We start from the raw sequence: 55,132 nt of genomic DNA, 5'->3' as shown, positions 1-55,132 counted from the left end.
CCGCACCAGTATGATCGCGGCGATGTTGGCGATGACCACGGCAATCAAGCCGCCCGCCGAGGCCATGCCGACGTCGAACTGCACCAGCGCCTGGTTGTAGATCAGGTAGGCGAGGTTGGTCGAGGCGTAGCCGGGGCCGCCGTTGGTGGTGGTGAAAATCTCGGCGAACACCGATAGCAGGAAGATCGTTTCGATCATCACCACCACCGCAATCGGCCGAGCCAGGTGCGGCAGCGTCAGGTGCCAGAAAATCGCGATAGGCCCGGCGCCATCCAGTCGAGCGGCTTCTTTCTGCTCCTGGTCGAGGGACTGCATAGCAGTCATCAGAATCAGGATCGCGAAGGGCAGCCATTGCCACGAAACAATGATGATGATCGACAGCAGCGGGTAGTGCGCCAGCCAGTCCACCGGTTGCGCGCCGAACAGTTTCCAGATGTAGGCGAGGATTCCCGACACCGGATGGAAAATCAGGTTCTTCCAGATCAACGCGCCGACGGTGGGCATGATGAAGAACGGCGAAATCAGCATGACTCGCACGATGCCACGACCGAGAAACTCGCTGGCCTCCAACAACGCGCTGATCAACACGCCGAACACCACACTGATCAGCAACACGCTGCCGACCAGCAACAGGGTATTGGTGGCACCGGGCATGAACCCCGAGTCGGTCAGAAAATAAGTGAAGTTCTCAAGCCCGACGAACTGGTTTTCACCGGGGTAGAGCAGGTTGTAGCGGATCATTGAAAAGTAAATGGTCATGCCCAGCGGCACGATCATCCACAGCAGCAACAGGGCCACCGAGGGGCTGACCAGAAACCAGCCGGGATTGGCCACGCGACTTTTGCGCTGCGGCTGGGACAGGTCGATTTGGGCTTTGGCAGTTGAAGTATTCATGGTGATCACAACCGAGTCATACAGACCTATGAAGATCCCATGTGGGAGCGAGCTTGCTCGCGAAAGCGTCGTGTCAGTCGACATCAGTGTTGAATGTCAGATCGCATTCGCGAGCAAGCTCGCTCCCACAGGAGGCAGGAGCGAGTTTTACGGATTACTTCGGATAACCCGCGCGCTTCATTTCGCGTTCAGTGGTCTGCTGCGCTGACGCCAGCGCCTGATCCACCGTTGTCTGGCCGATCAACGCCGCCGAGAACAGCTTGCCGACCTGCGTGCCCACCGCCTGGAACTCAGGAATGGTCACCAGTTGAATGCCGATGTAAGGCACGGGTTTGAGGGTCGGTTTGCTCGGGTCGGCGACTTTCAGCGATTCCAGCGTGACCTTGGCAAACGGCGCGGCGCTCATGTACGCCTCGCTGTAGGTCGAGGCGCGGGTGCCCGGCGGTACGTTGGCGATCCCATCCTTCTCGGCAACCAGTGCGCCGTATTCTTTGGACGTGGCCCAGGCACTGAAGGTTTTCGCGGCATCCTTGGCCTTGGAGCTGGTCGGAATGGCCAGCGCCCACGAGTACAACCAGGCCGAACCTTTTTCGGTGACTTGATGGGGTGCGAAGGTGAAGCCAACGTGGTCGCTAACCTTGCTCTGGGTCTTGTCGGTGACGAATGAGCCGGCGACGCTGGCATCGACCCAGATCGCGCATTTGCCGCTGTTGAACAGTGCGAGGTTTTCGTTAAAACCGTTGCTGGAGGCGCCCGGCGGGCCGGACTTCTTCATGGTGTCGACATAGAAATTCAGCGCATTTTTCCACTCGGGCGCCGTGAATTCCGGCTTCCACTGCTCATCGAACCAGCGTGCACCGTAGGCATTGGCGACGGTAGTGATCAGCGCCATGTTCTCGCCCCAACCGGCCTTGCCGCGCAGGCAGATGCCGTATTGCTCTTTGTCTTTGTGGGTAAGTTTTTCGGCGAAGCCTGCGATCTGTTCCCAGGTCGGACGCTCGGGCATGGTCAGCCCGGCTTCCTTGAACAGATCGGTGCGGTAATAGGTGATCGAACTTTCGGCGTAGAACGGCAGGGCGTACAGCGAGCCCTTGACCGAGAGACCTTCACGCACCGACGGGAACACATCATCGAGGGCGTAACTGGCCGGCAGATCCTTCATCGGTTCAAGCCAACCCTTGGCGCCCCAGAGTGCGGCTTCGTACATGCCGATGGTCAATACGTCGAACTGTCCGCCCTGGGTGGCAATGTCGGTAGTCAGGCGTTGACGCAGAACGTTTTCTTCGAGCACCACCCAATTGAGCTTGATGTCCGGATGTTCGGTCTCAAAGGTTTTCGAGAGCTTCTGCATGCGGATCATGTCGCTGTTGTTGACGGTGGCGATGGTCAATGTCTGGGCGCCAAGGCTGACGCTGCTGAGGGTCATGCAGGTGAGAGCAAGCAGAGCTTTTGCAGTGGGTTGCATCGTGCACTCCTTTTCTGAATCCGTTGGGAGACAGAAGGACAGTTATTGTTTTTGTGTCTTCCGAATGCAGGAAGAATGTGCGCTGATTACAGCCTTCAAACGCAGGGCTGACAAATCATCCGTCGCACTTTGATTGATACTTTTTTGCACTGTGCTTTGGCGGAGTTAACGCAGGGAAGGGGATTGCAGCGTGAGGATGACATCGGATACGTACAGGTTTCAGAACCAAAACAGGTCAAAACCTGTGGGAGCTGGCTTGCCAGCGATGGCGGTGGATCAGTTGATGAAGATGGCGTTGGTGCGGGCCTCATCGCTGGCAAGCCAGCTCCCACAGGGGGATTTGTGATGTCAACTATGGTTTTGCTCAGTCAGGCGCTGCACCGCGAGGCGTCGATAATGCGAGGGCGTCATGCCCTTGAGCTGCTGAAACCGCCGATTGAAGTTGGAAATATTGTTGAAGCCCGACTCGAAACACACATCAGTCACCGGTTTGTCGCCATCTGCCAATAGCTCGCAGGATTTGCTGATGCGCAAGCGATTGACGAACTCGATGAAGGTGCGCCCGGTCGCCTGTTTGAACACGCGGCTGAAGTAGGTCGGCGTCATGCCCAGATGCTCGGCGACTTCTTCCAGTGAAATATCCCGGGCGTAGTGGCTGAAGATGTAATCGACCGCGCGGTTGGTGCGATCGATATTGTGCTCATCCGCCAGTTGCGACGTGGTGGCGCCGGACAGCAGTTGGAAATCGTCGCTGGCCGCGAGCAATTCCATGAGGATGAAAAAGTGCCCGAGCCGGGTGACGCCACGGGTGTCGGCGATTCGTTGCATCAGGGTCATGGCCTGGCGAATCGTACGCTTGCAGCGGAATTCGATGCCGTACTGAGCACGCTCCAATAAAGGCGCCAGCGTTTTCAGTTCAGCGAACACCTGATGGCCGCTCTCGAACAGTTCGTCGGTGAAATTGACCAGCATGTCGCGTTTTTCGACGATTTCGTCTTCGGCCACCTGGCTTATCCAGTTGTGCGGCAGATTGGGTCCGGTGAGAAACAGCGATTCGGGATAGAAGTTACCAATGTAGTCGCCAATGAATACCTTGCCGGAGCTGGCGACGATCAGGTGTAGCTCGTATTCCTTATGGAAATGCCAGCGCACCAGCGGGCAGGGGAAGCCGTGCTGACGGTAGATGATGGATAACCCGTTGTGGTCATCCATCAACTCATAAGAGGGGTCGGTCACGCGTGCGGTTCGGGTCATGGCTGAGTGCTTTTTTTGTTATCGCAGGGCGATCATGCCTCTTTCAGTATGCCGGGTGCCAGCCCGGTGCCGCCGCATGCTGGATATCAAGCCTGTCGAGACTTTCTGCTCGCTTTTTTCAGATTTGCCAGATAACAGAAATACACGAGTTTGGAGTTTTTAATAAAATCGAAGTTGATGATGCTGCACTGTTCCGCCCAATCACTTTTTGTGGGGTCGAACCATTCGTCGAGGTCTTGCAGCATTCTGACGGGGCCGCCGGCGTCATAGACGGCAGCCGACAGCGACCACGGCGCCCGTTTCCCGGGAGGATTGGCCAGAACTTCAGTAACAAAAGTTTTTAAGCGCGAGTGAGAAAAAGTATCTCCGACAACTTTTGTAGCGTCGCTACCGGCCCAACGATGGGGAATTTCAGAGCCGAACAGTTTTCGATCAAGGCTGTTGTTATAAGGTGCATTGACCAAAACTCGCTGAGGCCGGCTGGCTGCCTTTAGTTGGCCAAGCGTAAGAGCCTTGTTTTCTGTGGGTATGATGTGTTCACCAAGATGCTCCTTCATCATGTCGTTAAAATACTTGAAGTCGAACGGTTCGTCGCCATGTTCGAGTTTGTGGAAGTCGAGAATGATGAACTCGTGAAAACTTCGATCAAGAAACGCTTTAATGCCCCGAATGAGATCGGCCAGTGTGCGCGAAGACCAGGTTCCATTATGTACAAAACGAAATTTCGCAAGTCCGTGCGCACTGGCGTCATAGACCAAGCGCACATCAAGAGCCCGGGCACCGCGGCTCAATTGGCTGAAAAAGGGAACGTCCTGGCAGGCGAACCAGTTGCGGGTGAACGCATTCGAGTAAGACGCCTCCAGGTCGCAACCCGCATTGTGAGTGCCCGGCAATGTCATTTCATTGAGTGACAGATTGTTCAGTTCGGGTGTTGCTCTCATCCACTCGTAAGCGAGGAAATCTTTAATGTCGGTCGGTGTCATGCTTTACATCCTGCGGGTTTGGTAAGTTGTTTGAAGTTGCTGCGCAGGATGTATATAACGAATGGCGGTTATTTGGCTAACGTTGACTTTATGCAAGTTGTGTAGCGACCCTTTTTTACATATCGGCAGTTGGTGTGATGTTGCGATTTTTTGCCTCGATCCACTGCGCCATATATTGAGTGCTTTTGTGGGAGTGGTGGCGCAGCATGTTTCCAATAAAGTTACTGGCTCTAAGTTGTTTCAAATTTATCTGGCAGTTGAACAATTTTTCAATCAGCGCCGGGCCGTGAATTGCCTTTTGGTAACGCTCATCGAGCAACGTATTCCCAGCCATTTGGCTCGCTTGCCAACGCGCCTCATCCCTATAGAGCTGAACAGCACTGTTGGCGAATTCGCTTGCCGAAAGCGTGACCGCTCCAGGCCATGGCAGATCCCCGTGCATGCCCTCAGCGCCAATCGGCGTGGTGACACTGGGTGTGCCGCACAGCATGGCGTCGACCAGTTTGCCCTTGATGCCGGCGCCAAAGCGCAGCGGCGCCAGACAGATCCGCGCTGCCGACATGACCTGCAACGCATCTTCGGCCCAGTTCATGATGTGGAACCCTTGCGCCGCGTTATGCAGTGCAGTGGCTTTGGGCGGCGTGTAGGCGCCATAGATATGCAGTTGCGCCTGCGGCAGTTGCTGGCGGATCAACGGCCAGAGGGTGTTCTTCATCCACAGCACGGCATCCCAGTTGGGCGCGTGGCGGAAGTTACCGATGCTCAGAAAATGCGCGCGCTCCTCGAACGCTCGCGCTGGCGCCGTTGGCAGGTCGACCATCAAAGGGCACCAGTGCAACAATTGGCGCGGCAGGCCGAATTGCTCGACCAGCAAGTCGATTTCCACTTCGGAAATCATCAGGTTCAAGTCACAGCGATACAGCGCAGCGATTTCCCGCTTGGCCAGGTCGGTATCGGCCATCAATTCGAATTCTTCGCGCAATGCCGGGGCGAACAAATCACTGAAGTCATCCTGATCGCTGCTGGCTTTCAAACGATCCTTGAGACGTTGATGGCGGGCATGCCGCAAGCTTTGCAGATCGGATGTTTCGAGAATACGAAGGGCGTCGGGACAATGCTTTTCAACGCGCCAGCCGAACTGTTCCTCCATCATGAACTGGTCGAACAACACAATGTCGGGCGCCAGTTCGCTGATGAAGGTATCGAAGCTGCTGTTATTGAGTTCGATAGGCACCTCGCGGATGCCCAGCGCCGACAGGTCCGCCCTGTGTTCACCGGGACCCGCCGGGCTGCTGAAGGTAATGTCCCAGCCTTGCTCCAGGAACGTCTCGAGAATCTGCATCACGTGCCCGCTGGCGGCGGAGGAGCGGGGTTCGGGCCAGACGTAACCAATGACGAGAACTTTGGTTGCAGGCTGACTCATAACGCGGATTCCTAGACGTACACGGTGGGGGGAAAAACAGCGCAGATTAGAACACAAACCGGACGGTGTCCGGCTTGTCCTTGTCAGGAGGGAGGGGCATCAGGGGAGAGAATGTACGGTGTTTGCGGGAGTCTGTGATCATGGTTCGGACAACGTGATCAAACGCGTTGATTTGCAAGAATGCCTGTCACCTTGTCGCGCAACTGGTCAATCGAAAATGGTTTGCCGATGACGTGCATGCCATCGGGTACGTCGAGATTTTCAGCGTAACCACTGGCAAACAGGATTGGCAGTGCGGGGCGCAGCTTATGCGCTTCAGTCGCCAGTTCACGGCCATCCATGCCCGGCAAGCCGACGTCGGTCATCATCAGGTCGATGTGCGTAGCCGCGTGGTTGAGAATTTCCAGCGCCTGTTCACTGCCATCCGCCTCCAGGACATTGAATTCCAGTTCCTCCAGCACATCGACGATCAACATGCGCACGATGGCATCGTCTTCGACTACCAGGATGGTGGAAAGGGTGGCGGACATATTTAAGCTCTCAAGGGTAGGTTTCGGGCGTACCGGTCGATCAGAAATGCCGGGGTCTTGCATGAGTAAGTGGCGCATAGCCACAAGTTCCCGGTTTGATACAAAAAAGGTTAGCTGCAAATCAACGCGCAAGGATAACTGTTGCACGCCTAGCGGCGTAGGCAATTGTAGGAAATAGCCGCATATATGGTGAGAAAAATGGATCCAGAGGTCGGTTTTCGGGCAAACTCCGTGTTTTTCTACAGTTCGCCAAGGCCGCCCCATGTCCTCTTCGTCTTCGGTTGATGAGCAGCGTTTTCGTAAACTCCTGAGTCGCAACGTCAGCCTGCCGCTTGGCGTCGGCGTGCTCAGTGCGGTGTTCTTCGTGTCGCTGATCACCTATCTGCTGTCGGTTATCCAGTGGGTTGAACACACTGACCGGGTGATCAATAACGCCAATGAAGCCGTGAAACTCACCGTGGACCTGGAAACCGGCATGCGCGGGTTCCTGCTCAGCGGTGACGAACACTTCCTTGACCCGTATGAAACGGCCAAACCGCGCATCAATGTCGCGCTCAATACGTTGCTAGAGCTGACAGCCGACAATCCAGTGCAGACGGATCGCTTGCGCCGGCTCCAGGCCTTGCAGACCGAATGGGCGACTTATGCCCAATCGATGATCGACTTGCAGCGCGCCAGCGGTGATTACCGTGGTGCGGTTCGGGCCGGGCGGGGCAAGCGTCTGACCGATGAAATCCGCAAGCAGTTCGAAGACGTGATCGACATGGAGCAGCAGTTGCGCACCACGCGCAATGAAGAAGTGCGCCGCACCACGATCTGGAGCATCACCCTTTATCTGCTGTTTGTTGCCAGTATCAGCGGGTTGCTGGCCTACATTGGTCGGCGCGATCTGGTCAATCTGTCGCAAAGCTACGGTGCCACGTTGGCAGCGCAGCAGGCCGCCGCCGAACGTCTGGAGCGACAGGCCTGGCTGCGTAACGGCCAAACCGAGCTGGCCGAGCAGGTCTTGGGGCAACTGACGCTGAATCTGCTGGGGCGCAACATTCTGCAGTTCTGCGCCCAGTACCTTGGCAGCGCGGTGGCCGCTCTTTATGTACGCGAAGAACACGGTGGCCTGAAGCGGGTCGCCAGCTATGGTTTCTCGCGTGAACAGGAAGAACAGCAACAGTCGATTCACGGCGCGGAAGGCATCGTCGGCCAAGTGGTGCAGCAGGCGCGTCTGGTTCGGCTGGATTCGGTGCCATTCGATTACTTCAAGGTCAGCTCCGGTCTGGGCGAAGGTCTGCCGCACAGCGTACTGGTGGTGCCGACCAGCGAAGACGACCGGGTCAACGGCGTGATCGAACTGGGTTTCCTGCGTCCGCTCAATGACCGCGACGTCGAGTTGCTGGAGCTGATTGCCAGTAATATCGGCACCTCCATCGAGGCGGCCCGTTATCGCCAGCGCCTGCAAGAAGTGTTGGCCGAAACCCAGCAACTCAACGAAGAATTGCAGGTGCAGCAAGAAGAGCTGAAAACCGCTAACGAAGAGCTGGAAGAGCAGTCGCGGATTCTCAAGGAATCCCAGGCGCATCTGGAAACCCAGCAAGTCGAGCTTGAGCAGACCAACGAGCAACTGGCCGAACAGGCCCAGACACTTGCCGAACAACGCGACGCCATGGATCTGAAGAACACCGAGCTGAATCAGGCGCAGGTGCAACTCGAAGAACGCGCCGAAGAGTTGCAGCGTTCGAGCAAGTACAAGTCCGAGTTCCTCGCCAACATGTCCCACGAACTGCGCACACCGCTGAACAGTTCGCTGATCCTCGCCAAGTTGCTCGCGGAAAACCCGCAGGACAACCTCAGCGCCGAGCAGGTCAAGTTTGCCGAGTCGATCTACTCCGCCGGCAACGATCTGCTCAACTTGATCAACGACATCCTCGACATCTCCAAAGTTGAGGCAGGCAAGCTGGAAGTGCTGCCGGAAAACACCTACGTCGCGCGGCTGGCGGACGGTTTGCGTGGTGTCTTCGAACCGATCGCGGCGGATAAGAAGCTGGCGTTCCATGTTGAAGTGCAACCGGGCGCTCCGACGACGATGTTTACTGACCGCCAACGCTTGGAACAGGTGATCAAAAACCTGCTGTCCAATGCCGTTAAGTTCACCGAGCGAGGCTCGGTCAGCCTGACGATTGCCAGTCAGCCCGATGAGCGCATTGCGTTCATCGTTCAGGATTCGGGGATCGGCATTGCCACGGATCAGCAGGAAAGCATCTTCGAAGCCTTCCGTCAGGCCGATGGCACCACCAACCGCAAGTACGGCGGCACCGGTCTGGGCTTGTCGATTTCCCGGGATCTGGCAATGTTGCTTGGCGGTTCGATCAGCGTCAGCAGCACGCCGGGGCAGGGCAGTGTGTTCACCCTGGTATTGCCGTTGCAGTACAGCGAACCGGTCGACAATCGTTTTGCGCCGCTGAGCTTTACCCCGCCGGCGGTCGTCACGCCTGTTGCCGTAGCCGCGGTGCCGGCTGCGTCACTGGCACCGATCAACATCCCGCGTTTTGCCGATGATCGCGATAAGTCACCGTTCGCCACTCGCTGCATTCTGGTGATCGAGGACGAGCCGAACTTCGCCCACATCCTCTACGACCTGGCGCATGAGCTGGGTTATCAGTGCCTGGTCGCCCACGGTGCGGACGAAGGCTATGACTTGGCGCGAGAGTTTGTACCAGACGCAATCCTGCTCGATATGCGCCTGCCGGACCACTCTGGCCTGACCGTGTTGCAGCGTTTGAAAGAACGTGCCGAAACCCGTCACATCCCGGTGCACGTGATCTCGGTCGAGGACCGTGTCGAAGCGGCCATGCACATGGGCGCCATCGGTTACGCGGTCAAACCGACTACCCGCGAAGAACTGAAGGACGTGTTCGCCCGTCTTGAAGCCAAACTGACGCAGAAGGTCAAACGCGTGCTGCTGGTCGAGGACGATGATCTGCAGCGCGAAAGTATCGCGCGGCTGATTGGCGATGAAGACATCCAGATCACCGCCGTGGGCCTTGCGCAAGAGGCTCTTGATCTGCTGCGCACGACCATTTTTGACTGCATGGTTATCGACCTCAAGCTGCCGGACATGCTCGGCAACGAGTTGCTCAAACGTATGTCGACCGAGGACATCTGTTCGTTCCCACCGGTGATTGTCTACACCGGGCGCAACCTGACCCGCGACGAAGAGGCCGACCTGCGCAAGTATTCGCGCTCGATCATCATCAAAGGCGCACGCTCGCCGGAACGCTTGCTGGATGAGGTCACACTCTTTCTGCACAAAGTCGAATCGCAGTTGTCCCATGAACGGCAGAAGATGCTCAAGACCGCGCGCAGCCGCGACAAGGTCTTCGAAGGTCGCAAAGTGCTGCTGGTGGACGACGATGTACGCAACATCTTCGCCCTGACCAGCGCGCTGGAGACAAAAGGCGCAGTCGTGGTGATCGGCCGGAACGGTCGTGAGGCGATTGAAAAACTGAATGAAGTCGAGGACATCGATCTGGTGCTAATGGACGTGATGATGCCGGAAATGGATGGTTTCGAAGCCACCATTGAGATCCGCAAGGATCCGCGCTGGCGCAAACTGCCCATTATTGCGGTGACGGCCAAAGCCATGAAGGACGATCAGGAGCGCTGCCTGCAAGCGGGCGCCAACGATTATCTGGCCAAGCCCATCGACCTGGATCGCCTGTTCTCGCTGATTCGTGTGTGGTTACCGAAGATGGAACGCATTTAGTGGACGGCAGTAATTCATTAGAGCGAAACAGTGAAATCGAATTGCGGCTGTTGATTGAGGCTATTTACCTCAAGTACAGCTACGATTTTCGCGATTACTCTGGCGCTTCGATCAAGCGTCGGGTGCAACACGCATTGGGCCAGTTCGAATGCGCGACCATTTCGGCGTTGCAGGAGAAAGTCCTGCATGACCCGACGGCGTTCATGCAACTGCTGCAATTGTTGACGATCCCGGTCAGCGAGATGTTTCGCGATCCGTCGCACTTCCTCGCCATTCGCAAGGAAGTGGTGCCACTGCTGCGTACCTATCCGTCGATCAAGATCTGGATCGCTGGATGCAGCACGGGGGAGGAGGTCTATTCGATGGCGATTCTGCTGCGCGAAGAGGGCCTGCTCGATCGCACGATCATTTACGCCACCGACATCAATCCGCGCTCGCTGGACAAGGCCAAGCAGGGAATTTTTTCGATGGAAAACGTCCGCGCCTACACCGCCAACTATCAGCAGGCCGGTGGTCAGTGTTCATTTGCCGACTACTACACTGCCGCTTATGGTTACGCGATTTTCGACAAGAGCCTTTGCGAGAACGTTACGTTTGCCGATCACAGCCTGGCCACTGACAGTGTGTTCTCCGAAACTCAATTGATTTCCTGCCGCAATGTGCTGATCTACTTCAACAAGAAGCTTCAGGACCGTGCGTTCGGGCTGTTCCATGAATCGCTTTGTCATCGCGGTTTTCTGGTACTGGGCAGTAAAGAGACGCTGGATTTTTCCAGCTATGCGAACCAGTTCGAGCCGCTGGTGAAACACGAACGGATCTACCGCAAAAAATGAACGAGACTGCGGATCTGCCTCGAATCGAGGCTATTGTGATGGGGGCTTCCGCCGGTGGCGTCGAGGCATTGATGAACCTGCTTGGCCCGTTACGCCGAGGCTTTGTGCTGCCGATCATCATCGTGTTGCACTTGCCGCAAGAGCGTCGCAGCCAGTTGGCCGAAGTGTTTGCCCGACGTCTGCTGCTGCCGGTCGAAGAGGCTACGGACAAGCAGGACATCCAACCCGGTACGGTGTATTTCGCCACGCCCGGTTATCACCTGTCGGTGGAGCAGGATCGCAGTTTGTCCTTGAGCCTTGAGGACCGGCTTCATCATTCGCGGCCATCGATTGACTATCTCTTCGAGTCGGCTGCCGACGTCTACGGGCCGGCGCTGGCCGCTGTGCTGCTGACCGGTGCCAGTCACGATGGCGCGCGCGGGCTGGCGCAGGTCAAACGCTACGGCGGGCTGACCATCGTGCAGGATCCTGATGAGGCCCAGATTGCAACCATGCCTCTGGCTGCGCTGAAGGTTCAGCAGCCAGATCATGTCTTACCCATTCACGGCATCGGCCGTCTGTTAGTCGAGCTGGAACGAATCGCATGCTGAGTAATATCCAGGCAAAACTGCTGATCGTCGACGATCTGCCCGAGAACCTGCTGGCACTCGAAGCGCTGATCAGGCGTGAAGACCGCACCGTCTACAAGGCGTTGTCGGCCGACGAAGCATTGTCACTGCTGCTGGAACACGAGTTCGCCATGGCCATTCTCGACGTGCAGATGCCCGGCATGAACGGCTTCGAACTGGCCGAGTTGATGCGCGGCACCGAGAAAACCAAGAACATCCCGATCATTTTCGTCAGCGCCGCCGGCCGCGAATTGAACTACGCGTTCAAGGGCTACGAAAGCGGCGCGGTGGACTTTCTGCACAAGCCGCTGGATATCCACGCGGTGAAGAGCAAGGTCAACGTGTTCGTCGATCTGTATCGCCAGAGCAAGGCCATGAAGCAACAGGTCGAGGCGCTGGAGCAGGCCCGCCGAGAGCAGGAAGCGCTGCTGCAACAATTGCAGAGCACCCAGTCGGAGCTTGAGCAAGCGGTGCGGATGCGCGATGACTTCATGTCAATCGTCGCCCATGAAGTGCGCACGCCACTCAATGGCCTGATACTCGAAACCCAATTGCGCAAGATGCACCTGGCGCGGGACAACGCAGCGGCGTTCACCCTCGACAAGATGCACGCCATGGTCGATCGTGACGAGCGGCAGATCAAAAGCTTGATTCGCTTGATCGAGGACATGCTCGACGTATCGCGGATTCGTACCGGCAAGCTGTCGATCCGGCCCAATGCCTTCGACCTTGTGCAGTTGGTGAGCAATCTACTGCAAAATTTTGCCGCGCAAATCGAAGCGGCGGAAACCACAGTCACCTTCGAAGCGGATCTGCCGGTGAAAGGTTGCTGGGATGAGTTCCGCATCGAGCAGGTGATTTCCAATCTGTTGACCAACGCGTTGCGTTATGGCGGCAGAAGCCCTATTCAGGTACGCGTCTATCGCCAGGGCAACGAAGCCCGGGTTGAGGTTCAGGACCACGGGATCGGCATCAGCGCAGAGAATCAGAAGCGTATTTTCCAACAGTTCGAACGGGTTTCCGCCAAGACGGTAGTGGCCGGTCTCGGGCTGGGTCTGTTTATTTCCGAGCAGATCGTCGCCGCCCATGGCGGCTCCATCGTCGTCGAGAGTCAAATCAACGAGGGCGCCCTGTTTCGCGTTTGTCTGCCGATCGAGGAAAACGGCAAATCCGACGCAACCTCTGAGTGACCACACGGTCGTAACAGCAGCTATTGACCGAACAAAGGCTTCCCATGAGCGTAGATGCACAAGATGTAGTACTCGTCGTCGAGGACGAACCCGTTATCTTGATGGTTCTGACGGATTATCTGTCGGGGCAGGGCTATCGCGTGCTCCAGGCCGAAAGCGGCGAACAGGCTTTCGAGATTCTGGCGAGCAAGCCGCATCTTGATGTCCTGATCACTGATTTCCGTTTACCCGGCGGCATCTCCGGCGTGCAGATTGCCGAGCCCGCCGTGAAGCTGCGACCTGACCTCAAGGTAATTTTCATCAGCGGTTATCCGCAGGAAATCCGCGAGACCGGCAGCCCGATCACGCTCAAGGCGCCGATTCTGGAAAAGCCGTTTGATCTGGATTTGTTGCAGGAAAAGATTCAGGAGCTGTTGGCCTAAGCCAGCCAGTCTCTTCTTGATCGATGTCATGTAGGAGCTGCCGAAGCTCCAGGTTTTTTGGGGTTTCAGCTTTTAATCATCTCCCGCACTTTGGCGGTTAGCAGATCGAAAGTGAACGGTTTGGTGATCATCTGCATTCCCGGATCAAGAAAACCGCCACGTACCGCCGCATGTTCGGCGTATCCAGTGATGAACAAAACTTTGAGCCCCGGTCGGTACTGCCGGCCTATCTCAGCCAGTTGCCGGCCATTCATGCCCGGCAAACCGACATCGCTGATCAGCAGGTCGATGCGCTGCGTTGAGTTGAGAATCGGCACCGCACCGTCGGCGTCTCCAGCTTCTAAATATGCATAACCCAACTCACTGAGCACCGCGCTGACCAGTACGCGTACGGCTGGGTCGTCTTCGACGATCAGCACGGTTTCGCCATCTATCGCACGGGGGGTTTGCGGGATATCGGAAGTGGGATGTTCAAGCTCCTCGCCACGGAAACGCGGCAAGTAAAGCCTGACAGTCGTGCCCTGGTCGATTTCGCTGTCGATCGAAACATGGCCGCGTGACTGTTTGCTGAACCCGTAAATCATCGACAGACCCAGGCCGGTACCCTGGCCAATGGGCTTGGTGGTGAAGAATGGATCGAACGCACGACTGATCACGCTTTGCGGCATGCCGCTGCCGTTGTCGGTGACGCTTAGCATCACATAATCGCCGGGCTCAAGATTGGGATACGCCACGGTGAACTCACGGTGCAGGACCTGATTACTGGTCTCGACCACCAATTTGCCGCCCTCGGGCATGGCGTCGCGGGCATTAATGACCAGGTTAAGCAGGGCGCTTTCCAGTTGATTGGGGTCCGCCTCGGCCACCCAGAGTTTTTCGTCCAGACGCATGTCCAGTTGAATGCTTTCGTTGAGGCTGCGTTGTAGCAGCTCGCCCATCGACAGCACCAGGCTATTCATCTGCACGGCTTTGGAGTCGAGCGATTGCCGACGGGAAAAGGCCAGCAGGCGATGAGTCAGGCTGGCGGCACGATTGGCCGAGGTCACCCCCAGGTCGATCAGACTGTCGAGGTCTTCGGTGCGCCCTCGGGCCAGACGCCGACGTATCAATTCAAGGCTGCCGATAATGCCGGTGAGCATGTTGTTGAAGTCGTGAGCGATACCGCCAGTGAGCTGGCCGACGGCTTCCATTTTTTGCGACTGACGCAACGCTTCTTCGTTGTGCCGAAGTTGTGCGGTGCGTTCCTCGACTTGCTGTTCGAGGGTTTCCAGTGTCGATTGCAGGCGCCGTTCGCTTTCACTCAGGTCGATCAGGCGGTCGCGGGCGTCGTACTGTCGTCGTCGGCCGCGAAGGGCTGCGGACACCATGCTGATTAGAGTTGCCGGATGAAACGGCCGCTCAAGAAATGTCACGTTGCCTAGCTGATCGCTGAGGTTCGAGGAGGGGCCCTGTTCCTGTCCGCCGTGATGGGTGAGCAAAACAATCGGCAGGTCCGACCACGCGGGCTGCTGTTCCAGGTAATGGAACAAGGTCTCCAGTTCCGGGCCGCGCAACGCTTCGGCGGCGATCAGCAGCAGTCCGGCGCCGACTTCTAACTGCGTGCACAGCGTGGCGAGATTCGGCGTGATGAGGCCGCCATACCCAGCCTCGTTGAGAATCATCAGCGCAATTTGGCCGTCGCGACCCAAGGGCGCCAGAATCAGCGCCCGTTCGGCAAGCGGCACCGAGACGGTCATAAGCTTTCCTGCAACAGCGGTTTTTTCTCACCGAGGTAGGTCGGGACGCCACGAAGCACACCCTGAAAGGCCTCCAGCGGTTCGCCGATAACCAAGCCTTGCGTCGAAATAAGGTATTCGCGAATCGTCGATTCGTGGCTGCCGGTGCGCTTCTTGATAATGGAGATGGCGCGCCGGACTTTGCCGACGGCCTCGAAGTAGCGCAACAGAATCACCGAGTCGGCCAGGTACGTAATGTCGACCGGGGCTTGCATGTCGCCGACCAGACCGTGCTGGGCGACCGTCATGAATGTCGCGGCCCCTTTGCGGTTGAGGTACAGCAACAATTCGTGCATGTGCAGCACCAAGGCTTTTTCTTCAGGCATTGCCGCCTGATAGCCGTTAATACTGTCGATGATCACGGTTTTGATCTGCCCTTCGTCAACGCAGCGGCGTACGCGATGGGAGAACTCCCCGGGCGACAACTCGGCGGCGTCGACTTGCTCGATCAACAGGTTACCGGTGGCGCGCAAAGCCTTGAGATCGATGCCAATGTTTTTCATTCGCTCGAACAGCAGCTCCAGCTCTTCGTCGAAGATGAACAGCGCAGCTTTTCCTCCGCGCTCAACGGCTGCGGCGGCGAAGATCATCGATATCAGCGATTTGCCTGTGCCCGCCGGGCCCAGAATCAGCGTGCTGGAGCCGGTTTCGATGCCGCCCCCGAGCAAATCATCCATTTCCTTGATGCCGCTGGACAATTGGTGGCGCGGATAGTCACCGCGGTGCTCGGCGGCGACCAGGCGCGGGAACACGTGTACGCCGTCAGCCATGATGGTGAAGTCGTGATAGCCACCGCGATATTTTTGTCCGCGGTATTTGACCACCCGCACACGCCGACGCTCGGCGCCATAGTTGGGTGTCAGTTCTTCAAGACGAACCACCCCGTGGGCGACGCTGTGCACGGTTTTGTCGAGGGATTCGGTGGTCAGGTCATCGAGCAGCAGGACCGTCGCGTTATAGCGTACGAAATAATGCTTGATCGCCAGAATCTGCCGGCGATAGCGCAGCGAGCTTTGCGCCAGCAGCCGGATCTCCGACAGGCTGTCGAGGACGACCCGGGTCGGCTTGAAGCGTTCGACCGCTTCAAATATCTGCTTGGTGGCTTCGCCCAACTCCAGATCGGAGGAATACAGCAGACTCTGCTGATGCTCGGCATTGAGCAGGCTTTCCGGCGGCGTCAGCTCGAAAATGTGAATGTTTTCGGGCAACTCCCAACCGTGGGACAGCGCACCTTGGCGCAGTTCACGCTCGGTTTCCGACAGCGTGATGTACAACGAGCGTTCGCCGGCTTTCGCGCCGGCCATCAGAAAATGCAAAGCGACCGTGGTTTTGCCGGTACCGGGCTCACCCTCCAGCAAAAATACATGACCGCGAGACAAGCCACCGGCGAGGATGTCATCCAGGCCTTCGACTCCGGTGGCGGCTTTTTCACTGATCAACTCGTTAAATGTAGACAAAAAATGCCCTCTCATGACTAGGGGAAGCGCGGCAACCGTCTTGTGTGGGCTGCCTGTTTACTTGACCCGTAGCCGTGATGGCAGTTCCGCTTTTTCTTTCATGATGATTGGAGATTCCCCTCACCACCGTACAGCATCAGTCTCAAAGACCTTGCTGTATTGCTGGATCGTCGGGGTTTAACTGTTCAAGCTGGGCTAGCAGAATCTGCACGTTCTGCAACTGTCCGCTTTCCTTCCAATAGTTGATCAGCAGAACCCGTGCCTTGCGATCGGCCGGATGGCGCTGGACGATTTCCTGCAACTGGTTTTGCGCCGCTTCCAGCTCCTCTGCGCTGTGTAGAGTGGTGGCGAGGTCGTAGCGGTAATCCTTGTTGTCCGGCTCCAGTTCCACCGCTTTGGACAAACCGAGCAGGGCGTATTCACGCTGACCGTGGTGCAGCAACCACAGACCCAGGGCATGTTGCAGATAGGCGGAGTCAGGCTGGGCTTTAAGCTTTTTGGCGAGCAACTGCCGGGCGGCGTCGGTCTGGCCCTGGCGGTCGAGCACATCGATCTGCATCACCAGCGCCGGCAGGTTGCCGGGGTCCAGGCGCAGCGTATTCTCCAATGCTTGCTGTGCCTGTTTCAGTTCGGCGTTATGCAGATAGAGGCGCGCCAGTTGCGCGTAAGCAGCGGCACTCGGCGGTTGATCCTTAAGTGTTTGCTCCCAGCCATCAATTGCCTGCTGCAACGGTGCAAAATACAGCCCCAGTTCATCCGGGGTCAGGCCGAGCAGGGCGTTGATCGCGGCAAACCGAACGCTCGGCTCTGCATCATCAAGCATCGGCCCCAGCAACAGGCTGCGTTGCCCGCCAGGCACTAGCCCAACCACACTTTTGATCGCTGCCAGCCGCACCTCGGGTGCTTCGTGCTGCAGATCCGCATCGGCGAGTTTCAACGCCTGTGGGCTCGGGTAATTGGCCAGTTCGCCGTGCAGCCAGACGCGTCGCTTGACCGAAATATCCGGCCGGGCCAATTGCTGATACAGCCGACGTGCCGCCCCCGGTTCGCCGGCTCGGGCAGCGCCCAGCGCCTCGCTGTAGCCGTGCTTGATCGCGTCTGGAATGACCGGCGTGGTGCTGCGCAAGGCTAGCCACGCCACGACGACAATAAGCACAAGGCCAAGGCAGATAAGCAGATAGCGGCGAGACTGAGGCATGCGGGTTTCCGAAAACTGGTGTACTTGAACAGAGCGGCAAGCTTCGGTCAGCTCGGGCCGCGAGTCAAACCCTTGGCATGCGAATCGGCCTACAAGTTCTGTCGACTTTGTGAGGCTTCAGGCTTTCGATGCAGTGTCTACGCTTGCAGGAGTCACTTTGATGAGTGTGCCCAAAACGCTCTCACAGGGAATGTTAGTCATTTTCAACAGGCACAAAAAAGCCCCGCGACCGAATGATACGCGGGGCAAAAAATTGGTTGGTTGCGGCCAACCAAAGGAGCTCTTTAACAATTAATGATTACTTGCTGGCGACCGTCTCCGGCTGCCAGCCGCCGCCGAGGGCTTTGTAGATCGCGACAATGCCGCGGTACAAATCCACTTCGGCCTGGGCCTGACTGTCTTCGGCATTCAGTCGTTCACGCTGGGCATCGAGCAGCACGAGAAAGTCAGTGGTGCCTTCGCGATAGCGAATCTCTGCCAAGTCGGCAGCCTTGCGGCTCGATTCACTCTGGCGAATCAGCGAGATCAGGCGTTGCTGACGTTTGCCGTAATCGCTGAAGGCGTTTTCCGACTCTTCCAATGCCAGCAGCACTTGTTGCTCGTAGGTCGCCAAGGCGCCTTCGGCATCGGCATCAGCACCGCGCAAACGGGCCCGCACGCTGCCGAGGTCGAACGCCGCCCAAGTGATGCTTGGGCCCAATGCCCAGGCGTTGGCCGCCGAGGAACCGATCTGCGAACCACGCCCGGCTGTCCAGCCGAGGAAACCGCTGAGGCTGACCCGTGGGAACAGGTCTGCTTTCGCCACGCCAATTCGCGCCGTGGCAGAAGCCAGTTGGCGTTCGGCACTGAGGATGTCCGGACGACGTTGCAGCAGCTCGCCGGGATTACCGATTGGCAAGGCTTTGGCAATCGCTGGCAAGTCTTTCGGACTCAAGTCGACGGTCAGTTTGTCCGGCCGCTCACCCAGCAGGGTGGCGATACGGTTTTTCTGACGAACCTGCTCGGCTTGCAGTTGCGGCACGCTGGCTTCGACCGAGGCCAGACGCGCATCGGCACGTTCGACATCGAGCTGATCGCCAACGCCGGCGTCACGCAGGCTGATGGTGATCTTGCGTGACTCCTGCTGGTTGTTCAGGTTGGCCACTGCGATCTTTTCCCGCAGCTGTGCGCCACGCAGTTGACCGTAGGCGTCTACCAGTTCGGCAATCATGGTGACTTGCAGTTGGTAAAGATCGGCTTCGGCGGCCTGCTGATCGGCATCGCTGGCTTCCAGATTGCGCTGAATGCGCCCGAACAAGTCCAGTTCCCAGGCCATGTCCAGGCCCAGGTCATAGCGTTCACTGCTGACCCGGTTGGTGGTCTGGCCGGGGATTTGCCCCTTGGCCAGGTCACTGCTGGCGCGGCTGGTGATGGTCGGCATGATGTCATTGCTGGCGTCATCGCGGATCGCCCGCGCCGCTTTCCAGCGGGCAAACGCCACACGCAATTCACGGTTACCTTGCAGCGATTGCGTCACCAACTGGTTAAGGGTCGGATCGTCGAATTGCTGCCACCAGATGCCTTCGAACTTCGCACGGTCAAAGTTCTTCTGACCGTTGGCGCCGTCGGTGGCGGACGTGATGTTGGCCGCCTCCGTCGCCGGGGTCTTGTAGTCGGGGCCGACGGCGCAGGCGCTCAAGGCCAGCACCAGCAGACTCGGCAGGAAGACTTTCAGACTCATTGTTGCGCCTCCAGTTTCATGGTCTTGGCCGCTTTGCGGGCTTCGCCGCGTTCGACAAAGTTACGAATCAGTACGTAGAACACTGGCGTCAGCAACAGACCGAAGAAGGTCACCCCGAGCATCCCGGAGAACACCGCCACACCCATGGCATGACGCATCTCTGCACCGGCACCGCTGGAGAACACCAGTGGCACCACGCCCATGATGAACGCGAAGGAGGTCATCAGGATCGGCCGCAAACGCAGACGGCAGGCTTCCAGTACCGCGGCGAGCGGGTCGAGGCCTTCTTCCTGTTTATCCTTGGCGAACTCGACGATCAGAATCGCGTTCTTACACGCAAGTCCCACCAGTACGATCAGTCCGATCTGGGTGAAGATGTTGTTGTCACCGCCGGAGATGATCACACCAGTGATGGCCGACAGCAGGGTCATCGGTACGATCAGGATCACTGCCAGTGGCAGGCTCCAGCTTTCGTACTGAGCCGCGAGTACCAGGAACGCCAGCAGTACGCAGAGCGGGAACACGAACAGCGCGGTGTTACCGGACAGAATCTGCTGGAAGGTCAGGTCGGTCCATTCGTAGGTCATGCCGTTCGGAAGTTCTTCCTTGAGCAATTTCTCGATGGCTTTTTCGGCCTGGCCGGAGCTGTAGCCGGGGGCTGCCGCACCGTTGATTTCCGCGGTGATGAAGCCGTTGTAGTGCATCACGCGATCCGGCCCCGAGGTGTCGCTGACCTTGATGAAGGTCGCCAGTGGGATCATTTCGCCTTTGTTGTTACGCACTTTCAGTTGACCGATCTGGTCGGATTCGAGGCGGAACTGTTGCTCGGCCTGAACGTTGACCTGATAGGTACGTCCGAAACGGTTGAAGTCGTTGGCATACAGCGAACCCAGGTAAATCTGCAGGGTGTCGAAGATGTCGCTGACCGCCACGCCGTGAGTCTTGGCTTTCTCGCGGTCGATAGCTGCATCGACCTGCGGCACGTTCACGGTATAACTGGTGAACAGGCCAGCCAGTTCCGGCACGCCGTGGCTCTTGTTGATGATGTTCATGGTTTCTTTGTACAGCTCGTCGTAGCCCAGGTTGCCCCGGTCTTCGATTTGCAGGCGGAAACCACCAATGGTGCCCAGACCCTGTACCGGCGGTGGCGGGAAGATCGCCATGTACGCCTCTTGAATTTCTGCGAACTGGCCGTTCAGGGCACCGGCAATTGCACCAGCAGACATGCTCGGGTCTTTACGTTCGTTGAACGGTTTCAGGGTCACGAACACGATGCCGGCGTTCGGACTGTTGGTGAAACCGTTGATCGACAGTCCCGGGAACGCCACGGCGGCTTCCACGCCTGGCTGTTTCAGCGCCATATCGGACATGCGCTTGATCACGTCTTCGGTGCGATCCAGGCTCGAAGCGTCCGGCAATTGCGCGAAAGCCACCAGGTATTGCTTGTCCTGGCCGGGTACGAAACCGGTCGGGGTGTGCGAGAACCCGAAGAAGGTCAGCACCATCAGGCCTGCGTACAAGATCAGGGCGATGCCACTGCTGCGGATAACCCGCGCTACAGTGCCGACGTAACCATTACTGGCACGTTCGAAAAAACGGTTGAACGGACGGAACAACCAGCCACCGAAGATCTTGTCGAGCACTTTCGAGAAACGGTCTTTCGGTGCGTCATGACTTTTCAGCAATACCGCGGCCAGTGCCGGCGACAGGGTCAGCGAGTTGAACGCCGAGATCACGGTCGAGATCGCGATGGTCAGTGCGAACTGCTTATAGAACTGACCAGTGAGGCCGGAGATGAACGCTGCTGGAATAAACACCGCACACAGCACCAGCGCCGTGGCAACGATCGGTCCGGTCACTTCACGCATGGCGCGCTTGGTGGCCTCGATCGGTGTCAGTCCGAGCTCGATGTTTCGCTCAACGTTCTCCACCACCACGATGGCGTCGTCCACCACGATACCGATGGCCAATACCAGGCCGAACAGCGACAGCGCATTGAGCGAGAAGCCGAACAGGTGCATCACCGCAAACGTACCGATCAACGATACCGGCACCGCCACCAACGGAATGATCGAGGCGCGCCAGGTTTGCAGGAACAGGATCACTACCAGCACCACGAGGATCAGCGCTTCGAAGAGAGTGTGAACCACCGCTTCGATGGAACCGCGCACGAAGATCGTCGGGTCATAGACGATGCTGTAATCCATGCCCTGCGGGAAACCTTTCTTCAACTCGTCCATCTTTGCCCGAACGTCGTTCGAAATATCGATGGCGTTGGAACCTGGACGCTGGAAGATCGGGATAGCCACCGCCGGCTGATTGTTCAGCAGCGAACGCAATGCGTATTGGCTGGAACCCAGTTCAATCCGCGCGATGTCTTTGAGTCGAGTGATTTCACCGTCGTCACCTGCACGAATGACGATGTTCTCGAACTCTTCTTCAGTGACCAGACGGCCCTGAGTGTTGACCGACAACTGGAAGCTCTGCGCAGTCGGCGCAGGGGGTGCACCCAGCTGGCCGGCAGCCACTTGGCGGTTCTGCTCACGAATGGCGGTAACCACATCGGTAGCCGTCAGATTGCGCGAAGCGGTTTTGTTTGGATCAAGCCACACTCGCAGCGAGTAATCGCCCATGCCGAACAGTTGCACATCACCGACACCGCCCAGACGAGCGAGCTCATCCTTGATGTTGAGGATCGCGTAGTTGGACAGGTAGAGCATGTCGTAACGCTTGTCCGGCGAGGTCAAGTGCACAACCATGGTCAGGTCAGGCGAAGCCTTGTCGACGGTGATACCAATGCGCGTCACTTCCTCGGGAAGTTTCGGCTCGGTCCGGGTTACCCGGTTCTGCACCTGCACCTGCGCGTTGTCCAGGTCAGTACCCAGGGCGAAGGTGATAGTCAGGGTAATCTTGCCGTCAGCGGTCGATTGCGAGGACATGTAAAGCATGTTCTCAACGCCGGTGATGGCTTGCTCCAGAGGAGCTGCCACGGTTTCACCGATGACTTTTGGGTTGGCGCCCGGGAAGTTTGCACGCACCACCACGGTCGGTGGCACGACTTCCGGGTATTCGCTGATCGGCAACTGGAACAGCGAAATCGCACCGGCGATCAGGATCAACAGCGACAGTACCGCTGCGAAGATCGGCCGTGAAATGAAGAATTGGGAAAAATTCATCGGAGTTGTCGTCCCTTAACCGCGTGGGGTCGTAGCGGCCAGCTTCACAACCGAGCCAGACGCGCCTTTGGCAGGGGCGACTTTAGGCAGGTTGCTGGCTTCCAGCGCTTGACGTTGTTGTGCGAGTGCCGCGATGGTTTGCTCGCTGGCCATCGGCACGACTTCTGGAGTGACCGGTGAGCCAGGGCGTACGCGTTGCAGACCCTTGACGATGATGGTGTCGTCCTTGTTCAGGCCGCTACGGACGATGCGCAGGCCTTCGATTTTCGGGCCGAGTTCGACGGCGCGGTAAACGGTTTTGTTGTCCGCATCCATGACCAGCACGAATTTCTTGCCCAGATCGGTACCGACGGCTTCGTCGTTGATCAACATGGCGTCGTAGGTGCCACTGCCCACCAGTTTCAGGCGTGCATACAGGCCTGGGGTGTAGGTGCCATCGCTGTTGTCGAATACCGCGCGGCCACGGATAGTGCCGGTTTTCGGATTGACCTGGTTGTCGACGAAGTTCATCTGGCCCAGGTGCGGATTGCCCTCTTCATTGGACAGACCCATGTACACCGGGGTGGTGGCTCCGCGCTGACCCTGACGGGCGAGTTGGGTGTATTTGAGGAACACACGTTCGTCAGCGTCGAAGTAGGCGTAGACCTTGTCGGTAGAGACCACGGTGGTGAGAGGCGAGGTGTCGGCGGTTACCAGATTGCCGGCGGTGATCTCGGCACGGCTGACGCGACCGCTGATTGGCGCGGTAACGCGGGTGAAGCTCAGGTTCAGCTTGGCCAGATCCAGTTGCGCTTGCAGTGCACCCACGGCGGCGCGGGCTTCTTGCGCGGCGCTGGTGCGCGAGTCGGCAAGTTCGGCGGAGATCGCGTTACTGGCACGCAGACGTTCACCACGGCCGGCCTCGTTTTCACTGCGGGTCGCGTTGGCGCGCGATTGTGCAACCAGAGCTTCGAGGCGGCGGACCTCAGCCTGGAATGGACGCGGGTCGATCTGGAACAGCAGGTCACCTTTCTTGACCAGTGCGCCTTCAGTGAAAGCAACCTGGTCGATCTGGCCGGAGACACGTGGACGGATTTCAACGGTTTCCGGCGCTTCGAGACGCCCGGTGAATTCGTCCCACTCGTTGACCGGTTGTTCCAGCACCTTGGCCACGCTGACTTTGGCAGCGGGTGGGGCGGCGGCGGTTTCCGGATTCTTGCCGCAAGCGCTCATCACCAGTACGGCCAACAAGGCCAACGGGAAGCGCAAATGTTTGAGTGACTGTTCCATGGAATGCATCCGCCAAGTATTGAAGATGGGCGGATGATGCTCGGCGGGTAGGTAGCAAACGAATCGAATGACGCGAAGGTAACTATCATTCGGAATGATATAAGACCCGAACGAGCCCTCTAGCATGCACCTTTCGTTAGGGGGCTATCAATATCTTCATGACATTTCTGTTTTACGCGGCCAGTAAAGATGTAGCAACTTGGACAAGTACGGATTTCAGAAACAAAGAGACGGCCATGAAGGCCGTCTCGATCAGCTACATGCCGATGTGTATCAGTTGTCGCCTTTGCGGTTCTTACCGAAACGATTCGGGCCCGGCTGGCTGTCTTGCGCCAGGAACACGATGTTGACGATTGGCAGCAAGATCCACCAGCCGCTGCGATCGGTGTCGTGCATACGGCGTACGCCTACCGCGAGAGCTGGCAGGAATACTGCCAGGCTGTAGAGGTTGTACAGCAGGCCATTGGTGTTCAGCATGGCATCTATGACACCGAAGACGATGGAGATCCCTAGGTTGATCAGAATGAACATCCAGTATTCACGGCGAGTGGCGCGCCCTTGAAACACGACGTAGTTCTTCAACGCTTCGATGTATGGATTACCCGTCGTAATGGCCGGGCCATTTGCATAGGACTGTTGGGCTGCTTGAGGCGCCCCGCACTGTGGGCAAGCCGCGGCCAGTGTGCTTATTTCCTTGGCGCAACCGCGGCAGAAAACCATGCTCATATTTTTTCCCTAAAATTATTCAATCGATAGACAGAACAAAACGAACGCAGTAAGGCCTGACAAAATAATGCCGGCGATCGCGAGGTTTTTTCCTGAGTGTTTTTGGTTGATGCAGATGATTCCGCAAGCGAGACCTGCGATGCAGAGAACCCCCACACCGAGGATCGTCTCACTGTCCCATTCAGAGTCATCAAACAGGGTGAGTGCGCAGATGATCCCGAGGATCAGTGAAACGATGGCCAGCCAAGGGGCCTCGGCTTGCGTTTGCGGCACAAAGGCCTGCTGGCCAGCCCCGCATTGGGGGCAGTTGAGCGCCGTTTCGTGAAGCTCCTTGGCGCAAGCACGACAATAGACCATTGCCATCGTTTTCCTTAACTGAGTGCTGAAACCCGACCTTCCATCTGGCGGGGCGCGCTAAGTTAAACTTTATTACCAAATTTGTCACGGCACTTTGCCATTATCTATCTTTACTGTTGAAAGCAGTGTTGTGGAGGTGAGCTGCGGGGGGATTTATGAGCGGTGGCGAGGGAGTTCGCTCCCTCGCCACACGCACATTAGAGCTTCGGCAGCTGGCCGATCCGGCCAATCATTTCCGTCACGATCTGCAGATCGAGTTGGAATTGCTCCACGGTCTTGAATTCACCGTCGGTGTGACCGGTGTACTTGACCTCTGGCCGGGCCAGACCGAATTGCACGCCATTGGGCAATTCATGCACCGAGGTCGCGCCGGCGGAAGTGCCGAACTCGTGTTTCATGCCCAGGTTTTCAGTGGCAACCGCCAGCAGCGCTTTGACCCACTCGCCCTCGGGATTACGGTACATCGGCTCGGCGATCGAATAGTCGAAGGCGACGGCCACATGACTTTTTTTGCTCCATGCCGCGAGTTTCTCGGCGATTTCGGCCTTGAGCTTCTCCGGCGACTTGCCTTTCGGCACGCGCAGGTTGACAGCCAGTTTAAACGCTTTGTCATCCATGCCGACGTAGGTCAGCGACGTTGTCAGTGGCCCCATGAAGGCATCGGAGAAGCCGACATTGAGTTTGTTGCCCAGGTAATCCAGACCCCAGTTGTCAGCGGCGTAGCGTGCGGCGTCGGTAATATGGTTGTGCTTGAGCGCGACCTTGCCATCAAGGCCATTGATGAAGTCGAGCATCCGCGCTACCGGGTTGACCCCGGACTCGGGCTCGGAGGAGTGCGCGGACACACCGGTCACCGTCAACTTCACGTCCTTGCCGTCGACCTTGGCGCTGACTTCGAAGTTGCCGCCATTGCGTTTGGCATATTCGTCGCCGGCCTTTTGCAGGCTGGCGACGAGTTCGGCAGGTTTGTCCGTAATCAGCGTCGCGACGGACGCAGAAGGAATCTGGTTGGTCGCCAGGCCGCCTGTCATCGAGATGATTTCCGCGCCTTTGCCCTCAGCCTTGCGCTTGGCAAAGTTGGCCATGACCGTGCCGTAGCCTTTCTCGGCAATCACCACCGGGTAACCGCCATCCAGCGCCAGGTTGTAATTGGGTGTCGGATTGCGTTCGAAGTAATACGGGATGGCGTCGCCAGTGGTTTCTTCGGTGGTGTCCACCAACAGCTTGAAATTACGTGCCAGTGGCAGCTTTTCTTCCTTGATCACCTTCATCGCATACATCGTTACTACGATGCCGTTCTTGTCATCCTCGGTGCCGCGGCCATACATCCGATCGCCGATCAGGGTGATCTTGAACGGGTCCAGACGCGTACCGTCCTTCAAGACCCAGTTCTCCGGCGTCACCGGCACCACGTCGGCATGAGCATGAATGCCGACCACCTCATCGCCTGAGCCTTCCAGGGAAATCTCGTAAACGCGATTGTCGATGTTGCGGAAATTCAGGTTGAAGGACTTGGCCAGGTCCTTGATCTTCTCAGCGATCTTGATGAATTCCGGATTGTCGTGCTGGGCAACGCCATCCTTGCGAAAGGTCGGGATCTCCACCAGCTCGCGCAGAGTCTCGGTGGCTGCCGCGCTGTACTTCACGCGTGCGTAAATGCCGAGCAGGCGATAGATCTCGTTTTGCTGCTCAGCGGTCAGCGTCTTTTTGTCGAGGAAAGCGCTAATGGCCGGGCCGATATTGGCTGTTTTCGCCAGATCGCTCTTGGCCACGCTGCCGAGGAACTGACGGAAATCCGTAGTCTTATTGGCACTGAAGGTTTTGAGGATTTCAGCGCTTTGCTGCGGGGTGATATTGGCCTGAGCGGGCGCAGTGAATACGGAAAGACCGGCCAGCATCAACGTGGTGGCAGCCAATTGCTTGAAAGGGAAATTCATTACGAAGGGCATTCCTTTGCAGGGCAGTGAGTAAGGCGTGTCTCAACGTTGAGACACCACTCTCACAAACTAACACCGCTGCTGAGCTTAGCGGGAGCCCTGAAACGGGATCTGTCACACAAAAATGAAAAGCGCCGGACGAACGAAAAAGCCCGGGAGCAATTCCCGGGCTTTCAATCAGGTTGAGCAGACCTGTCGATCAGAGACTTTTCAAGTCCCCGAAAAGCATCTGAATTCGAGACCGCAGGCAGCGATCAACTAGGGTCGTTAGCTTCCATAACACTGACCTGCAATCGCAACGTCAAGCCCTGAAGCTGCCTGTTTTTCAGAACGCCTAACTGTGGGCCCTTACGTTCCTTTCCGTTTGCGTCCACCCCAAAACATTTGAGTTGCTGTCTTGCACCACTGTCACGCGCCGGCCCTCGCCAATAACAGCGTACCTCAAGCACTTGCTCGTCAATTCGGGTGGCGAGTTCCTCGTCTTCCCTCAGGAAAGTCTCAACCTCCAAAAAGACAGTGGACGTGCCGTACTCTTTTTCGTTTTGTCCGTGTTGTCGCTGCCCCTGGATCAAGAAAGTGAAGCCACTCAGAACCGGCAAGCAGTCGGCGACGTTGTAACTCACGTTTACTTCGAAGGTGGAGGTGAAGGGCGCGGGATGGGACTCACTGTAGAAGCGCTTTTTATCAGGCTCGGGATCTCCAGCGTAATCCTCGGGCAACAAGCACACGCCTCCGAGTAAGGGACTGTAATGCGCGGTGGTGAAGACACTGAATCGAGCGGGCAGATCCGTTTTTAACGTTGTGGTGTTCGAAAACATCGCGCATCCGCTGCCGAGCAGCGTGAAACTGACCAGCACCAAGGCGCGAATGGAGCGACATATTGCATTCGCGCAAAGGTTCTGTAGCAAAGGGAGCATCAGTACGTCCTTGTGACTTGGGTGAAGCTGAAGGTCATTAGCCCCTCAGGGCTCAGCACGGGAATATATTGAATTGTTCCGGTCTCGCTCACTTGTCGAGCATGCATTCGTCCTTTCAAGACAAAGCCCCTTGAAGCGGGGCTTTGCTGGTTTGCGGTGCTTCGACTCAGCGGAGAATAGGGAGACAGTTGGCTGGAAGTTAAAGGCTATCCGGATCCCCAAAAAACATCTGAATCCGCGACCTCAGCCAACGCTCGCCCGGATCATTATCCTGCGAACCACGCCACGCCATGTGCAGTTCGAACGTGCGCGTCGGCAACGGCGGATCTTCTGCGCGAACGCCACCAGCAGACGTCAGTGCATCGGCGGCATAGTCCGGCACGGTCGCGACAATGTCGGTTCCGGCCAGTAGTGTGCTCAAACCATTGAACTGCGGCACGGCCAGTACCACGTGGCGTTTGCGGCCGAGTTTCTCCAGTTCTTCATCTATAAAGCCGCTGAGGTCGCCGGCAAACGACACCAGTGCGTGGGGGCGGGCGCAATAATCGTCGAGGCTCAGCGGCCCCGGCACGGTGTCGGCGCGCAACAGCTTGGGCGCGCTGCGGCGCAGCACTTTGCGCTTGGCGTTGGCCGGCAAGTCGGTGGTGTAGCTGACGCCGATCGAGATTTCGCCGGAGGCCAGCAGGCCCGGCATCAGGATGTAGTTGACCCGGCGCACCACCAGCACAATTCCCGGCGATTCGGCGCGCAGGCGTTTTAGCAGCATCGGCAGCAAGGCAAATTCGACGTCATCCGACAAACCGATCCGAAATACCGAAGTACTGGTGGCCGGGTTGAATTCTGCCGCACGGCTGACGGCGGTCGAAATCGAGTCGAGGGCAGGCGAGAGCAGGGCGAAGATTTCCACCGCGCGGGCGGACGGTTCCATGCTCCGGCCGGTGCGTACGAACAAGGGATCATCGAACAGGCTGCGCAGGCGCGAGAGCGCCGCACTGATCGCCGGCTGGCCGAGGAACAGCTTCTCGGCGGCGCGGGTCACACTGCGTTCATGCATCAATGTTTCGAATACGATCAACAGGTTCAGGTCGACACGACGCAGGTCATTACGATTCATCTGGAGTCCTGGCAGAGTCATCAAGCTTGACGAGGGCGGCCATATGAGAACAATGGCCGGCATGAATCTTACGGGGAAAGGCTGGTACTCTGCACCGGAAAATTCAGCTTTACTCAAACGGTGGCAGCAGTTTTTCATGGATTTTGCCAATACCGCCCATACTGCGGAATCAATGACAGGCATGTCGACTATTAATAGCCACTGATAGTCTTGGGTTAAAAGCCCAGATAGAGTTCGTGGCATTAGAGGTTACTTTGACGAGGTTTGCGATGTCCCGCACGATCCGTTTTCACAAGTTTGGTCCGGCCGAGGTGCTCAAATGCGAAGAGCATGCGGCCGCTCAGCCAGGTCCTGGCGAAGTGCAGGTGCGTGTCGAAGCAATCGGCATCAGCTGGTACGACACGCTCTGGCGTCAGAACCTGGCGTCGTCCCAAGCACGTCTGCCATCAGGCCTCGGCCATGAAATGGCCGGTGTGGTTACGGCGATCGGCGCTGATGTCGAAGACTTGTCTGTCGGTGACAAGGTCGCCAGTTTCCCGGCCGAAAGTCCGAACGACTACCCGGTCTACGGCGAGTCGATCGTGCTGCCGCGTACCGCGCTGACCCGTTATCCGGATGTGCTCAGCCCGATCGAAGCCAGTGTGCATTACACGCCGCTGTTGATCGCCTATTTCGCTTACGCCGATTTGGCACGGGTCAAACCCGGGCAGTTTGCCCTGGTCACTGACGCCAGCCATTGCGCCGGCCCTTCGTTTGTACAGTTGGGCAAGGCCATGGGTGTGCGGGTCATTGCCGCCACCAAAGAGGCGGGAGAGCGCGAGTACCTGCTGTCTCTGGGCGCGGAAAAGGTGATTGTCACCGAAGAGGAAGATCTGTTGATGCGAATCAACAAGATCACCGACAACCGTGGCGTCGACGTAGTCTTCGACGGCCTTGGTGGCCCGCAGATGTCGCTGCTTGGTGATGTACTGGCGCCGCGTGGCAGCCTTGTTTTGTACGGCTTGCAGGGTGGTAACCAGACGCCGTTCCCGGCCTGTGCAGCGTTCCAGAAGAACATCCAGTTCTTCGTGCACTGCATTGGCAACTTCACCGGCAAGCCGGAACTGGGCATTGCCCAGGATCACGTCGCTCTGCAACGTGCCCTGCGTGATATCAACCAGTTGACCGCTGACCGCGTGTTGCTACCGCTCAAGACCCGGGTGTTCCCGTTCAGCGAGTTCGTCGAAGCGCATCGCTACATGGACGAATGTCCATGCCGCGAACGGGTCGCCCTGCAAGTCGAACCGGCGTAACGATGGTAATCAGAGTCCGTGGCCCCACGGACTCTTGTGTGTTTATTTCCTCTGAAATGCAAAGCATCCCCGATGCCTGATCCGCGATCCGTTCAGCAACTGAACTGGTTTTTGCTCCCGATCTGTATCTTTTAATCGCCATGTAAGCCCTGATAATTGAGTGATTACTTTCATCTCAAGGAATGAGCCATGGCTGTGCATTCAATTTATCCTTTTCGACATATAGCTCCCAGCTTTGTTAAACGCGTCAATATCTGTTTAATTGCTGTAGGGCTATTCCGAAATGCGTTCTCTTTATCTTGTAATCACTTGTCGTGGGACCTTGTGGGAAGTTTCCTAGGAATATTTAACCATAAAAAATATCCAACGATTACAGTCGCTTGAGGTTGTCTTGCGAGAATTGTCGAGTTTTTTTGGTTCAAATGTTTCAAATAACTACGAAATTGTAAGTGTTAGCATCTGAGCGTCTATAACTTATTGATGAATTGTCTTGCGGTCGATGTTCTGGCTGCGCGCAATAAAACTTTTATACCGGGTAAATACCGATGAGCACGATCCATGATCAGGCAATGAATTATGTCTACCAGCAAGTATTGCAACGTTTGCTGAGTTTCTTCTCACGAGCCGAACGTACGGCATTGCAGTTGCTGATCCAGCGACTGGCGGTGGCTGCTGGCGGCATGGAGAACATCGGTCATTTCAAGGTACTGGTTAACCAGACCGGGTCGCGGGACAGCTGTTACACATTGGCCCTGCTGCGGGCAGCGCAGTTGAGTATCGCCGGGCGTGCCCCCGGGACGTTTCAACTGCGCGTGGCGACTTGGCGCTGGAACGGCAACAGTTCCATGGCAATGCAGAACATGCACCGCAGCTACGGGGCGCTGTTCCTCTATGACGATCCTCGGGTCGAGCTGTTGATGCTGGATCATCGCCAGGTCCTGCCATTCGACCATCAGGCACCGATCTGCGAAGAGGGGCGTGAGACCAACCGACTTAATCTTCTGCTGCTCGGTCATCGCAGAACCTACAGCGAAGCGCTCGAATTGTGGGATGACGCCTATTTGGCCACTGCCGAGTACTACGGTCAGATCGCCCGCTGGAACAACGGTGTCGATGCCATGATCGGCAGTGAGTCGTTGCACCGCCAGAAGCACTTTCTCGACGGCTTGAGTCGTGCCGTGCAAAAAGCCGCCATTGCCGGTCCGCTGGTGAGTTGCGCAGGTTTTGAAGCGCTGTTCCCGCTGCTCGACGGGCTAGGGGGCGATTACTACCGCGAGTTCTACACCGAAGAGGAGCGGGTAATGTGGCGACCCGAGGGTGAGTTCGAAGCATGTCGGCGCACCGGTTTCATAAACATCAACGACATGATTGTCGGCAAGCTCGAGGAGCGCTGGCCATTGCTCAGTGACTTCCTAGGGTTCCAGGCGGATGACCTGAGCCTGTATCAAAGTGACGATGAGTATGCAGATCCTCTGGTAGCTGCGCATCTGCGAGGAATGCAGGCGCGATTCATCGAGGGGCGCACCTACCAGGCCGGAATCGGCGACTACCTGGAAAGCAGCTTGGTAACAATGCGTCGCAAACAGGTCCCCGAGCCGGTTTGCGAACAGATGCTTGCCAATTTCGGCAATCTGCAGGATCCGCAGCAGTTGCGCGCGCAGGCGGAAGGCTGCCTCTTGGCCAGTTTCGATCTGAACGATGTCCAGCTGACGTGCCTGTTGTTTGCACCGTTTAATGATAGCGGCGCTGGGCTGGAACGGTTTCTGCGCAATTGCCATCCTGGCATGTTGGTGGCATTGCCGGATCTGCATCGGGCAATGCAAGGGCAGCATGCACCCGAGCAAGTGCTGAAATGGATGACGGACGTCAGCGGGTTGCCGGTCAGATTGATTGTGCGTCTTTACTCGATGGGGTCCCTTCGGCTGCCTGCGTCCGGCGAGAGCGCCAGTGCGAAGGAGGCGGGTGCCGAGCCTGCAAACGATCGATCGGCGGAAGCCTGACCGTGAGCCAATCGCCTACCCCTGAATCACAGCCCATGGATGACGGCTCGTGAAAGTATCGCGGGAAAACGACTTTGTTTATCAGGCTGTTTATCGCTACCTGACGCTGCTGATCGAGGAAGCAGGGAGCAGCGCGGCAGGGCGCTTGCCGTCATTGCGGCAATTGGCTGATCGACTGAATGTGTCGATTTCGACCGTCCAATACGCCTATTCGTTGCTGGAAAAGGAAGGTCGGGTCTATTCGATCGCCAAATCCGGTTATTACGCGCAAGCACTGCCCACGCTGGACTTGCCGGGTTGCGGCAGGGATATGCTTGAAACCGTCTATGTCAATGCCAAGCGTCCGGGGATGTGTGTGCTGAGTGCGGATGACCCGGCTTCGCTGCAACCACTGGACAGCCCTTTATTGATGCTTGAGCGGGAACTGCTGCGCCAGTATCCGCGCCAGCCGCAAATGCTGGTGCAACCTTGCGGTGAGCTGGAATTGCGCACCGTGCTGGCTGCGCGTTACACCTCGTCTACGGTGAATTGCTGGAATGCCGATGACGTCTATATCGGCGCCGATTTGCGCGGGGTACTGGAAATTCTGATTTCGGTACTCGAGTTGCGTGGAGCAACTGTGGTGGTTGAGTCGCCATGTGACTGGGTGATCCTGCGTCTGCTGGACTCAGCCGAGGTGCGCGTCATCGAGTTTCCGCTGCTTGCCAATGGGGTGATTGATCCGCAGCGTCTGGAGTCTTTGCTCAACAGCGAGCCAGTGCGACTGATCCTGTTGTCTTCAGCGTTGAGCATGCCACAGGGCAGCCTGCTGTCTGCGACCAATCGGCAGGCGATTGCCCATCTGCTCGGGTGTCATGGCACCTGGGTTCTGGAAAACGACTGCTACAGCGAACTCGATGAAGGTGGCGACTCCCAGCGCTTGCGCGACTGGCTGGACCCGGATCGGTTGCTGGTGTTTTCCACATTTGAGAAGTTCATCGGTGCAGAGGCGCCTTTCGGTTTTGTTCTGTCGCACCATTGGCGCAGTGAGTTGCAGCGCCATTTCCTGTTGCGTGCGTTTCGTTTGTCGCCAATCCGCCAGAAAGCGATTGCGAGATTGTTGGGTGGCGGGCGGCTGGACCAGCATTTGTCGGTACTGCGGCGGATGCTCAAGGAGCGAAGGACGCAACTGATCCAGTTATTGCGCGAGCGCCTGGGCGACGCGTTGCAGATTGTCGAGCCGCAGGGCGGGGCGACGGTGTGGGTACGCTCGTTGCGTCCGGTGGACATGGGCGATGTCTTTCAGCGCCTGCTCAAGCAACAGATCATCATTGCTCCCGGGGAATTGTTCAGCCTGCAGGGTTTGCATGCGCATCATCTGCGCTTGAGCCCGCTGAGCCATGGTGACCACGATCTGGCCAATGTCGTCGGGCTGCTAGGCGACGCATTGCGTCTGGCACCCGAGGGCTAACGTTAAAAAACATCGGAAGGGATCCGGATAGATCCCATCGCACTACGGTCAAACTGCCAGTAAACTGCGCTCTATTCCTGAATCACTCTATTTCAGAGGTTTTGCATGACACTCAGTCCTTTTGCGGGCAAACCGGCACCGGCAGAATTGTTGGTCGATATCCCGCGACTGGTAACGGCTTATTACACCGGCCAGCCTGACGCTTCCATTTCCACGCAGCGCGTGGCGTTTGGCACGTCGGGGCATCGGGGCAGTTCCTTCGACCTGAGTTTCAACGAATGGCACGTGTTGGCGATAAGCCAGGCGATCTGCCTGTATCGCGAGGCTCAAGGAATCACCGGGCCGCTGTTTGTCGGCATCGACACTCACGCGCTGTCGACTCCTGCGGGCGCCAGCGCTCTGGAAGTGCTGGCAGCGAACGGTGTGACCGTGATGATCGCCGAGGGCGACGAGTACACGCCGACGCCGGCCATTTCCCATGCCATTCTTTGCTACAACCGCGGCCGCACTTCGGGTCTGGCCGATGGCATCGTCATCACGCCGTCGCACAACCCGCCACAAAGCGGTGGCTACAAATACAACCCAACCAACGGCGGGCCGGCAGACACCCACATCACCAAGTGGATCGAAGCCAAGGCCAACGAGCTGCTGGCCAATAAACTGGCTGGCGTGAAACGCGTCAGTTACGAGCAGGCGCTCAAGGCCAGCACCACCCATCGTCACGACTACGTGAATACCTACGTTGCCGATCTGATCAACGTGATCGACTTCGATGCCATTCGTGATGCGAAACTGCATCTGGGTGTCGATCCGCTGGGTGGAGCAGGGGTGCGCTACTGGTCGGCGATTGCCGAGCACTATCGTCTGGATCTGGACGTGGTGAACAAGCAAGTCGATCCAACCTTCCGTTTCATGACCGTCGATTGGGATGGCCAGATTCGCATGGACCCATCATCGAGCCATGCGATGCAAGGCTTGATCGGTCTGAAGGAGCGTTTTGACGTGGCGTTTGCCTGCGACCCGGATCATGATCGCCACGGCATCGTGACCCCGTCCGGTGGCTTGCTTGCGCCGAACAACTATCTGGCGGTGTCCATCGATTATCTGTTCCAGAACCGTCCGCAGTGGCGTGCCGATGCTGGCGTGGGTAAAACCGTGGTCAGCAGCGGACTGATCGATCGCGTGGCCAAGCGTCTGGGGCGTCGTCTTTACGAAGTGCCGGTCGGTTTCAAATGGTTTGCCGACGGTTTGTTCGACGGTTCGCTGGGTTTTGGCGGCGAGGAAAGCGCTGGTGCTTCGTTCCTGCGCAAGGACGGCGGTGTATGGAGCACTGACAAGGACGGTCTGATCCCGGCACTGCTCGCGGCAGAAATGACCGCTCGCACCGGGCGCGATCCAAGCCAGGCCTATAAAGCGCTGACCGATGAACTGGGCGAGCCGTTCTCGGTGCGTGTAGACGCCAAGGCCAACCCGGAACAGAAAGCGCTGCTGAGCAAGTTGTCACCGGCGCAAGTCACCTCGACTGAACTGGCGGGCGAGAAGATGCAGAGCATTCTCAGTCATGCACCGGGCAATGATCAGGCGATCGGCGGCTTGAAAGTGATGACCGAAAACGGCTGGTTCGCGGCGCGTCCGTCAGGCACCGAAGACATCTACAAGATTTACGCCGAGAGCTTCATCAGCGACGAACACCTCAAGCAATTGGTGGTTGAAGCCCAAGCTCTGGTGGATGGCGCGATTTCCAGCAAATAAGCTGAAATCCTTCACCACAAACAAGGGCTGCCAAGCCAAAAAAACGGGCAACCATTGCGGTTGCCCTTTTTTACGCCTGCAATTCAAGCAATCAAGCCAGATCCACCAACACAATCTCGCTGTCTTCAATCGCTGTGACCGTCAGCACCTGCTCATCTGCAACCGCTACACCGTCTCGAGCTTGTGCGCGTAAGCCATTGACTTCAATCACGCCCGTAGCGGGAACCAGATAAGCTCGGCGCCCCTCATCCAGACGATATTCCGCCGTTTCCCCGGCCTTGATATTCGCCGCCACCAAGCGTGCATCGGCGCGAATACGCAGGCTCTGATCATCGCCATCTTTGCCGCTGGCCAAGGTCAAAAACCCTTCGCGCTGACCTTTGGGAAAGGGTTTCGCGCCCCACGACGGCGGGGCGCCGGTTTCGGTCGGCAAGATCCAGATCTGGAAGATTTTGGTGTCCCGGGCTTCCAGGTTGTATTCACTGTGCGCGATACCGGTGCCAGCACTCATCACCTGCACGTCGCCAGCCTCGGTGCGTCCCTTGTTGCCAAGGTTGTCCTGGTGGGTAATTGCACCTTCGCGCACGTAAGTGATGATCTCCATGTCGCGATGCGGGTGCTGCGGGAAACCGGTGCCTGCGGCAATCACGTCATCATTCCACACCCGAAGATTGCCCCAGTTCATGCGTTGTGGATCGTAGTACTCGGCGAACGAAAAATGGTGATGGGCATCCAACCAGCCATGATGGGCGCCGCCCAGCGAGTTGAAAGGTCTGAGTTCAAGCATGATCGTCTCCTCAAAAGGTTCATGACGGGGCGCGATGGCTGCACCCGGCGCAAGACCGGTGGTTTATGACGGCGATCATCTATCAGCTAAACATCGATAAAAAGCGTAAAAACTGCGGCATCAAGATCGAATAGGTTGATGAAATAGAAATTCCAACCCGTCTCATCTCACCTTCAATTCATCGTCTAAACCAATGACGTGTAAGCATTTCGCTAGAACTGCGCGTTAAATAAAGCCACCATAGCCCTCAATAGCCTTACCCCACTGGAGCCCGTCAGCGTGGCGCAACAAACCCCCGAACTTCCTCCCGAACTTCGTCCATTGGCCGAGATGCCATGGATCAAGCGCCTGGCCGCGCGTTTCTTCGGTCACGGTCTGACTCGCTTACGCGCGCAACACCGTGCTTCATGGCTACATGGTCAGGCGGATGGCTTTCGTAGCGGCCACACTGCGGGTGTCGAGTACGGCTATAAAGAGGGAAAGCTCGAGGGGTTTGAAGAAGGCCGGCAAGTGCTGCTGATCCGCGACAGCCGCAACACCGAGCATCGTCCGCCAAGCGTGGACAATCACCTGTTTGACGACTGGCGCCTGCCGCTCACGGCTGAGCTGAAGAAACGCATCAAAGCTGATGTTGCGCGTTTACTCCCCGTACACGCTCAGCCAAGCGCGGCGCAGTGGAAGATGATTTTCAGCGATACGCCTTCGACTTCCGTGGTGGCCGGTGCTGGCGCGGGCAAGTCGACCACGCTAGTACTGCGCATTCTATTGTTGACCCACTATCTGGGCTTCGAGCTCGATTCGATGACCGTGGTGACCTTCACCCGCGAATCGCGCAAGGACTTCATCAACAAGCTGATCGAGCTGTTTTCACTCTGGGGTCGAGCCTTGAGCCTGAAACAGGCGCGAGAATTGGTGCGAACCTTCCATTCGCGAATCCTGCCGATGGTGCGTAGCCTGGCGGGATTCGAGCGTTTGCAGGCTTTCGAGAACCTCAGTCATCGAGCGCCCGGCGCTGACGAGGAGGTCGACAGCAATCCGTTCGACCTGCGCATCAACGACGCGCAGCGCCAACAGCTCAATGCCTGCTATCACCGCTTGTTCACTCAGGATGAACGTTTCCGCCAACTGATTCAGCCAATGTCCAAGGCCGGGTTACAGCTCAAGGAGCTGGAGCGAGATCACCCGGATGTGCAGAAGCGCATGGCCGTCACCGAACTGGCGGCCAAGCGGGATGAAGAGCTTTGCGATGCCATCGAAGATCTGTGGTTCCGCGCCGGTGCCTGGCCTATCAAAGGCATCGAGCCAAATCGCCAGACCTTCGAAATCAACGGCGCGAAATTCCACTGCCATGGCTACATTCCGAGCATCGACGCGTGGGTCGTGCTCGGTTTCGATCCCCGGGAAAACGCCCAGCTCTGCCGACCGAATGCGAAACTTTCAATACGCGCGGAGTGGGCAGTAAAGCGCACCCTGTTTCAAGCTTTCTGTCGTAAGCCATTGATATGGCTAGATAGTTATGAGTCATCAAAACGCGTTCTGGCAACGTTGGCCGGCGACGCCAGTGCTGGCCCAGGCTTCGATTACAAGGTTAAAGGCGAACTGGCCTCCGCGCCGTTACTCGACTGTTTCGTGGCGGCGGCGGGCTTCATCGAGAACCTGGGCCTGGACGTGCCGGACGCCGTTGGCCGCATGAGTTTCGCCAAAGATGATCCAGACCGGTTTTTCTTCGAAGCGTTGAGCCTGTTCTGGCGCGCGCTGGAAGATCATCTGCTCGACCAGAAACCGCCAATCATGACCTACAACCGCATGTTCGCGCTGTTCAGCGAGCACTCGCCGGAAAACCTCAAGCTGCTCAGCGATGAGCTGTTGCGACCGATGTCGCACCTGATGATCGATGAATTTCAGGACGTTTCGCCGCAGATCGTTTCTTGGATTCGCGCAAGTCTCTCGGAGATTCGCAGCCGTGGGCCCGCCATGCATGTCGGACGGGGCGCGCAGCGTTCCTCGCTGCTGTGTGTGGGGGATGACTGGCAATCTATTTACGGTTGGCGCGGCTCTTCACCGAGCTATTTCATGGAGTTCAACAAGGAATTCCCGTCGCCGAGCACCACGCGAGTGATGCTCAGTGACAACTATCGCAGTCATCAGCACATCATCGATGCGGCTGAACACATCGTGCGCGCCGCCCCGGCCATCCCCGGGAAGAAGGCCAAGGCCAGCGGGGAGCCCAAGCCGTTGCAGCCAGTCAACGTGCTGGAACGCGACGATCAGGCATTGGGTGAACGCCTTGCCGAACACTATCGACAAGGCCATTCAATCTTGATGCTTTATCGAAAAAGCAGCGATAAGTTATTGATTGAGCAGCATATTAAGTCAGTAGTTAATGTTGATTCGAGCTTGCCGTACGAAGCTCGCCGTTTGAAACAACTGACGTATCACAGCGCCAAGGGCCTGCAGGCAGACGCGGTATTCTTGCTCGGTGACTGCCAGCACCTGACCAGTTCCCCTTACAAGAACCAGGTGTACCGCATGGCCGGATTGGGCAAAAGCGGCGACAGCGAGGCGTACGACAGCGCGCAAAAAGACGAAATCCTGCGCCTGGCGTACGTAGGGATTACCCGCGCCGTCAGTCACTGCTATTGGTATGTCGAGCCGCAGGAAGCACAAGCGGTGAACATGCCCAAGGCGTCAGACCGAGTGGCGAAGGGCAAGCCGTTCTTCGTTGATCATCGAATAGCCAAGACAAACGCATGATCCACAAAAAAGCCCGCATCAATGCGGGCTTTTTACTGTGAATCAAAAGGTTATGCGTAACTCCTGAGAGACTCTGGAGGAATGAAAGCGTCCAGCTCATCCTCCACAGCCTCGATAATTCGCTCGACGTCTGCGGCGTTCATCACCGTTGCGCACGGGATGCCGGCGATGGCGATCAGGGTTGCACCACTGGCGCGATCGAACAGGCGGGCAATCATGCTGCCCGGTGCATCCATCGTTGCCTCGAAACCCATGGGATGAAAATGCCAGCGCATCAGTTGGCAGGCATTGGGGAACGTGACTTTGCTTGAACCTTTATTCATGTGTTGCCCGCCTTCTTCATCGAGCGCTTCCTTTAGCTCAAGCTAGGTGGGAAGAGCCTTCATTGGCTCAACCGGTGACTGACATTAAAAGTAGCATCTGAATGTGAAATTCCTGTGAGAGTTTTCAGTTCATTTTGCGATTGATTCGCATTTTTTGATGTAAGTCATGGCCTACGCAATCATCGCCAAAATGCCACTACGGATTAGTCGTTGATGCCCGTGCCGAACTTGGGCAAGCTCGATTCTTTTTCGCCGAGCCCCTTATGCACGCCGACGACGACGGCCCCGCACAGACCCAGGCCACGACCGCCACGGTCATGCGTTATCACTTGAGCTGGAAACACCGCGATCTGGACAGCGTCATGGCGCTGTATCACCCGGACATTCAGTACAGTGATTTCTTCCAGAACCGCGTGCTCGGTCTCGATGAGTTGCGTGAGTACGTGCGTGTGAGCATGCCGCGAGAATCCGACGAAGCGCTCGAACATTGCGACCGCATTCGCGTGGATGGCAACACCGCGTTCATTCAGTACGAGGTGACCCTGCGCGGCGGCGAGGGGTTGGTGTCGTTCCGCTCCAGCGAGGCGATCACGGTCAAGGATGGGTTGATCTGGCGCGTTAATGAATACGCCTCGCTGGTGCGTGCACAGGTTGGCAGTACGACGGCGCCGAGCCAGCGTCCGGCCGTCAGTCGTCTGGGCCTGTCGCCGCGTCAACTGAGTTTTATGGCCGACGATCTGCAGCAGTACTTCCAGCGCCAGCAACCATACCTCGATCCAGAACTCGACCTGCAACGGGTGGCGAAGGAGTGCGGGTACAGCCGCAATCAGATTTCCTACCTGCTTAATCAGGTGCTTGGGCAAAGTTTCTACCGCTACGTCAACCACGCGCGGCTGCAGCATCTGCTCAAATCACTGGACCATGCCGCACCGCCAGTGCGAATCGATGAGCTGGCGTTCGCCGCTGGCTTCAATTCGTTGTCGGCTTTCTATAGCTGCTTTCGTCAACACACAGGTCAGTCGCCCAAGGCCTACGTTAAACAAATTTCTTTGCGGACACGCGCGCAAGACATCCCCTGAGCTTGCGCACTAGGATCGACGCCATCGAAGGTTTTCAGTGGCGGAGTCTTGCATGCCGGCGTGGCGCACTATCAGTTTGTGGATGGATCAACTCGACGAGCCGCTGATCGCGCGGCCCGAGCTTGAGCAGGATCTGGACGTCGACGTGGCGATCATCGGCGCCGGTTACACCGGACTCTGGACGGCGTACTACCTGAAGAAACAGGCGCCGGGCCTGAATATCGCGATCATCGAGGCGCAAACTGCCGGGTTTGGCGCATCCGGGCGCAACGGTGGTTGGCTGATGGGCAATCTGCTTGGCGAGGATCGTTTGCTCGCCGGTCTGTCCCCCGAGCAGCGCCGCGCTTCGTTTGATTTGCTGCACAGCATCCCCGATGAAGTGGAAGTCGTCCTCGAACGTGAGGGTATCGACTGCGATTACCGCAAGGGCGGCGTGTTGTACTGCGCGGCGCGCTACCCGGAGCAGGAAGCGACGCTTCGCGATTATCTGGCCAAACTCCACGCCCAAGGCCTGACTGAAGACGATTACCGCTGGCTCAGTCCTGAGCAAATGGCGCAGCAGATTCGTGTTGCCAAACCTTACGGCGGCATCTATGCCCCGCATGTGGCGACCATTCACCCGGCCAAACTGGTGCGCAGCCTGGCGCGTACCGTGCAAGGCATGGGCGTGAAGATTTACGAAAACAGCCCCGTCACGCACTGGCAGTCGGGCAGTTTGCGCACGGCCAAGGCCAATGTGCGCAGTCGCTGGATCGTGCCAGCGGTGGAAGGTTATTCGGTGACATTGCCGCCACTGGGTCGCTACCAATTGCCGGTGCAAAGCCTGATCGTCGCCACCGAACCGCTATCCGCCGCTACGTGGGACGAGATCGGTCTCAGTCGCGGCCAGGCCTTCAGTGAGTTCAGCCGTCAGGTCACCTATGGCCAGCGCAGTGCCGACAACCGTCTGATTTTCGGCGCCCGCGGTGGTTATCAATTCGCCGGCAAGCTGCGCCACAACTTTGACCTGACCCGCGATGAAGTCGAGCTGCGCCGTTATCTGTTTGGCGAGCTGTTCCCACAACTGAAGAATGTTCAGATCACTCACGCCTGGGGCGGCAACCTCGGCATGTCCCGACACTTCAAACCGCACATGCTCTGCGATCGGGCCAACGGCATTGCGTTGGCCGGTGGTTATGGCGGGGAGGGCGTCGGTGCCAGCAACCTCGGCGGCCGTACGTTGGCCGATCTGATCCTTGAGCGCGACACCGAGCTGGTTAAACAGCCGTGGGTGCTGCCAGACGGCGGCATTCATGCGCTGCGTGCCTGGGAGCCGGAGCCGTGCCGCTGGCTCGGTTACAACGCGATCATCAGAAGCTTTGTTCACGAAGACCAGACCTTGGCTAACCCGGCGACTGCGCCATGGCGGCGCAAACTCGCCAGCCAGGTGGCCGGGTTCATGGAAGGTTTCATGCACTGAACGTCGATGCACCACAAAAAAGCCACCAAGAAAGCGCCCCAGACAGGTAACGCCATGAGTATCACTCAGTTCAAAAACACCGCCACGCTACAACTGGACGAATCCAACCCGGTCGCCGTACCACTTGGCGAGCCGATCGCCATTGCCTCGACCACCAGCGTGGAGCGCGACGACGGCGTCGAAACCGGCGTCTGGGAATGCAGCCCCGGCCGTTGGCGCCGACAGATTACCGCGCAGGAGTTCTGCCATTTCATTTCCGGGCGTTGCACGTTTACCCCGGACGGCGGTGGCGAAACCCTGCACATACAAGGTGGCGACGCATTGATGTTGCCGGCCAACTCGCTCGGTATCTGGGATATCCAGGAAACCGTGCGCAAGACCTACGTGCTGATTTTCTGATTGCTTGATCCTTTGATTGCCTGCCAAACAACAATAGCCTCTACAGGAATCGACCCATGATCCGGAAAACCCTCACTTTGGCACCGCTGATGCTGGTCGCCTCCATCAGTCACGCCGCCGACACGGTCAAGGTTTACAACTGGTCCAGCTACATTGCGCCGGACACCACGAAGAACTTTCAGAAAGAAACCGGCATCGGCGTCACCTATGACGCCTACGACAGCAACGAAACCCTCGACGGCAAGTTGATGACCGGCAACTCCGGTTACGACGTGGTGTTTCCGTCCAACCATTTCATGGCTCGACAGATACAGGGCGGTGCCTTGAAGAAGCTCGACAAGAGCCAGTTGCCGAACTGGAAGAACCTCAATCCGGTACTGCTCAAGGCCCTGCAAGCCAACGACCCGGGCAACGAGCACGGCTTCCCATACCTGTGGGGCAGCACCGGCATCGGTTACAACGTTGCCAAGATCAAAGAGGTGCTGGGCGACGATGCACCGGTCGATTCCTGGGACCTGATCTTCAAGCCCGAGTACATGGAGAAATTGCAGAAGTGCGGCGTCGCCATCCTCGACAACGGCCCGGAATTGCTCCCGGCAGCGCTCAACTACCTGGGCCTGCCGCACCACAGCAAGAACCCCGAGGACTACAAAAAAGCTGAAGCGCTGCTGATGAAAGTGCGGCCGTACGTCAGCTATTTCCATTCCTCGAAGTACACCAGCGATCTGGCCAACGGTGATATCTGCGTGGCGGTCGGTTTCTCCGGTGACATCCTGCAAGCCGAGAGCCGCGCCAAAGAAGCGAAGAACGGCGTCGAGATCGGCTATGCGGTGCCCAAGGAAGGTTCGCCGATCTGGTTCGACATGGTCGCGATGCCAAACGACGCGCCGGACGAGAAGGCCGGTTACGCCTTCATGAACTACCTGTTGCGCCCGGACGTGATGGCCGACATCAGCAACTCCGTTCACTACGCCAATGGCAATGAGCAGGCCGACAGCCTGATCGACCCGGTCATCAAGAACGACACCAAGGTCTATCCGAGTCCGGAGATGACGAGCAGATTGTTCGCACTGGAGGCAATGCCGATGAACATCGACCGGATTCGCACGCGGATCTGGAACAAGATTCGTACCGGTAGCTGAGATTTATCGACACTGACTCAAACCTGTGGGAGCGAGCTTGCTCGCGAAGGCGTCCGTCCATACAACGATGAGTTGAATGACCCGCCGCTTTCGCGAGCAAACTCGCTCCCACAGTGAGTTTCAGTGGATATAAGTTCGTTGATATCAATGCGCTGGCACTTGCACTAATAAGAGGCAAAAGTGAGACGCTATCGACAAAAAACAACTTACCCATATTTAATAATTAAATAGAAAATCGTCAGACAATTAGGCAAAAGTCAGACGCCTGAAACATTCTTTCGACCGCGCATGCTTTGTTTACGGGAGTTTCCCGGAACAGCCCGATTTGATTTCAAAAAAAGGCTTTACGCCAGATTTCAAATTGTGTCAGGTTTCTTACGCCTTCATTGGGCGAGTGATAGGACGATCTCGCCAGGGATTGTCCCTATCTGACAAAAACTGTTCCATTGCTTAACAAGGAAGTGTGTTTATGTCGAAAGTTAAAGCTAATGCTATTGATACCGCCGAACAGGCTTTTTTGCTGCCCGCGGCGCCGCTACCTCTGGCCGCAACCAGCACGGCGTACAACCAGATCAATAGTTTCAGCCATCAATACGATCGTGGCGGCAACCTCACGGTCAATGGCAAACCCTCCTTCTCCGTCGACCAGGCCGCAACCCAGTTGCTGCGCGACGGCGCTGCCTACCAGGACAAGGACGGCAGCGGCAAGATCGAACTCACCTACACGTTCCTGACGTCTGCTTCATCGAGCACGATGAACAAGCACGGGATCACCGGGTTCAGTCAGTTCAGTACACAACAACAAAACCAGACCAAGCTCGCCATGCAATCCTGGGCTGATGTGGCCAACGTCACCTTTACCGAAAAAGCTACGGGCGGTGACGGTCACATGACCTACGGCAACTACAGCGGTGGCCAGGATGGTGCTGCTGCGTTCGCTTATCTACCAGGCACTGGCCCTGGTTATGACGGCACCTCGTGGTACCTGATCAACAGTGGCTACACGCAAAACAAGAATCCGGATCTGAACAACTACGGTCGTCAGACCCTGACTCACGAGATCGGTCATAGCCTCGGTCTGGCTCACCCTGGCGACTACAACGCCGGCAATGGCAACCCGACCTACAACGATGCTTCCTACGGGCAAGACACCCGCGGCTACAGCATCATGAGTTACTGGAGCGAGAACAACACCAGCCAGAACTTCAGCAAGGGCGGCGTGGAAGCATATTCCTCCGGTCCACTGATGGATGATATCGCTGCCATCCAGAAGCTCTACGGCGCCAACACCACCACCCGTACCGGCGACACCACCTACGGTTTCAACTCCAACGCGGGTCGCGATTTCCTCAGCGCGTCGTCGTCGAGTGACAAAGTGGTGTTCTCGGTCTGGGATGCGGGCGGCAAGGACACTCTGGACTTCTCGGGGTTCACCCAGAACCAGAAAATCAACCTCAATGATGCCTCGTTCTCCGACGTTGGTGGCATGGTGGGCAACGTGTCCATCGCCAAGGGCGCGATCATCGAGAACGCCATCGGTGGTTCGGGCAGCGACTTGCTGATCGGCAACAGCGTGGCCAACGAACTCAAGGGCGGTGCCGGTAACGACATCCTCTGGGGCGCTGGCGGTGCCGACAAGCTGTGGGGCGGCGCGGGTTCGGACACGTTCGTGTTCGCAGCCAGCTCTGACTCCAAGCCAGGTGCGATCGATCAGATCCTCGATTTCGTCAGCGGTCTGGACAAAATCGACCTGACCGGCATCACCAAGGGCGCCGGCCTGCACTTCGTCAGCGCCTTCACCGGTGCGGCGGGCGATGCAGTGCTGACGTCGTCGGGCGGTAACAGCCTGCTCTCGGTGGACTTCTCCGGATTCGGCGCGGCCGACTTCCAGGTCAGCACCGTTGGCCAGGCAGCGACCAGCGACATCGTGGCTTGATGTGAACCAAGAGGGCGGCGCGTGATGCGCCGCTTTCTTCGCTTGCATCGTCTTGCTCGGTAGGCAAGGCTACGCACCGGAGTGAAATTTCCTATGAGTCGAAACGTTTTTACCTACATGACAGTGGCGTGGCTGATGGCGACGCTGATGATTTCAGGAGAAACCAGCATGGCAAGCAGCCTCAGACTCGAAGAACCCTCGGTATTTGCCGGTCAGTGGCAGGCGACGCTGAGCGCCCGAGATGACAGCGCTCAAGCGCAAGCACAACAGGACAAGCCGTCGAATACCTGTGTTGTCGATCTGCAATCTAACCAGACTGTTGGTAAAGGCGCTGACTGCTTGGGCGCATGGTTGGAAGAAGCGCCGACTGGCTGGTTTCCCGAGCCGGACGGTCTTTCGATCACTGGCAAGGAGGGCTCAAGAATCCAGTTCTTTAGCCGACAACGTGATGGGCTTTATCTGACGACTTTGAAGTCAGGTCTGAAAATTAGCCTGGAGCGCGTTGCGCAACAGTAGTAATGATCTATCAGGCGACAAGGTTTTAATATAAGGCGTCACTGTAAGGGTATAAGCGGCATGTTCGATCGCACCTGCACTGTATTAAACAGCGCTAGTTGTTATGAATTTGTAAGCGGATACCTTGAAAATATGTTCCGGCGTTGCGCGGATAATTAATTTGAAGTCTCGCCAAAGATTGGCGAGAGTTAGACCTCAGGAATAATCAATGAAGATGGCGAAGGCCTCAGCCACCGCTCCCTTGTTCAAGGCATTGGGTGACTATAAAAGCATTCTGATCAGCGTCGGATGCTTTACGGCGCTGATTAACGTGCTGATGCTGGTGCCCTCCATTTATATGCTCCAGGTCTATGACCGAGTGCTGTCTTCGCAGAACGAAACCACCCTGGTGATGCTGTCGCTGATGGTGGTCGGTTTCTTTGCCTTTATCGGCCTGCTGGAAGTGGTGCGCAGCTTCATCGTCATCCGCATCGGCAGCCAACTGGAGCGCCGCTTCAACCTGCGGGTGTATCAGGCGGCGTTCGAACGCAACCTGTTCAAGGGCGAGGGCAATGCCGGGCAGTCGCTGGGCGACTTGACCCACATTCGCCAATTCGTCACCGGCCCGGCGCTGTTCGCTTTTTTCGATGCCCCGTGGTTCCCGGTGTATCTGTTCGTTATTTACCTGTTCAACGTCTGGCTCGGCGTGCTGGCCACCGCCGGTGCGCTGTTGCTGATCGCCCTGGCGTGCCTCAACGAATACATGACCAAAAAGCCGCTCGGCGAAGCCGCCGGTTTCTCGCAGAAATCCAGCCAGTTGGCCACCAGCCACCTGCACAACGCCGAAACCATTCAGGCGATGGGCATGCTCGGCTCGTTGCGCAAGCGCTGGTTCCAGGTGCATTCGCGCTTTCTCGGCTTGCAGAATCAGGCCAGCGACACCGGCGCGGTCATCAGCTCGCTGAGCAAAACCCTGCGTCTGTGCCTGCAATCGCTGGTGCTGGGCCTCGGCGCGCTGCTGGTGATCAAAGGTGACATGACCGCCGGCATGATGATCGCAGGCTCCATCCTGATGGGCCGCGTGTTGAGCCCGATCGACCAGTTGATCGCCGTGTGGAAGCAGTGGAGCGGGGCGAAGCTGGCTTACCGTCGTCTCGATGCGCTGCTGCAAGCGTATCCGCCGAGTGATGACGCGATGGCCCTGCCAGCGCCGAAAGGCCAGATCACCTTTGAGCAAGTCAGCGCCGGCCCACCGGGGCAGCGCGCTGCGACCTTGCACATGGTCAACTTCAATCTGAGCGCGGGTGAAGTGCTGGGTGTGCTCGGCGCGTCCGGTTCCGGTAAATCGACCCTGGCCCGTGTGCTGGTCGGTGTGTGGTCGACCCTCGGTGGCACGGTGCGACTGGACGGCGCGGATATCCATCGCTGGAATCGCGATCAACTCGGCCCTTACATCGGCTACCTGCCGCAAGACATCGAACTGTTCAGCGGCAGCATCGCCGAGAACATTGCGCGCTTCAGCGAGGCCGATCCGCAGAAAGTCGTGGCGGCCGCGCAACAGGCCGGCGTTCACGAAATGATCCTGCGCCTGCCACAAGGTTACGACACGCAATTGGGCGAGGACGGCAGCGGTTTGTCAGGCGGCCAGAAACAACGTGTGGCCCTGGCCCGCGCCATGTACGGCACGCCAAGCCTGGTGGTGCTGGATGAGCCCAACTCCAACCTCGACACCGTCGGCGAAGCGGCACTGGCCAGCGCTATTGCGCAACTCAAGGCCCAAGGCACCACGGTGGTGCTGGTGACACATCGTTCTTCGGTGCTGGCTCAGGCCGATAAATTGCTGGTGCTCAACGAGGGTCGCTTGCAGGCCTTCGGTCCGAGTCAGGACGTGCTCAAGGCGCTGTCCGGCGCCGCCAATGAGCAACCACGCGAGAAACCTGCACAAGCACCGGGCGGGCTCAGCATGAGCCGGCAGTATCAGCCCACGACAAGGAATTCGGGTGTATGAGCAGCGCGAACATGAACACTGAAAACGAAGCGAGCATGGAGCACGCCTACATCGCTGAACGCCCGGAACGTGACGCGAAATTCTTCGCGCGCATGGGCTGGATTCTCGCGATTGTCGGCGCGGGCAGTTTCTTCACCTGGGCGGCATTGGCGCCGCTGGATCAAGGCATTCCCGTGCAGGGCACCGTGGTGGTGTCGGGCAAACGCAAAGCCGTGCAGTCGATGAGCAGCGGCGTGGTCAGCCGGATTCTGGTGCGCGAAGGCGAGATCGTTAAGCAGGGCCAGCCCCTGTTTCGCCTCGATCAGACGCAAGTCGCCGCCGATGTGCAATCGTTGCAGGCGCAATACCGCATGGCGTGGGCGAGTCTTGCGCGTTGGCAGGCCGAGCGCGACAACCTCAAGCAAGTGACCTTTCCGGCTGAGTTGAGCAATGACCCGGATCCACGCCTGGCGTTGGTCCTGGAAGGTCAGCGCCAGTTGTTCAGCAGTCGCCGCGAAGCGTTCTATCGCGAGCAGGCTGGATTGCGCGCCAGCATCGAAGGCGCCACCGCGCAACTGGCCGGCATGCGCCGCGCGCGCACCGACCTCAATGCCCAGGCCGCTTCGCTGCAACAACAGCTGAGCAACCTGCAACCGCTGGCCGATAACGGCTACATCCCGCGCAACCGCTTGATGGAATATCAGCGCCAGCTCTCGCAGGTCCAGCAGCAATTGGCGGAAAACACCGGTGAAAGCGGGCGTGTCGAGCAGGGTATTCTTGAGTCGCGCCTGAAGCTGCAGCAGCACAGCGAGGAATATCAGAAGGAAGTGCGCACGCAACTGGCCGAGGCGCAGCTGAAAAGCGTCACGCTGTCGGAGCAACTGACCTCCGCCGGTTTCGACCTGCAACACAGCGAGATTGTCGCCACCGCCGATGGCGTGGCGGTCAATCTGGGCGTACACACCGAAGGCGCCGTGGTGCGTCAGGGCGAAACCCTGCTGGAGATCGTTCCGCAAGGCACCACCCTGGAAGTGGAAGGGCACCTGCCGATCAATCTGATCGACAAGGTCGGCCCACACCTGCCGGTGGACATCCTGTTTACCGCGTTCAACCAGAGCAAAACCCCGCGTGTGCCGGGTGAAGTCAGTCTGATTTCCGCCGACCAGATGGTCGACGAGAAAACCGGCGTGCCGTACTACGTGTTGCGCAGCAGCGTCAGCGATCAGGCCATGGAAAAACTCCACGGTCTGGTGATCAAGCCCGGCATGCCGGCAGAAATGTTTGTGCGTACGGGTGAGCGTTCGCTGCTCAACTATCTGTTCAAACCGCTGCTCGACCGAGCCAACTCTGCGCTGACCGAAGAATAAGGATGTTCAGCTGTATGAATAAGCTTTCCATGCTCGGGGCAGCGCTGACGCTGCTCGCGAGTCACTCAGCAGTAGCGGCCATGGGGCCGTTTGAGATCTACGAACAAGCGTTGCGCAATGACCCGGTGTTCCTCGGCGCGATCAAGGAGCGTGATGCAGGCCTGGAAAATCGCGCCATTGGCCGCGCCGGGCTGCTGCCGCGAATCGGTTACACCTACAACAAGGGTCGCAACTCGTCGAAAGCCACTTCACTCGACGAACGTGCGCGCAACAACGACACCGACAAACGCAATTACAACAGTTACGGATCGAGCCTGACCCTGCAACAACCATTGCTCGATTACGAGGCGTATGCCGCCTATCGCAAAGGCGTGGCGCAGTCGCTGTTTGCCGACGAAAACTTTCGCGGCAAGAGCCAGGAATTGCTGGTGCGAGTGCTGGATAACTACACCAAAGCCTTGTTTGCCCAGGATCAGATCGATATCGCCTTGGCGAAGAAGAAGGCTTACGAGCAGCAGTTCCAGCAAAACGAACACATGTTCAAGCAGGGCGAAGGCACGCGCACCGACATTCTTGAAGCCGAGTCGCGTTATGAGCTGGCGACCGCCGAGGAGATCGAGGCGCGCAACGAGCAGGACGCAGCGTTGCGGGAACTGGGCGCACTGGTCGGCGTACCGGCCGTGGATATCGGTGATCTGGCGCCGCTGGATCAGAATTTCCAGACCTTCGCGTTGCAGCCTGCCAACTTCGATACCTGGCACGAAATGGCGGTCAGCAATAACCCCAACCTGGCCTCGCAACGCCAGGCCGTGGAAGTGGCGCGTTACGAGGTCGAGCGCAATCGCGCCGGGCACTTGCCGAAAATCAATGCCTACGCCTCGATGCGCCAAAACGAATCGGAAAGCGGCAACACCTACAACCAGCGATACGAAACCAACACCATCGGCCTCGAAGTGAGCGTGCCGTTGTACGCCGGTGGCGGCGTGTCGGCCTCCACCCGTCAGGCCAGCCGCACCATGGAACAGGCCGAGTACGAACTGGACGGCAAGACCCGCGAAACACTGATTGAACTGCGCCGTCAGTTCAGCGCTTGCTTGTCGGGGGTGAATAAATTGCGCGCGTACCAGAAGGCGCTGGCCTCGGCGGAAGCGTTGGTGGTATCGACCAAGCAAAGCATTCTGGGCGGTGAGCGGACCAACCTCGACGCGTTGAACGCCGAGCAACAACTGTTCACCACCCGCCGCGATCTGGCGCAGGCGCGGTACGACTATTTGATGGCGTGGACCAAATTGCATTACTACGCCGGGACCTTGAGCGAACAGGATCTGGCGCGGGTGGATGAGGCGTTTGGTGTGGCCCGACGTTGATGTGCATGGCTTGAGGCCGGCCCCTCACCCTAACCCTCTCCCAGGGGAGAGGGCACTGATTGGGGGATGCTGCAAAGATGCACCGACCTGAACATGCTGTCCCGAATCCATAATCGACCCGGTTTTTGATGTCGATGTAAAACGCAAGACACCTCGGTCAGCCCCCTCTCCCTTTGGGAGAGGGCTGGGGTGAGGGCAGCGATTCAGGAAGCTCAGGAAATTCCAAAACCTGAACGTGCTGTACCGAATCCATAGTCGACTGGATTTTTCAGGTCGATGTAAAACGCAAGACACCCCAGCCCTCTCCCTTTGGGAGAGGGCTGGGGTGAGGGCAACGATTCAGGAAGCTCAGGAAATTCCAAAACCTGAACGTGCTGTACCGAATCTATAGTCGACTGGATTTTTGATGTCGATGTAAACGCAAGACACCTCGGTCAGCTCCCTCTCCCTTTGGGAGAGGGCTGGGGTGAGGGGCTTTAAGCAACACCGCAAAAGAACCTGCATAAAACAATAAAAGTGAGTAGTGAACATGGACGTAAGCATCAAGCCGATTTCGGTTGGCACGCTGTTGCTCGCCGTTTCTATATCCCAGGCCCACGCCCAGTACCTGGAATCCGGCAAACCCGGTGATCCCGCCAGTTGGCGCAGCGCCGAATTCCAGCGCGATTGGGGCCTCGCGCGCATGCAGGCCGACCAAGCCTACGCCGCCGGCATCACCGGCAAAGGCGTGAAAATCGGCGCGCTCGATTCCGGTTTCGACGCCACCCATCCAGAGTTTGCGACTGAGCGTTACCACCCGGTGCTGGCCAGCGGCAGTTACGTCGACGGCTCGCCGTTCAACGTCAACGGCACGCTCAACCCCAACAACGACTCCCACGGCACCCACGTGGTCGGCACCATGGGCGCCTCGCGTGACGGCAGCGGCATGCACGGCGTGGCGTACAACGCGCAAATCCACGTCGGCAACACCAACAAGAACGACAGTTTCCTGTTCGGCCCCAATCCCGATCCGCGTTATTTCAAAGCGGTATACGACGCACTGGCCGATGCCGGTGTGCGCGCGATCAACAACAGTTGGGGCAGTCAGCCGCCGGATGTCAGCTACCGCACATTGGCCGATCTGCACGCCGCATACGCTCAGCATTGGAACAAAGGCACCTGGCTCGACGCCGCGGCTGACGTTTCCCGTCGTGGGGTGATCAACGTGTTCAGCGCCGGCAACAGCGGTTATCCGAATGCCAGCGTACGCTCGGCGCTGCCGTACTTTCAGCCGGATCTCGAAGGCCACTGGCTGGCGGTATCCGGTCTCGATCAGAGCAATCAGCAGAAGTACAACCAGTGCGGCATCGCCAAATATTGGTGCATCACCACGCCGGGGGCGAAGATCGACAGCACCATTCCCGGTGGCGGTTACGCGATCAAGTCGGGCACGTCGATGTCGGCGCCGCACGCGACTGGGGCTTTGGCGCTGGTGATGGAACGCTACCCGTATATGAACAATCAGCAGGCGCTTGAAGTGCTGCTGACCACCGCCACGCAGCTCGATGGTTCTGTGACGGATGCACCCACTGAACGGCTCGGCTGGGGCGTGGCCAACCTGAATCGGGCGATGCGCGGGCCGGGGCAATTGCTCGGGGCATTTGACGCCAATCTGGCGGCCGGGCAGAGCGATGTCTGGAGTAACGACATCTCCGACAAGGCGCTGATCCAGCGCCAGAACGAAGACCTCGCCGAACACATGGCCTGGCAGCAAACCTTGCAAGACAAGGGCTGGCAGAACGGCGTGGCGCCCGGCGCCAGCCAGCAGGATCAAACCGACTACGCGGTGGGCATGGCCCGTGATGCCGCAGCGGCGAGCCGGGTTTATCAGGGCAGCCTGATCAAGTCTGGAGCAGGGCGCTTGTTTCTCACCGGAGACAACACGTTCCGCGGCCCGACCACGGTCAATGACGGCATGCTGAGCGTCAACGGTTCGCTGGCGTCAGCGGTCACAGTGAATGACGGCGGCACCTTGGGCGGTTCCGGGCGGATCGCGGCATTGACTGCCAACAACGGCGGCCGCGTGGCGCCGGGCAACTCCATTGGCACCTTGAATGTGGCCGGTGACGTTACCTTCGCGCCAGGTTCGACCTACGCGGTGGAGCTGTCACCGACCCGCAGCGACCAAATTGTTGCCGGCGGCACCGCCACGGTCAGCGGCGCAACCGTCAGCCTGTCGCTGGAAAACAGCCCGACCTTGCTCAATGCCTCCGAGACGCAAAGCCTGCTCGGTCGCCAGTACAACATCCTGCAAGCGACGGGTGGCATTCAGGGTCAGTTTGGCGCCGTGGTGCCGAATTATCTGTTTATCGGCGGCAGCCTTGATTACGCGGCCAACGGTATTCAACTCGACATCGAACGCAACGCGACATCGTTCGCCAGTGTCGGCCAAACCCCGAATCAGCGTTCGGTGGCCACGGCTGTCGAAGGCCTGGGCGCGGGCAATTCGGTTTACGAAAGCGTGCTGCTATCGGCAGACGCCGCTTCTGCGCAACAAGCGTTTCAGCAACTCAGCGGGGAAATCTACCCGGCGCTCGGTTCGATGCTGATCAACGACAGCCGCCAGTTGCGCGATGCCGTCGGTGAGCGCCTGCACGATGCCTCGGCGACGCAAAACAACGGTTGGATCAAGGCACTCGGCGCGTGGGGCAGTGCCGATTCGAGCCATGACACGGCGGGCTACAACACCTCGATTGGCGGCCTGCTGGCCGGTGTTGACGGTGCACTGGACGAGCAGACCCGCATCGGCCTTGTCACCGGCTACAGCGACAGCTCGCTGAGCATGGGTTCGGGCACGCATTCGTCGGCCAAGGTCGACAGCTATCACCTCGGTGCTTACGCCGGGCATGAGATCGGCGCCTGGCGTCTAAGCACTGGCGCGGCCTACAGCTGGCACCGCGCCGATGTGAAGCGCGATCTGCAATACGGCAACGTCAGCGCCAAACAGAAAGCCAAGGTTGATGCGGCGACGACTCAGGTGTTCGGCGAAGCGGCTTATCGACTGCACCTGCAACCGCTGGCGCTGGAGCCATTCGCCAATTTGGCCTATGTGCATATCGACACCGAAGGCTTCACCGAGAAGGGCGACGCTGCGGCGCTCAAAAGCTCGGGCGATCAGCGTGATGCAGTGCTGAGCACCCTCGGCGTACGGGCGATCAAGACGTTCAACCTGTCGAATCAGCAATCACTGGATGTGAGCGGCCATCTCGGCTGGCAGCACAGCCTCACCGACATCGAATCTGAGCAGCATCTGCGCTTTGCCAGCGGTGGCACGCCTTACAGCGTCGAGAGTTCGGCGCTGGTGCGCGATGCCGCGTTGGTCGGTGTGCAAGCGAGTCTGGCGTTGAGCAAAGACGTGCGGGTGAACCTTGATTACAGCGGGCAGTTGGCTAGCCGCGAGAACAGCCATGGCGTGGGTTTGAGCCTGAACTGGCAGTTCTGACCGAGGCCCTCAATCACAGGTTGCGAACACATCACTGTGGCTGGGGGAATCTGTGGCGAGGGGATTTAGCGAAACGTCGCACCGCCCCGTTCGGCTGCGCAGCAGTCGTCAATCCAGACAACACGGTTTGTCTGAAAAAATGCTGGAGGCCGCTTCGCGACCCAACGGGGATAAATCCCCTCGCCACAGGTCCTCCTCTCACAGGTGAAACGCGCACAAGACTTTGCAACAAACGGATTTTTCGCAACACAACTAAGGAAGGTCGCAGGATGAAAAACAATAAAACCCCCGCGCAAACGGGTGGCTGCTTTGCCCTGAAAACGCTGACTGGCGCGGTGTTGTGCGCGCTCACCACCTGGGGCACGGCGCATGCCGCGCCTTATGTGGAAAACGGTCGCACGGGCGACATCGGCAGTTGGCGCAGTGCCGAATTTCAGGCTGACTGGGGCCTGGGCGCAATCGGTGCTGATCACGCTTACGCCGCTGGATACACCGGTAAAGGCGTGAAACTGGGGATCTTCGATCAGCCGGTGTACGCCGCGCATCCGGAGTTTTCCGGCAGCAATAAAGTCGTCACCCTGGTCACCAGCGGCATCCGCGAATACACCGACCCGTACATCCCGGTCAAAGCCGGGGATGCGTTCCGTTATGACGGTTCGCCCTCGGTCGGCTCCGACGGCAAACTCGGCGCCCACGGCACTCACGTCGGTGGCATCGCAGCAGGCAGTCGTGATGGCGGGCCAATGCACGGCGTCGCGTTCGGCGCACAAATCATCAGTGCCGACAACGGCGACCCGGGCCCGGAAGACGGCATCGTCCGTGGTAACGACGGCGCCGTGTACAAGGCCGGTTGGGATGCGCTGATCGCCAGTGGCGCGCGGATCATCAACAACAGCTGGGGCATTGGCATCACCGATCGCTTCGACCTCGGTGGCCGCAATCCGGCGTACCCGCACTTCACCGTCAACGACGCACAGGTGCAATTCAACGAAATCCGCACGCTGCTCGGCACCAAACCCGGCGGCGCCTATGACGGTGCGATTGCCGCGGCACGCAG

At 58.0% G+C, this 55,132-nt stretch carries 40 protein-coding genes (1 of these 40 cut by a window edge); 21 read left to right on the top strand and 19 right to left on the bottom strand.

Going from position 1 to position 55,132, the window contains the following annotated elements:
- The 6 genes from ACIQVE_RS04040 to ACIQVE_RS04015 form a co-directional block, all read right to left on the bottom strand.
- A partial coding sequence (locus ACIQVE_RS04040) for a carbohydrate ABC transporter permease (RefSeq protein ID WP_402804798.1) occupies positions 1-894 on the bottom strand: 894 nt, incomplete at its 3' end.
- Between the two features lie 154 nt (positions 895-1,048).
- Entirely contained in the window at positions 1,049-2,359 is a 1,311-nt protein-coding gene (locus ACIQVE_RS04035; protein WP_402804796.1) for an ABC transporter substrate-binding protein, read from the bottom strand.
- A 348-nt stretch (positions 2,360-2,707) separates the two neighbouring features.
- Positions 2,708-3,613 (bottom strand): AraC family transcriptional regulator, encoded by a 906-nt coding sequence (locus ACIQVE_RS04030; protein WP_402804794.1) that lies wholly within the window; start codon positions 3,611-3,613, stop codon positions 2,708-2,710.
- A gap of 86 nt (positions 3,614-3,699) precedes the next feature.
- Positions 3,700-4,596, bottom strand: a complete 897-nt coding sequence (locus ACIQVE_RS04025) for a phospholipase (RefSeq protein WP_402804792.1) — start codon at positions 4,594-4,596, stop codon at positions 3,700-3,702.
- Positions 4,597-4,711: 115 nt separating this feature from the next.
- The gene (locus tag ACIQVE_RS04020) at positions 4,712-6,019 is read right to left on the bottom strand and encodes a glycosyltransferase (RefSeq protein WP_402804790.1); all 1,308 of its coding nucleotides are present in this window, start codon (positions 6,017-6,019) and stop codon (positions 4,712-4,714) included.
- 158 nt (positions 6,020-6,177) lie between these two features.
- Complete coding sequence (locus tag ACIQVE_RS04015; RefSeq protein ID WP_402804788.1) at positions 6,178-6,549, bottom strand: response regulator; 372 nt, start codon at positions 6,547-6,549, stop codon at positions 6,178-6,180.
- A gap of 262 nt (positions 6,550-6,811) precedes the next feature.
- Between ACIQVE_RS04015 and ACIQVE_RS04010 the strand changes: the two genes are divergently transcribed.
- Genes ACIQVE_RS04010 through ACIQVE_RS03990 form a run of 5 tightly spaced genes read left to right on the top strand, consistent with a single transcriptional unit; the run spans position 6,812 to position 13,359 of the window.
- On the top strand, positions 6,812-10,306 hold the full coding sequence (locus ACIQVE_RS04010) for a response regulator (protein ID WP_402804786.1): 3,495 nt from the start codon (positions 6,812-6,814) through the stop codon (positions 10,304-10,306).
- Positions 10,306-11,139, top strand: coding sequence for a CheR family methyltransferase (locus tag ACIQVE_RS04005; protein WP_402804784.1), 834 nt, complete (start codon positions 10,306-10,308; stop codon positions 11,137-11,139). Before ACIQVE_RS04010 ends, ACIQVE_RS04005 begins: the two co-directional genes overlap by 1 nt.
- Positions 11,136-11,729 carry a chemotaxis protein CheB gene (locus tag ACIQVE_RS04000; protein ID WP_402804782.1) on the top strand — a complete coding sequence of 198 codons (594 nt, stop codon included), beginning with the start codon at positions 11,136-11,138 and terminating at the stop codon, positions 11,727-11,729. The genes ACIQVE_RS04005 and ACIQVE_RS04000 overlap by 4 nt, the downstream gene beginning before the upstream one ends.
- On the top strand, positions 11,723-12,937 hold the full coding sequence (locus ACIQVE_RS03995; RefSeq protein ID WP_402804780.1) for an ATP-binding protein: 1,215 nt from the start codon (positions 11,723-11,725) through the stop codon (positions 12,935-12,937). Before ACIQVE_RS04000 ends, ACIQVE_RS03995 begins: the two co-directional genes overlap by 7 nt.
- Positions 12,938-12,981: 44 nt before the next feature.
- Positions 12,982-13,359, top strand: a complete 378-nt coding sequence (locus ACIQVE_RS03990) for a response regulator (protein WP_402804778.1) — start codon at positions 12,982-12,984, stop codon at positions 13,357-13,359.
- Between the two features lie 65 nt (positions 13,360-13,424).
- Here ACIQVE_RS03990 and ACIQVE_RS03985 read toward each other — a convergent pair whose 3' ends face one another.
- The 11 genes from ACIQVE_RS03985 to ACIQVE_RS03935 form a co-directional block, all read right to left on the bottom strand.
- Entirely contained in the window at positions 13,425-15,095 is a 1,671-nt protein-coding gene (locus ACIQVE_RS03985; RefSeq protein WP_402804776.1) for an ATP-binding protein, read from the bottom strand.
- Positions 15,092-16,591 carry an ATPase domain-containing protein gene (locus ACIQVE_RS03980; protein ID WP_402804774.1) on the bottom strand — a complete coding sequence of 500 codons (1,500 nt, stop codon included), beginning with the start codon at positions 16,589-16,591 and terminating at the stop codon, positions 15,092-15,094. The genes ACIQVE_RS03985 and ACIQVE_RS03980 overlap by 4 nt, the downstream gene beginning before the upstream one ends.
- Before the next feature lie 142 nt (positions 16,592-16,733).
- Complete coding sequence (locus ACIQVE_RS03975; RefSeq protein ID WP_402804772.1) at positions 16,734-17,789, bottom strand: tetratricopeptide repeat protein; 1,056 nt, start codon at positions 17,787-17,789, stop codon at positions 16,734-16,736.
- A gap of 298 nt (positions 17,790-18,087) precedes the next feature.
- On the bottom strand, positions 18,088-19,509 hold the full coding sequence (locus ACIQVE_RS03970) for an efflux transporter outer membrane subunit (protein ID WP_402804770.1): 1,422 nt from the start codon (positions 19,507-19,509) through the stop codon (positions 18,088-18,090).
- Entirely contained in the window at positions 19,506-22,685 is a 3,180-nt protein-coding gene (locus tag ACIQVE_RS03965; RefSeq protein ID WP_402804768.1) for an efflux RND transporter permease subunit, read from the bottom strand. The genes ACIQVE_RS03970 and ACIQVE_RS03965 overlap by 4 nt, the downstream gene beginning before the upstream one ends.
- A 15-nt stretch (positions 22,686-22,700) precedes the next feature.
- On the bottom strand, positions 22,701-23,954 hold the full coding sequence (mexE, locus tag ACIQVE_RS03960; protein ID WP_402804766.1) for a multidrug efflux RND transporter periplasmic adaptor subunit MexE: 1,254 nt from the start codon (positions 23,952-23,954) through the stop codon (positions 22,701-22,703).
- A 273-nt stretch (positions 23,955-24,227) separates the two neighbouring features.
- A complete protein-coding gene (locus ACIQVE_RS03955) occupies positions 24,228-24,680 on the bottom strand; it encodes a DUF805 domain-containing protein (protein WP_402804764.1) in 453 nt (150 codons plus the stop codon).
- A 15-nt stretch (positions 24,681-24,695) separates the two neighbouring features.
- Positions 24,696-25,043, bottom strand: coding sequence for a DUF4190 domain-containing protein (locus ACIQVE_RS03950; RefSeq protein WP_402804762.1), 348 nt, complete (start codon positions 25,041-25,043; stop codon positions 24,696-24,698).
- A 191-nt stretch (positions 25,044-25,234) separates the two neighbouring features.
- On the bottom strand, positions 25,235-26,974 hold the full coding sequence (locus ACIQVE_RS03945) for a dipeptidase (RefSeq protein ID WP_402804761.1): 1,740 nt from the start codon (positions 26,972-26,974) through the stop codon (positions 25,235-25,237).
- 254 nt (positions 26,975-27,228) lie between these two features.
- A complete protein-coding gene (locus tag ACIQVE_RS03940) occupies positions 27,229-27,891 on the bottom strand; it encodes a hypothetical protein (RefSeq protein ID WP_402804759.1) in 663 nt (220 codons plus the stop codon).
- Between the two features lie 199 nt (positions 27,892-28,090).
- Positions 28,091-29,005: a LysR family transcriptional regulator gene (locus tag ACIQVE_RS03935; RefSeq protein WP_402804757.1), complete on the bottom strand. Its 915-nt coding sequence runs from the start codon at positions 29,003-29,005 to the stop codon at positions 28,091-28,093.
- A 269-nt stretch (positions 29,006-29,274) separates the two neighbouring features.
- Here ACIQVE_RS03935 and ACIQVE_RS03930 point away from each other — a divergent pair, with 269 nt between their 5' ends.
- From ACIQVE_RS03930 to pgm, 4 genes are all read left to right on the top strand, one after another.
- The gene (locus ACIQVE_RS03930; RefSeq protein ID WP_402804755.1) at positions 29,275-30,297 is read left to right on the top strand and encodes a zinc-dependent alcohol dehydrogenase family protein; all 1,023 of its coding nucleotides are present in this window, start codon (positions 29,275-29,277) and stop codon (positions 30,295-30,297) included.
- Positions 30,298-30,842: 545 nt separating this feature from the next.
- Entirely contained in the window at positions 30,843-32,297 is a 1,455-nt protein-coding gene (locus ACIQVE_RS03925) for a hypothetical protein (protein ID WP_402804753.1), read from the top strand.
- Positions 32,298-32,346: 49 nt separating this feature from the next.
- A complete protein-coding gene (locus ACIQVE_RS03920) occupies positions 32,347-33,747 on the top strand; it encodes a PLP-dependent aminotransferase family protein (protein WP_402804751.1) in 1,401 nt (466 codons plus the stop codon).
- Positions 33,748-33,852: 105 nt separating this feature from the next.
- Positions 33,853-35,499, top strand: coding sequence for a phosphoglucomutase (alpha-D-glucose-1,6-bisphosphate-dependent) (pgm, locus tag ACIQVE_RS03915; protein ID WP_402804749.1), 1,647 nt, complete (start codon positions 33,853-33,855; stop codon positions 35,497-35,499).
- Positions 35,500-35,590: 91 nt separating this feature from the next.
- Here the strand turns inward: pgm and ACIQVE_RS03910 are convergent, their stop codons facing one another.
- Positions 35,591-36,286, bottom strand: a complete 696-nt coding sequence (locus ACIQVE_RS03910; protein ID WP_402804747.1) for a pirin family protein — start codon at positions 36,284-36,286, stop codon at positions 35,591-35,593.
- A 279-nt stretch (positions 36,287-36,565) separates the two neighbouring features.
- Here ACIQVE_RS03910 and ACIQVE_RS03905 point away from each other — a divergent pair, with 279 nt between their 5' ends.
- Positions 36,566-39,040, top strand: a complete 2,475-nt coding sequence (locus ACIQVE_RS03905) for a UvrD-helicase domain-containing protein (protein ID WP_402804746.1) — start codon at positions 36,566-36,568, stop codon at positions 39,038-39,040.
- Between the two features lie 50 nt (positions 39,041-39,090).
- On the opposite strand, the gene ACIQVE_RS03900 is transcribed toward ACIQVE_RS03905, so the two are convergent.
- Entirely contained in the window at positions 39,091-39,363 is a 273-nt protein-coding gene (locus ACIQVE_RS03900; protein ID WP_402804744.1) for a DUF1652 domain-containing protein, read from the bottom strand.
- 263 nt (positions 39,364-39,626) lie between these two features.
- Between ACIQVE_RS03900 and ACIQVE_RS03895 the strand changes: the two genes are divergently transcribed.
- The 11 genes from ACIQVE_RS03895 to ACIQVE_RS03845 form a co-directional block, all read left to right on the top strand.
- Positions 39,627-40,442: a helix-turn-helix domain-containing protein gene (locus ACIQVE_RS03895; protein ID WP_402804742.1), complete on the top strand. Its 816-nt coding sequence runs from the start codon at positions 39,627-39,629 to the stop codon at positions 40,440-40,442.
- A gap of 52 nt (positions 40,443-40,494) precedes the next feature.
- Positions 40,495-41,901 carry an NAD(P)/FAD-dependent oxidoreductase gene (locus tag ACIQVE_RS03890; RefSeq protein WP_402804740.1) on the top strand — a complete coding sequence of 469 codons (1,407 nt, stop codon included), beginning with the start codon at positions 40,495-40,497 and terminating at the stop codon, positions 41,899-41,901.
- A 54-nt stretch (positions 41,902-41,955) separates the two neighbouring features.
- Complete coding sequence (locus ACIQVE_RS03885; RefSeq protein WP_402804738.1) at positions 41,956-42,300, top strand: cupin domain-containing protein; 345 nt, start codon at positions 41,956-41,958, stop codon at positions 42,298-42,300.
- A 56-nt stretch (positions 42,301-42,356) separates the two neighbouring features.
- Positions 42,357-43,442, top strand: coding sequence for a polyamine ABC transporter substrate-binding protein (locus tag ACIQVE_RS03880; RefSeq protein WP_402804736.1), 1,086 nt, complete (start codon positions 42,357-42,359; stop codon positions 43,440-43,442).
- A 469-nt stretch (positions 43,443-43,911) separates the two neighbouring features.
- Entirely contained in the window at positions 43,912-45,378 is a 1,467-nt protein-coding gene (locus ACIQVE_RS03875; protein ID WP_402804734.1) for a serralysin family metalloprotease, read from the top strand.
- Between the two features lie 93 nt (positions 45,379-45,471).
- Complete coding sequence (locus ACIQVE_RS03870) at positions 45,472-45,894, top strand: AprI/Inh family metalloprotease inhibitor (protein ID WP_402804908.1); 423 nt, start codon at positions 45,472-45,474, stop codon at positions 45,892-45,894.
- Positions 45,895-46,102: 208 nt separating this feature from the next.
- Positions 46,103-47,881 carry a type I secretion system permease/ATPase gene (locus tag ACIQVE_RS03865; RefSeq protein ID WP_402804732.1) on the top strand — a complete coding sequence of 593 codons (1,779 nt, stop codon included), beginning with the start codon at positions 46,103-46,105 and terminating at the stop codon, positions 47,879-47,881.
- A complete protein-coding gene (locus ACIQVE_RS03860) occupies positions 47,878-49,227 on the top strand; it encodes an HlyD family type I secretion periplasmic adaptor subunit (RefSeq protein WP_402804730.1) in 1,350 nt (449 codons plus the stop codon). Before ACIQVE_RS03865 ends, ACIQVE_RS03860 begins: the two co-directional genes overlap by 4 nt.
- 2 nt (positions 49,228-49,229) lie before the next feature.
- Positions 49,230-50,594 (top strand): TolC family outer membrane protein, encoded by a 1,365-nt coding sequence (locus ACIQVE_RS03855; RefSeq protein WP_402804728.1) that lies wholly within the window; start codon positions 49,230-49,232, stop codon positions 50,592-50,594.
- Between the two features lie 529 nt (positions 50,595-51,123).
- Positions 51,124-54,075: an autotransporter domain-containing protein gene (locus ACIQVE_RS03850; RefSeq protein ID WP_402804726.1), complete on the top strand. Its 2,952-nt coding sequence runs from the start codon at positions 51,124-51,126 to the stop codon at positions 54,073-54,075.
- Between the two features lie 269 nt (positions 54,076-54,344).
- A protein-coding gene (locus ACIQVE_RS03845; RefSeq protein ID WP_402804724.1) for an autotransporter domain-containing protein crosses the window boundary here: on the top strand, positions 54,345-55,132 show its start. It continues 2,299 nt past the right edge of the window; only the first 788 of its 3,087 coding nucleotides appear in the window; its start codon is at positions 54,345-54,347; its stop codon lies off the right edge, out of view.

The sequence above is a fragment of the Pseudomonas sp. NPDC098747 genome (assembly GCF_044760045.1).
Taxonomy (GTDB): Bacteria; Pseudomonadota; Gammaproteobacteria; order Pseudomonadales; family Pseudomonadaceae; genus Aquipseudomonas.
The sequence above is the reverse complement of the archived record's forward strand: the minus strand, read 5'-3'. Positions and strand labels throughout refer to the sequence as shown.

What these genes read in the sequence shown, in the direction of transcription:
- ACIQVE_RS04035 (WP_402804796.1), bottom strand. Translation starts at nt 2,359, where the DNA reads ATGCAACCCACTGCAAAAGCTCTGCTTGCTCTCACCTGCATGACCCTC.
- ACIQVE_RS04030 (WP_402804794.1), bottom strand. Translation starts at nt 3,613, where the DNA reads ATGACCCGAACCGCACGCGTGACCGACCCCTCTTATGAGTTGATGGAT.
- ACIQVE_RS04025 (WP_402804792.1), bottom strand. Translation starts at nt 4,596, where the DNA reads ATGACACCGACCGACATTAAAGATTTCCTCGCTTACGAGTGGATGAGA.
- ACIQVE_RS04020 (WP_402804790.1), bottom strand. Translation starts at nt 6,019, where the DNA reads ATGAGTCAGCCTGCAACCAAAGTTCTCGTCATTGGTTACGTCTGGCCC.
- ACIQVE_RS04015 (WP_402804788.1), bottom strand. Translation starts at nt 6,549, where the DNA reads ATGTCCGCCACCCTTTCCACCATCCTGGTAGTCGAAGACGATGCCATC.
- ACIQVE_RS04010 (WP_402804786.1), top strand. Translation starts at nt 6,812, where the DNA reads ATGTCCTCTTCGTCTTCGGTTGATGAGCAGCGTTTTCGTAAACTCCTG.
- ACIQVE_RS04000 (WP_402804782.1), top strand. Translation starts at nt 11,136, where the DNA reads ATGAACGAGACTGCGGATCTGCCTCGAATCGAGGCTATTGTGATGGGG.
- ACIQVE_RS03995 (WP_402804780.1), top strand. Translation starts at nt 11,723, where the DNA reads ATGCTGAGTAATATCCAGGCAAAACTGCTGATCGTCGACGATCTGCCC.
- ACIQVE_RS03990 (WP_402804778.1), top strand. Translation starts at nt 12,982, where the DNA reads ATGAGCGTAGATGCACAAGATGTAGTACTCGTCGTCGAGGACGAACCC.
- ACIQVE_RS03985 (WP_402804776.1), bottom strand. Translation starts at nt 15,095, where the DNA reads ATGACCGTCTCGGTGCCGCTTGCCGAACGGGCGCTGATTCTGGCGCCC.
- ACIQVE_RS03975 (WP_402804772.1), bottom strand. Translation starts at nt 17,789, where the DNA reads ATGCCTCAGTCTCGCCGCTATCTGCTTATCTGCCTTGGCCTTGTGCTT.
- ACIQVE_RS03970 (WP_402804770.1), bottom strand. Translation starts at nt 19,509, where the DNA reads ATGAGTCTGAAAGTCTTCCTGCCGAGTCTGCTGGTGCTGGCCTTGAGC.
- ACIQVE_RS03965 (WP_402804768.1), bottom strand. Translation starts at nt 22,685, where the DNA reads ATGAATTTTTCCCAATTCTTCATTTCACGGCCGATCTTCGCAGCGGTA.
- mexE (WP_402804766.1), bottom strand. Translation starts at nt 23,954, where the DNA reads ATGGAACAGTCACTCAAACATTTGCGCTTCCCGTTGGCCTTGTTGGCC.
- ACIQVE_RS03955 (WP_402804764.1), bottom strand. Translation starts at nt 24,680, where the DNA reads ATGAGCATGGTTTTCTGCCGCGGTTGCGCCAAGGAAATAAGCACACTG.
- ACIQVE_RS03950 (WP_402804762.1), bottom strand. Translation starts at nt 25,043, where the DNA reads ATGGCAATGGTCTATTGTCGTGCTTGCGCCAAGGAGCTTCACGAAACG.
- ACIQVE_RS03945 (WP_402804761.1), bottom strand. Translation starts at nt 26,974, where the DNA reads ATGAATTTCCCTTTCAAGCAATTGGCTGCCACCACGTTGATGCTGGCC.
- ACIQVE_RS03940 (WP_402804759.1), bottom strand. Translation starts at nt 27,891, where the DNA reads ATGCTCCCTTTGCTACAGAACCTTTGCGCGAATGCAATATGTCGCTCC.
- ACIQVE_RS03935 (WP_402804757.1), bottom strand. Translation starts at nt 29,005, where the DNA reads ATGAATCGTAATGACCTGCGTCGTGTCGACCTGAACCTGTTGATCGTA.
- ACIQVE_RS03930 (WP_402804755.1), top strand. Translation starts at nt 29,275, where the DNA reads ATGTCCCGCACGATCCGTTTTCACAAGTTTGGTCCGGCCGAGGTGCTC.
- ACIQVE_RS03925 (WP_402804753.1), top strand. Translation starts at nt 30,843, where the DNA reads ATGAGCACGATCCATGATCAGGCAATGAATTATGTCTACCAGCAAGTA.
- pgm (WP_402804749.1), top strand. Translation starts at nt 33,853, where the DNA reads ATGACACTCAGTCCTTTTGCGGGCAAACCGGCACCGGCAGAATTGTTG.
- ACIQVE_RS03910 (WP_402804747.1), bottom strand. Translation starts at nt 36,286, where the DNA reads ATGCTTGAACTCAGACCTTTCAACTCGCTGGGCGGCGCCCATCATGGC.
- ACIQVE_RS03900 (WP_402804744.1), bottom strand. Translation starts at nt 39,363, where the DNA reads ATGAATAAAGGTTCAAGCAAAGTCACGTTCCCCAATGCCTGCCAACTG.
- ACIQVE_RS03895 (WP_402804742.1), top strand. Translation starts at nt 39,627, where the DNA reads ATGCACGCCGACGACGACGGCCCCGCACAGACCCAGGCCACGACCGCC.
- ACIQVE_RS03890 (WP_402804740.1), top strand. Translation starts at nt 40,495, where the DNA reads ATGCCGGCGTGGCGCACTATCAGTTTGTGGATGGATCAACTCGACGAG.
- ACIQVE_RS03885 (WP_402804738.1), top strand. Translation starts at nt 41,956, where the DNA reads ATGAGTATCACTCAGTTCAAAAACACCGCCACGCTACAACTGGACGAA.
- ACIQVE_RS03880 (WP_402804736.1), top strand. Translation starts at nt 42,357, where the DNA reads ATGATCCGGAAAACCCTCACTTTGGCACCGCTGATGCTGGTCGCCTCC.
- ACIQVE_RS03875 (WP_402804734.1), top strand. Translation starts at nt 43,912, where the DNA reads ATGTCGAAAGTTAAAGCTAATGCTATTGATACCGCCGAACAGGCTTTT.
- ACIQVE_RS03870 (WP_402804908.1), top strand. Translation starts at nt 45,472, where the DNA reads ATGAGTCGAAACGTTTTTACCTACATGACAGTGGCGTGGCTGATGGCG.
- ACIQVE_RS03865 (WP_402804732.1), top strand. Translation starts at nt 46,103, where the DNA reads ATGAAGATGGCGAAGGCCTCAGCCACCGCTCCCTTGTTCAAGGCATTG.
- ACIQVE_RS03860 (WP_402804730.1), top strand. Translation starts at nt 47,878, where the DNA reads ATGAGCAGCGCGAACATGAACACTGAAAACGAAGCGAGCATGGAGCAC.
- ACIQVE_RS03855 (WP_402804728.1), top strand. Translation starts at nt 49,230, where the DNA reads ATGTTCAGCTGTATGAATAAGCTTTCCATGCTCGGGGCAGCGCTGACG.
- ACIQVE_RS03850 (WP_402804726.1), top strand. Translation starts at nt 51,124, where the DNA reads ATGGACGTAAGCATCAAGCCGATTTCGGTTGGCACGCTGTTGCTCGCC.